Consider the following 57,671-nt stretch of genomic DNA (forward strand, 5'->3'; position numbering starts at 1 on the left):
GGCCGCAGGATCTTCTGGCGCACCGTCGCCATCTTGTAGTTCTTGGCGTTGTCGACCAGCACATGGCGGATGAGGCCGGGATCGTTGGCGATGACCAGATGCCCGCCAACGCCATTCACCGATATCCAGGGTTCGTTGTAGGTCGGCTCGCCCACAGTTCGAGCGGGTTGCGGTAGACGATGCGGATCATCTCCAGCGTCGAAGGCGGCGACGTGCGCGGCTTCGGTGCGGGTGGAACGAAGGGGGCGGGCTGAGTGTCCATGAAGTGCTCCGCTGCTCTGTTAATGTAGTGGCTGGTGATCCGGGCGTCCATGTGACCGAACGGCAGGCAATTCGCGGCACGAAGCAGACGGTCGGTTCATCCGATCGTGACCGCTGCGCCAGATGTCCCGCCTTGTCCGCCGGGACGCTCTGCCTTAGTGACAGTCACCAACAGATACCGCCTGATAAAGGAGCCCACCCTTGAAGCACCAGTTGAACATCATCATCGGCAGCACGCGGCCCGGCCGCGCCGGCCCGGTTTTTGCCGAATGGCTGGAGACGTTCGCGCGCGAACACGGGAAATTCGACCCGGTGCTGACCGACATTGCCGCGTTCCACCTGCCGGTGCTGGACGAGCCGCATCATCCAAGGCTTGGCAATTATCAGAACGACCACACCAAGGCCTGGTCGAAGGCGATCGACGCCGCCGACGCCTTCGTCTTCGTGGCGCCGGAGTACAATTATTTCGCGGCCCCTGCGATCGTCAACGCCGTCGACTACCTGCTGCGAGAATGGAAATACAAGCCCGCCGCCATTTTCAGCTATGGCGGTGTTTCTGGCGGCCTGCGCGCGGCGCAGGCGCTGAAGCCGCTGCTGGCCGCGGTGGGGATCATGCCGATCCCCGAGGGCGTCGCGCTGCCGATGTACCAGAAACTGCTCGACGAAAACGGCGCCTTCAGCGCCAGCGAACAGGTGACCGGCGGTGCCAAGGCCATGCTGGACGAGTTGTTGCGCTGGAGCGAGGCGTTGAAACCGCTGCGCGCTGCTTGAAGGAACCGATTCTGGCCAAATGCGCGGCTTGCTCGCGCCATAAAGAGGTGGAATTGTCAGCACGCGACTGAGCCGGGGGCGGTTCGACGTGCGTTTGCTGCTTGCCTTGCTGCTGTTCTTGTCGGTCACCGCCACCGCGGTGGCGGAACGGCGCGTGGCATTGGTCATGGCCGAGGACGACTACCGGCTGGTGCGGCCCTTGGCCAATCCCATCCATGACGGCGAGGCGATGCAAGCGGCGCTGAAGAAGCTCGGTTTCGAGGTGGTGCTTGAAACCGACCGCGATCTGCGGCGCATGCGGCGCGCGCTCGACGATTTTCGCGACGATGCCAAGGGCGCCGATGTGGCCCTGGTCTATTTCTCCGGCCATGGCGTCGAAATCTCCGGCGACAACCGGCTGCTGCCCGTCGATGCCGACGCCTCCTCGCTCGATCAGCTGGACAAGACCAGCCTGCCACTGGAGGAAGTGCGCGCCGCGGTCGCCGCCACCGCCAAGGTCGGGCTGATCGTGCTCGATGCCTGCCGCAGCGATCCGTTCTCGGGCGGCGGTGGCGACGGGCGCGGCGCGACCTCGCTGGCGAAGGATATCGCCGACAAGGTCAAGCCGGGCCTCGGCCGCGTCGGCCGCGCGGAAAACATCCTGTTTGCCTTTTCGGCCGCACCCGGCGAGACGGCGGCCGACGGTACCGGCCAGAACTCGCCGTTCACGACGGCGCTGACCAAATATCTCGGCACCGACGGGCTCGAAATCCGCTCGGTGCTGACGCTGGTGCAGCAGGAGGTCTACGACCTGTCGCGGGGCAAACAGCTACCCTATGTCGAGAGCGGACTGCCGAAGCTGTTCTTCGCTGCTGCAGCCAAGGAGCAGCTGCCGGAGCGCGAACGGCTGCTGCTGGCCATGGCCGATGTGACGCCGGAAATGCGCGGCGAGGTCGAGCAGATCGCTAGCGATGCCGACATGCCGCTGGCGCCGCTCTATGGCGCGCTGTTGTCGAAGAACCTTGCCGTGCTCGGTCCCGAGCAACGCTCGGCCAAGCTCAGGGAAGCCGCGGATGCCTTCGTCAAGGTGCAGCGGGAAATGACCACGCTGGCCTCGGGCGACCCGGAGGTGACGCAGTTGCGCCAAGAGGCGGAACGGCAGCTCTCGCTCGGCGCTTTCGATGCCGCTCGCGCCAAGCTCGCCGAGGCCGCCGGAATCGACAAGGATTCACGCCAGCGGCTCAAGGCCAATTATGTCGAACGCACGCTTTCGGAAGCGGCAACCCATTCGCTGGAAGGCGGCGCGGCAAGTGCTTTGCTCAGATATCAATTGGCCGCGGATGGCTATGAGAAGGCGACAGCGCTCTATCGCGAGGTCAATGGCGAGGACATTCCGGCGGACGACCGCCTGCAGCAGCTTCTCACGCTTGCCCGGCTCGGCGATGTCTACACGACGCTAGGCAGGCTGGATGACGCCGCCAGGACCTACAAGGAATGGAATGAAGGATCGACAAGGCGCTCCGGCACCGATCCGAAGAACGTTTTCTGGCAGCGGGACGTTTCGCTCAGCCTGGACAAGATGGGCGATACCGCCGTCGCCCAGGGCAAGCTCGCCGATGGCCTTGCCGATTACCAGGCGGCTGATATCGCCGAGAAGGTGGCCGCCGCGGCCCCGACCGAACTCGAATGGCAGAGCGATCTTTCCTTTGCCTATGACCGGATCGGCTACGTCATGCGCTCCCAGGGCAATCTCAAGGACGCCATGCCCTATTACCAGAAGGCGCTGGAGGTTTCCAAACGGGTGGTCGGACTTGACCCCGACAACATCAACTGGCAGCGCCGGCTGGGCGTGGCCCACGACTCGATCGGCGACGTGCTGATCATGGCGGGCGATTACAGCCACGCGCTCGACGCCTTCAGTTCGGGCTTTGCGATATGGCGCAAGCTGACGGAGCTGGATCCAGCCAATCTCTCCTGGCAGCGCGATCTGTGCGTCTCCTACACCAAGATCGGCGACAGCTTGCAGATCTTGGGCGAATACAAGAACGCCATCGTTTCCTATCAGGCCGGCCTGAGCCTGAGTTCGGCCCTTGCCAGCGCCGATCCGGAAAATCTCGAAGGCCAGCGCGATATCGCGATCCTTCATGACAGCATCGGCGACGCGCAGCTGATGCTGCAGGCAAATGCAGAGGCTCTGGCCGCGTTCAACGAGGCCAATCACATCTGGGAATCGCTGGTCAAGACCGACCAGAGCAACACGCGATGGCTGCGTGATCTCGAAATCAACTACAGCAAGCTGGGCGACGCACATCTGGCGAATGGCGAGCCGGGAGCGGCGCTGACCGCCTACAAATCAGCACTCGACGCATCTCTCGCCCTGACTGGAAACGACGCCAGCAACAGCCTCTGGCAACGCGATCTGGCGATCAATTGCGGCAAGATCGGCGATCTCCTGGCAAGATCGGGCAACAAGGATCTCGCCACGCAATTCTACCAGCAGTCGCTCGATATCTCCGAGCGCTTCTCCGCCATCGATCCGGACAATTCGATGTGGCTGCGCGATATGGTCATCGGCCATTTCAAAATGGCCGAGATGGGTCTCGATGTCCGTTCGAATTTGACGGCGGCCCTCAAGATCGCCTCCGACATGCAGCAGGCCGGCATCCTATCGCCCGCGGACGCCTGGATTCCGGATGAATTGCGCAAGCGGCTGAAGCTGCTGGATACCCCGGCCAAATGAAAGAGCCGGTCCCGCCCCGGCTTGCTCGCGCCATAAAGAGATGGAATGGTCGGCAAACGACTGAGCCGGGGGCGGTTCGACTTGCGTTTGCTGTTTGCCTTGCTGCTGATGATTGCGACCACCGCCACCGCGGTGGCGGAACGGCGCGTGGCATTGGTCATGGCCGAAGACGACTACCGGCTGGTCCGGCCCTTGGCCAATCCCATCCATGACGGCGAGGTGATGCAAGCGGCGCTGAAGAAGCTCGGCTTCGAAGTTGTCCTCGAAACCAACCGTGACCTCCGGCGCATGCGCCGTGCGCTCGACGATTTCCGCGCCGATGCCAAGGGCGCCGATGTGGCGCTGGTCTATTTCTCCGGCCACGGCGTCGAAATCTCGGGCGACAACCGGCTGTTGCCGGTCGATGCCGATGCGTCCTCTCTTGACCAGATGGACAAGACCAGCCTGCCGCTGGAAGAGGTACGCGATGCGGTCGCCGCCACCGCCAAGGTCGGGCTGATCGTGCTTGACGCCTGCCGCAGCGATCCGTTCTCGGGAGGCAGTGGCGACGGGCGCGGCGCGACCTCGCTGGCGAAGGATATCGCCGACAAGGTCAAGCCGGGCCTCGGCCGCGTCGGGCGGGCGGAAAACATCCTGTTCGCTTTCTCGGCCGCACCCGGCGAAACGGCCGCCGACGGCACCGGCCAGAACTCGCCGTTCACGACGGCGCTGACCAAATATCTCGGCACCGACGGGCTCGAAATCCGCTCGGTGCTGACCTTGGTGCAGCAAGAGGTCTATGACCTCTCCCGCGGCAAGCAGCTGCCCTATGTCGAAAGCGGCCTGCCGAAGCTGTTCTTGCGACCGCGGCGAAGGAACAGCTGCCGGAGCGCGAACGGCTGCTGCTGGCCATGGCCGATGTGACGCCGGAAATGCGCGGCGAGGTCGAGCAGATCGCCAGCGATGCCGACATGCCGCTGGCGCCGCTCTATGGCGCGCTGATCGGGACCGACACCAGCCATCTCTCTGCCGACAGCCTGAACGCCCGGCTGCGCGAGGCGGCCGACGCTTTCGTCAAGGTGCGCAGCGAAATGAAGACGCTCGCCTCCGACGATCCCCAGGTGACGGAACTGCGCCGGCAAGCCGAGGAGCAGCTGTCGCTGGGCGCGTTCGATGGCGCCCGCGCCCTTCTCGCCAACGCCGCCGACATCGACAATGCTTCGCGTCAGGCGCTTAAGGTCAATTTCGTCAGCCGAACCCTGTCCGAGGCCGCGACGCGCTTCCTCTCCGGCGGCGCGGCGCGCGCCGACCTCGACTACGCCACGGCCATTGGTGACTATGAATCGGTGCTGGCGCTGTATGGCGAGGCCGGGCAGACCTCACTCAACCTGGAACAGGCCGACCGCCAGAGCCGCACGCTGGAGGAACTCGGTATCCTCTATACGACGGTGGGCAATGTCGAGGCGGCCGGCCGTGCCTTTACCGCCCTGTTGGCCAACCTCGAGCAGCGGTCGCGTCAGGAAACCGACCCCAGCGTCAAGCGCGATCTCGCCATCGCCCATATCAAGCTCGCCAACACTGAGATGGCACAAGGCGACCTGCCAACCTCGCTGGAACATTATGAGGCGGCCAGGGACATGCTGCAGGACCTGACCGCAAGCGTGCCGGACAAGAAAGACTGGCTCGGTGATCTTGCCATGGCCAATGACAAGATCGGCAATGTGCTGGCGACGCAAGGCGATGTGGGGGCGGCGGCCCAGGCCTATCAACAAAGCCTGTCGATCAAGCAGCGTTTGGCAGATGCCGAGCCGAACAGCGCCTATCTGCTGCGCGACCTGACCATAACCTATGATGAAATCGGCGACCTTGCCCGGACCGCCGGACAGCTGGACGGCGCCCAGACGGCCTTTGAAGAGAGCCTGAGAATTCGGCTCGTGCTGGCGGAGAACAAACCCGATGACCTTGAGCGCCAGCGCGCTGTCTCAGTCAGCCACGATAGGATCGGTGACCTGCTGCGTCAGCGCGGCGACGCCGCCGCTGCACTCGTGGCCTACACCAAGAGCCAGGCGATCGCCGAAGAGCTGGTGCGCCGTGACCCCAACGATACCGACTTGAAGCGCGACCTGTCGATCAGTTACGCCAAGATCGGCAACGCGCTCAACGACCAGGAGAACTGGCCGCCAGCGCTGGCTTCCTATCGGCAAGCGCTGGCCGTGGCGCGTGAACTTGCCGCTGATGATCCTGGCAACACCGAATGGCAGCGCGACCTGTCGGTCTGCCTGGAAAAGGTTGCCGGTGTGCTTGATGCCCAGGGCGATGTCAGCGGCGCACTGCAAAACTATCGGGACAGTTTTGCCATTGCCGATCGGTTGGCCAAGCTCGACCCGGCCAATTCCGACTGGCAGCGCGACCTGTCGATCACGCTGTCGGAAATCGGCATGCTGGAGACCAAGCAGCGCCACTTCGAGGGATCCAAGAAGGCCTTCGAAGCCAGCCTCGGCATCCGCCAGAAACTCGCCCAGTCCGATCCGAACAATGCGATCTGGCAGTTTGATCTGGTACAGGCCTACATCAACTATGCCTATGTGGCGAAGGATCCGAAGGCGGTGCTGACCAAGGCGCTGAACCTGACGCTGGAACTCGACCGCACCGGCCGGCTGGCGCCCCGGGACAAATCCACGATCAAATATTTGCGCGACCTTCTCACCAAATTCGGGGCTCAAAAAAAATAGCCGGCTGCCAGCCCGGGATTCGGCCCGGAAATGCCCGCAAACCTTGGAAAAACCGCCTTTAGCGCCTATATCTAGTCGATATCAGACGCGCGATTCGGGGCCGATTTTTCGCGCTGTAAAAGCGGCATCTAGACAACAGGTTTTCATGAGCGACCAGACCGAGAACACAAACGGCGCAGAAGCCGAATACGGCGCCGATTCCATCAAGGTTTTGAAGGGGTTGGACGCCGTCCGCAAACGCCCCGGAATGTATATCGGCGACACTGACGACGGTTCCGGCCTGCATCACATGGTCTATGAGGTGGTCGACAACGCCATCGACGAGGCCTTGGCCGGCCACGCCGACCTCGTCACGGTGACGCTCAACCCCGATGGTTCTGTGACGGTGATCGACAATGGCCGCGGCATTCCGACCGATATCCACACCGGCGAAGGCATTTCCGCGGCTGAAGTGATCATGACGCAGCTGCATGCCGGCGGCAAATTCGACCAGAATTCCTACAAGGTGTCGGGCGGCCTGCATGGTGTCGGCGTCTCGGTGGTCAACGCTCTTTCGGCCTGGCTGAAGCTGAAGATCCGACGCAACGGCCAGATCTTCGAGATGAGCTTCACGCACGGCAATGCCGATGCGCCGTTGAAGGCGACCGGCAGCTACGAGCAGGACAAGCAGCCGGGCACCTATGAGGGCCGCAGCGGCAGCTCGATCACCTTCTTCCCGTCGGCCGAGACCTTCACCATGGTCGAGTTCGATTTCGGCACGCTGGAGCACCGGCTGCGCGAGCTCGCCTTCCTCAATTCCGGTGTCCGCATCATTCTGACCGATGCCCGCCACGCCGACATTGTGCGGCATGAACTGCACTATGATGGCGGCCTGGAAGAGTTCGTCAAATATCTCGATCGGGTCAAGAAACCGCTGATCGAGAAGCCGATTGCCATCAAGGCCGAGCGCGACGGCATCACCGTCGAAGTGGCGATGTGGTGGAACGACAGCTATCACGAGAACGTGCTGGCCTTCACCAACAACATCCCGCAGCGTGATGGCGGCACCCATCTGGCCGGCTTCCGTGGCGCGCTGACGCGCCAGATCACCGGCTATGGCGAATCCTCGGGCCTGACCAAGAAGGAAAAGGTCTCGCTGATCGGCGACGATTGCCGCGAAGGGCTGACGGCGGTGCTGTCGGTCAAGGTTCCCGACCCGAAATTCTCCTCGCAGACCAAGGACAAGCTGGTTTCGTCGGAGGTCCGTCCGGTGGTCGAGGGGCTTGTCAACGAGGCGCTCGGCACCTGGCTGGAAGAGCATCCGACCGAAGGCAAGGTGGTCATCGACAAGGTGATCCAGGCCGCGGCGGCGCGTGAAGCGGCGCGCAAGGCGCGCGACATCACCCGCAAGAGCTCGCTCGGCGTCACGTCCTTGCCGGGGAAGCTGGCCGACTGCCAGGAACGCGATCCGGCGAAATCGGAAATCTTCATCGTCGAGGGTGACTCGGCCGGTGGCTCGGCCAAGGGCGGCCGTTCGCGCCAGAACCAGGCCATTTGCCGTTGCGCGGCAAGATCCTCAATGTCGAGCGGGCGCGCTTCGACCGCATGCTCGGCTCCGACATGATCGGCACGCTGATCACCGCGCTCGGCACCTCGATCGGCAAGGACGAGTTCAACGCCGACAAGCTGCGCTATCACAAGATCATCCTGATGACCGACGCCGACGTCGACGGCGCCCATATCAGAACCTTGCTGCTCACCTTCTTCTTCCGGCAGATGCCCGAACTGATCGAGCGCGGCCATCTCTACATCGCCCAGCCACCGCTCTACAAAGTGACGCGCGGCAAGAGCTCGCAATACATCAAGAACGAAAGCGCCTTCGAGGAGTTCCTGATCGAATCCGGGTTGGAGGAAGCTTCGCTGACGATGGGTTCGGGGGAAGTGCGGACCGGGCAGGATCTGCGCGGTGCGGTGGACGATGCGCTGGCTGTGCGCCAGCTCATCAACGGCCTGCATACGCGCTACAACAGAGGCGTGGTCGAACAGGCCGCGATCGCCGGCGGGCTCAATCCCGAGGTCTTCGGCGATCTTGGCCGCGCCAACGCCATGGCGGAACGGATTGCACAACGTCTCGACATCATCGCCGAGGACACCGAGCGCGGCTGGACCGGCCGCATGTCGACCTCGAATGACGGCAGCGGCGGCTATGTCTTCGAGCGCACCGTGCGCAGCGTCAGGAATACGCCCATCTCGACATGGGGCTGATCAATTCTGCCGACGCCCGCCAGCTCGACCGCTACGCACAGCGCCTGAGCGAGGTCTACGGGACGCCGCCGGTGCTGCGCCGCAAGGATGTGTCCGAAACCGTCTCGGGCCCGCTGGCGCTGCTCAACGCCGTCTTTGCGACCGGCCGCAAGGGCCTGACCATGCAGCGCTACAAAGGTCTCGGCGAGATGAATGCCGAGCAGCTCTGGGAAACCACGCTCGATCCGAATGTGCGTTCGCTGCTGCAGGTCAAGGTCAACGACGCGACCGATGCCGACAGCCTGTTCTCGCGGCTGATGGGCGACGAGGTCGAGCCACGGCGCGAATTCATCCAGGACAATGCACTGTCGGTCGCCAATCTGGATATTTGACGCTTGTCGCCCAAAACCGTGCGGCGGTTTTGGGCGAACGAGATGCACAAGAGCTTAATGCGCGACGGCTGAAACCGTTTCAGTGCGACGCGCTTTGAGACTGCAGCGATGCGGTGAAGAAGCTTGCCAGGGCGGCGTTGAGGCGCTGATGAAACGCGGCCCGATCGAAGCCGGGTGCGTCGACGCAAACCGTGGGAGCGGCGGCGCGCCGTTTAGCGCCGCATGCCGGCAAGAACGCGTAGTGACCCGCCAGGGGTTCGACATGATACTCCGGCGGTCGGGGCAGTGCCGAACGGATGTGTTCTTCCTACCAGGGGTCTGGTTGATGCTGATCGTTGGCGGCGCGCCATAACAGCACCGGGATTTGAACCGAAGCGAGGCCGGCGCGGTCGAAGGTGAAGCCGAACGCCGGCGCGGCGGCTGCGATGGCGCGGATCCGCAGATCAGGCTTCCACGCATCCGGAGGTGGCTGGGGCGCTTCGGCAACGGAATGGACCCCCGCTTTCGCCAGCGTGGTGCAAAGATCGTGCTGGGGATTTGCCGCGCAGTATGGATCGATCCTGCCGAGATCGGGTATTCCGCCCGCTTCAACGAGCACGGTGAAGCCGCCATTGGAGAATCCGAAGGCACCGATGCGCTGCGGATCGATGTCTGCATGTCCCTGCCAGTCCGTCAGCATGAAATCGATCAGCCGGCTCAGTTGGGCGGGCCGGCGCCATAGCATCAGCACCTTGCTCTGGTCGTCGTAGGTATCGCCGGCATGGCTGACCGCGGCGACGACGAAGCCGGCTCTCGCCAAGGCGATCGCCGTATCATAATGGCCGGCATAGGATCCGCCGCCGCCATGCGAGATCACGATGAGCGGCAGCGCACGGCCTTCTACCGGGCCGGAAGGTGCCACGCGCTGCTTGAAGAATTCCAGCGGCACATCGCGCGGCTCGGCTGAAGTCGGGTACCAGATGCCGGCAGCCAGCGGCGGCTCGCCGCCATTGGGAACGCGAACGGCTTCAAAGCCTACGGAGGAAGGATGCGCGGTGTCTTCGGCAGCCGAACTGGCCGATGTCGCGCCGATCGGCGCACCGGCTGCAGTGGCAAGGGTCGTGCCCCAGGGGAACAGGCAATAGAGCGAGACCAGGCCGACTAAAATTGCTGGGCGCAGCCCGCGGACAGGAGCCCAAATCCGCTGGGCTCTTGCTTTTTGCTTCTCCTGGAATTTCCTTGGAGTCATTTGTCTTCCTGCTCGGCAAGGCACTTCGAAGAAAATTCGTCCGGATTTCCGCTTTTGCCCGACTCGACCTGGGGGTCAAATCACAACAACATGATCGCTTGAGACATTGGTGCGAAGCGGTGCTTCGAATTGTTCCCTCGCCGGCAAACAAAATCATTTTATAGCCTGCCGGAACGGAAGTCCTCTCGGGACATTGTGACAACATCGATCATAGTTTCTCACAGGAGGCCTTCATGGGACGTGGCATTTTGCTCTGGTTGCTCGGTATTCCGATCCCAATCATCATTCTCATCATGCTGTTCGTACGGTAGGGGCGTTGATGCAGCCCACCATATCGGCTATCGACCTATCCGCTTCAGAAGAAGCCTCCGCTACAGCCGTCAGCTGGGGACCGATCATTGCCGGCGCTTTCGCGGCTTCGACGCTGACCTTCATCCTCATGCTGCTCGGCTCCGGGCTTGGGCTCAGCATGGTTTCGCCATGGTCGGGGTCCGGCGCATCGATCACCACCTTCGCGGTGTCGACCGCGATCTGGCTGGTCGTCGTGCAATGGCTGTCCTCCGGCGTCGGCGGCTACCTTGCCGGACGCCTGCGCACCAAATGGGTCGGCATCCACACTGACGAAGTGTATTTCCGCGACACCGCTCATGGCTTCCTTGCCTGGGCGTTGGCAACGCTGCTTGTCGTCGGCGTCCTCGGCTCGGCGCTATCCGCAGCCCTGGGCTCAGGTGTACAGGCTGTCTCAACCGTAGCATCGGGCGCCGCCACGGGTGCATCGGCTGGTGTCTCGGCCAAGATCGGCAGCGCATCGGCCGACAATGCGACCTCCTATCTGGTGGATTCGCTGTTCCGTCCGGCCGATCCGGCCAAGCTTGCGGCTGCCAATTCTGACGGTGATGCTGCCGCAGTCGGAGAGGCCTCGCGCATCCTGATCGCCAGTGCGGCGGCGGGCGAGATTTCCGCCGACGACAAGACCTATCTGTCGCAACTGGTTGCTGCCCGCACCGGGCTGTCCGCGGGCGACGCCAAGGCGCGTGTCGATGCCCTGGTCGCCAAGGTCGAGGACGCCAAGGTCAAGGCCAAGCAGGCCGCCGACACAGCCCGGAAAGGCAGCGCGACGTTTGCCCTGCTCGGCGCCTTGTCGCTGGTCATCGGCGCCTTCATCGCCAGTGCCGCGGCCGCTCTCGGCGGCAGGCAGCGCGACGAAGAGGAAGCGGTTTTCCTGACCACCCGCTGAACCCAGGCTTGCGCCAGAAATGAAAGAGCCCGGCTTCAAAGCCGGCTCTTTGCCGTTTCCGCCAATCGGCCAGATCAGTGATCCATGGCCTTGACGATCTCTTCGGTCATCTTCTTGGCGTCGCCGAGCAGCATCATGGTGCCGTCCTTGTAGAACAGCGTGTTGTCGATGCCGGCATAGCCGGAGCCGAGCGAGCGCTTGACGAACAGGCAGGTGCGGGCCTTGTCGACGTCGAGGATCGGCATGCCGTAGATGGGTGAGCTCTTGTCATCCCGCGCGGACGGGTTGGTGACGTCGTTGGCGCCGATGACATAGGCGACATCGGCCTGCGCGAATTCGGAATTGATGTCCTCGAGTTCGAACACTTCGTCATAGGGCACATTGGCTTCGGCCAGCAGCACGTTCATGTGACCAGGCATGCGGCCGGCGACCGGGTGGATGGCGTATTTCACATCGACGCCATTGGCCTTGAGCTTGTCGGCCATTTCGCGCAACGCGTGCTGCGCCTGCGCGACCGCCATGCCGTAGCCCGGCACGATAATGACCTTCTGCGCGTTCATCATCAGATAGGCGGCGTCGTCGGCCGAGCCCTGCTTGACGGTGCGCTCGATGCCATCATCCGCCGCTGCCGCCGTCTCGCCGCCGAAGCCGCCAAGGATGACCGAGATGAAGCTTCGGTTCATGCCTTTGCACATGATGTAGGACAGGATCGCACCGGACGAGCCGACCAGCGCACCGGTGATGATCAGCGCCAGATTGCCGAGCGTGAAGCCAAGTGCTGCGGCGGCCCAGCCCGAGTAGGAATTCAGCATCGAGACGACGACCGGCATGTCGGCGCCGCCGATCGGGATGATCAGGAGGATGCCAAGCACCAGCGAGGCGGCGACAATCAGCCAGAACACCAGTTTTGACTCGGTGGTGACGAGCAAGATGATCAAAACGATCAGGGCGATGCCAAGCGCGGCGTTGATGAAGTGGCGGCCGCCGATCATGATCGGCTTGCCGGACATGCGGCCATCGAGCTTGAGGAAGGCGATGACAGAGCCGGTGAAGGTGATGGCGCCGATGGCGACGCCCAAGCTCATCTCGATCAGGGCCTGGGCGTGGATATCTCCATTCGTGCCAATGCCAAAACTTTCCGGCGCGTAGATGGCGGCAGCCGCCACCATGACGGCGGCGAGGCCGACCAGCGAGTGGAAGGCGGCGACCAGTTGCGGCATCGAGGTCATGGCGATGCGGCGCGCGGTGACGGCGCCGACACCGCCGCCGATGGCGAGGCCAAGCACGATGAGGCCGAAGCGGCCGGCCGACGGGGTCGCCAGCGCCAGCGTGGTGGCGATGGCAATGCCCATGCCGATCATGCCGTACAGATTGCCCTGGCGGCTGGTGGTCGGATGCGACAGGCCGCGCAGCGCCATGATGAACAGGACGCCGGAAACCAGATAGAGGAAGGACGCGAAGTTGGCGTTCATGGCGCTCTACTTGTCCTTCTTCTTGTACATGGCCAGCATGCGCTGGGTGACCAGGAAGCCGCCGAAGATGTTGACCGACACCAGCATCAGCGCGACGAAGCCGAAGCCGGCGGCAACACCGGAAGCGGCGATGCCGACGGCAAGCAACGCACCGACGACGATGACCGAGGAGATGGCGTTGGTGACGGCCATCAGCGGCGTGTGCAAAGCGGGGGTCACCGACCAGACGACATAGTAGCCGACGAAGATCGCCAGCACGAAGATGGCGAAGCGGAAGACGAAGGGATCGATGGCGCCGCCGGAAAGTGCGTGCGCGGCATCACCCGCCGCCTCGGCACCGCCTGGAGCATTGGCCAGGTTCTGCACCGCAAGCTTAACGGCAGCGCTTGCCTGGTCGAGCTGGTCGAGGGCTTTCTGCAGGGTCTGATCCATCACGCGGTCCCTTTCGACTTGGGCGAGGGCGACTTGGATGCGGCGGTTTTCTTGGTCGCGGCTTTCTTTGCAGCAGCCGGCTCGGCCGAGGCGTCGGCGACCATGGTCGTGGCCGGGATCGCTGCCGGCTCGACATGGGGCTGCTGGTCGGCCTTGGCGAAGGCCGGATGCACGACCTTGCCACCGTCGGTCAGCATCGTCGCCTTGACCAGATCGTCGTCGCGGCTGATGGCGAGCGTCTTCGTCGTCTTGTCGACCAGCGTCTCAAGGAAAGCGAACAGGTTCTTGGCGTAGAGCAGCGAGGCGGATGCGGCGACACGGCCCGGTACGTTGAGATGGCCGACGATCTTTACATTGTTGGCCGTGGTGACGACCTTGCCCGGCTCAGCACCCTCGACATTGCCGCCACGCTCTACCGCGAGATCGACGAGCACCGAACCCGGCTTCATCGACGCGACCATCGACGCCGAGACCAGCTTCGGCGCCGGGCGGCCGGGGATCAGCGCCGTGGTGATGACGATGTCCTGCTTGGCGATGTGCTCGGCGGTGAGCGCCGCCTGCTTGGCCTGGTATTCCTTGGACATTTCCTTGGCATAGCCGCCGGCGGTTTCGGCGGCCTTGAACTCGTCGTCCTCGACGGCCAGGAATTTCGCGCCGAGCGAGGCGACCTGTTCCTTGGCGGCGGGGCGCACGTCGGTGGCGGTGACAACGGCACCAAGACGACGCGCCGTGGCGATCGCCTGCAGGCCGGCGACGCCGACGCCCATGATGAAGACTTTCGCCGCCGGCACCGTGCCGGCCGCCGTCATCATCATCGGCAAGGCCCGGTCATATTCCGAGGCACCGTCGATCACCGCCTGGTAGCCGGCAAGGTTAGCCTGGCTGGACAGCACGTCCATCGATTGCGCGCGGGTAATGCGTGGCATGAACTCCATCGAGAAGGCGGTGACACCGGCCTTCGCGAGCGCCGCGACCGCCGCGTCATTGCCATAGGGATCCATGATGGCGATCACCGCTGCACCGGCTTTGTAGCCTTTCAGCTCGGCATCCGTCGGCCGGCGCACCTTGAGCACGACATCGGCCTTGGCGACATCTGCGGCCTTGCCGATCGCGGCACCCGCCTTGGCAAACTCTTCGTCGGGGATACGCGACCTCGTGCCGGCGCCGGTTTCGACAATCACATCGAAACCAAGCCCCGCCAGCCGCTTGACCGTATCGGGCGAGGCCGCGACACGCGGCTCGTTCGCATCAAGCTCACGAGGGATGAAAACCGTCTGTCCCACCGCATGATCCTTTCGGCTGGAACCTGTTTGCGCAAAGTGTCGGCCGGAATCTCCGGCGACGTCAATGGCAACGGGGTTTTGGAAGGTCTATCGCAGAATGAAGGCGCCGACGGCTATGATCAGGATGAACAGGATGGTCGCCGAGAAGAAACCGGCCGCGAAGAAGCCGAAAGCCATCGCGATGAGCAACGCGCCGCAGAAAAGTGATCCGTATTTGGCCAGCGCGAGAAAGCCCGCATAGGTGCGGTCATGTTCGGCATAGTCCATCTTCGCGCCCAGTTCGACAGGACCGGTCGGCGAGTGATCAGCCATAGGAATACCCCTTCGAAGACATCTTTCAGGCACATAGCGAAAAGCCGGGCCGAGAGCAATGGCGCTATTGCCGCATTGGGGCGGACAACTGCCTCAAGGGAAAATTGAAACTGCCGGCCGTCCCTGTGAGGGGCGGCTTGCGCCAGGCCTGCCCGGCGGTCTCAGCCGGCGAGGTGCGGGAAGAGCCCGAGCAGTCCAACGACGATCAGATAGAGCGCGACGATGTAGTTCAGCAGCCGTGGCATGATGAGGATCAGCACGCCGGCGATCAGCGAGATAAGCGGCGTGAGCGCGAGCTGGGAGATGTGCATGTCGGGGTCCTTCGGGGCAGATCAGTTGGCATGATGACGAGACGGAACGGCGGTACGCCGCCGTCATCAAAACGCGGATCTGGCCGGAAAGCTCCCGAGGCTCGTCAAAAATCGCGTAGCCTCAGGCGGCGGCGCGATAATATTTCGCTGTCGGCACGATGGACAAGGGTGTCAGCCGGTTGATGGCCGGATTGGCGAACATCAGCCGCTGCTCCGTCGGCGTCGACCTGAAGAATGGGAACCGTTCGAGCGTCAGGCGCATATTTTCGCCGGCAGGGATTTCGAACAAGGCGATCCGGGTAAGAACGCCTGGAAATTCTTTAGCCTCGGTCCGCTGTACGGCATTGAAATAACGCGAATAAAAATTGGAATGCTCGACCTTGACCGGCGTCAGCACCGAGTCCTGGCCAAAATAGAGCGAGGCCACCATGGCAAGCCTGAGGGTCAGGAACGGCAGCACTCCGGGCGCCGGCGCGCTATCGGGATCGGTTGCAAACCGGGTTCCGTCGATAAAGGTTTCTCCGCGGGCAAGTCGCTCGATCAGTATTTCCGGATAGGCATCGACCGAGGGCGAATTCGGGTGCTCGCGAGAAATGTAATGGAAGCGGATCGTGCTGACCAACTCGCCATAGAAATAGACACCGAACCGGTAGGAATTGGGCAGATTGTCCCAGCGATCCTCGAACATCCCGCCGGCGATTGGGCCGCACATGCCTGAGCGCAGATAGGATTTGTAGCGAAGCCGGTAAATCGCCTCCAAATCCTCGCCTCCGGTAATGAGGCGATAGTCGACATGCTCCAGCAGTTGCATCATCGATCGGTTCAGCACCGAATCGCCGGCTGCCCTGACCACGCCAGACGCATTCCTTGCAGCCGTTGCAGCATCCATCATCTGTCCTCGAAATTCCGCCTATGAATAGGCTATTCGAGCTGAAATGAGACACAAGCTGAAATTTGGATAGCGCTGGTTTACTTTCTGTTAACCTTAACAGCCGGGCGTTCGATTGAGCTGCAGCGCTTGCGTTCGGCAGTTGCTGAGTGCGTCGTAACCCCTTGTTTTTGCTTTTATATATTTGAAAGAATGACCGTCAATGACGCCGCCTGTCGAGCTTGGCCTCGCGTCCGACCCGTTCCCGGTCATCAACGCAACGTTGTGCATCGCCCGCAACCTGGAACGCCCGACAAAGCGGCGGAACCACCCTCAAGCGACCTTCGAAATCACGACAATTGACTGGCTGTCCGTTTGCCGGAATTGGCTGTTCGTTTGCCGGTGAGACGTAGGTCCGCGGCGAATGGCCAGGTGACATTCGACATCGTCTCTATACCCGACGCACTCAGCGCGGCGCCGAAGAGGAAGCCTTGCACGAGATCCGGCTTGACCTGCAAAGCCAGGATCTTGAGCTGTTCGAAGGTCTCGACGCCTTCCACGGTCACCGAAAGCCCGAGTGGCCGCGACAGGCTGACAATGCCCTTGAGCAGTTCCAGCGAACGATTGTTCTGGGTGACGTCCATCAGGAACGAGCGGTCGATCTTGATCTTGTCGAGCGGCAGCTTGTGGAGGTAGCTCAGGCTCGAATAGCCGGTGCCGAAATCGTCGAGCGCGATGCGCACACCGAGCTGCTTCAGTTCCTCGATATACTGGCGCGTCAAAGATTTGTCGTCGAGCAGCGCCGTTTCGGTGACCTCGATCTCCAGCCGGCCGGCGGCGAGGCCGGAATTCGCCAGCGCATCGCGAACCTTCTCGATGACGTCGCGGTTGCGGAAATCCTTGGCCGAGAGGTTGACCGAGACGCTGGTCTGGTCAGGCCATTTGGCGCATTCGGTGCAGGCTGCCTGCAGCACGAAAGTGCTGATCTCGGAAATGATGCCCATTTCCTCGGCCAGCGGAATGAAAATACCGGGCGAAATCGGCCCGAGATCGGGATGATCCCAGCGGCATAGCGCCTCGCAGCTGGCGATGCGCATGGTGCTCATCGCCACGATCGGCTGATAGACCACGCGCAATTCCTTGCTTTCCACAGCGCTGCGCAGATCCGCCTTCATCAGCTGCCGGTTGCGGAATGCCGCGTCCATCGCCGCCTCGAACAGCCGCCAGCCGTTCTTGCCCAGCTCCTTGGCCTTGTAGAGCGCCAGATCCGCCTTGACGATCATGGCGTCGACATCGCTGTCCCTGACCCGCGACAACACGGCGCCGCCGCTGGCCTGGATGCGCAGCCCATGGCCGGCGACGTCCACCTCGCCCTGCAGCGCCGCAAAGATCTCGTCGATCTGCGTGGTCAGATGGCTCTCGTCCTCGATGCGGTCGAAGAAGACCATGAATTCGTCGCCGCCGAAGCGGCTCACGGTGATGCCTTGACCGGCAACGGCGGCAAGACGCTCGGCGACCGCGTAGATCAACCCGTCGCCGATCGGATGGCCGAGCGTGTCGTTGACGCTCTTGAAATCGTCGAGGTCGAGCACGGCAAGGCCACAAAAACGGTCGCGGTCGCCTGACGCCATCGCCTCGCCGATCAGCTCGTGGAAATAGGCGCGATTGGGCAGGCCGGTGAGATTGTCATAGCGCGCCATGAAGCGGATCTTGTCTTCCGCTTCGACACGCGCCGTCACGTCCTCGAAGGTGATGACACCGAGTTCCTGGCTGCCTTCGCGGGCCGAGAATTCGTAATGCTGGCCGTTGGCGAGGGAAACGAGCACCTTGCGGTCGCGGCCCTCGCGCAGAGCACGCGTCAGCTGAGCCTCGATATAGCGGCAGTCCTTCGGCGCCAGCATGCCGCCGGCAACGCCGCGCATGAGGAGACCATGGATCGACCGCCCGAGCAGCGCATTCGCGGACTTGAGCGACATCAGATGGGCAGCCTCGGCATTGGCCACCACCACCCGGCCATTGGGGCCGAGCATGACAAGGCCGTGCGACATGGTGTTGAGGGCGCGGTCGAACCTGTGCGCGAGCTTCCGCGCTTCCTTGTGGCCGATGACAGCCGAGAAAAGCACGTTGCGGACGTGGTCGGCACTGTTGATCGTGATGAACGTCAACGGGATGATCATCAACCCGAGAACGACCGAGGGGAGATCCATGCGCAGCAAGAGTGCAAGTGCCGCCGGACCAATGAAGGTCACGGAAAAAATCCGCACCATGAGCGGAGAGCCGTAGTTCCGGCCAACAACCGTCACCAAGGTGGCGATGGCCAGCGACGTCGCGGCCAGTTCGGCAAACGGATCGGGATATACATAGATCGATATGAAACACAGCGCGCCCAAGCCGAGGCCCTGGAGGCTGCCCTTGAGGATATAGGTGCGCTCCCACCGCCGCGCCTCTTCGACATTGGCGATTACGCCGCCCGCCTTTCGGAAACCGCGAATGCCGGAGTAGCGGAAAAGGCTGATGGACAGCAGACCAAAAGAAAAGCCCAGAAACAAAGGGTTGTGCGTACGCAGGTAGATCATGAATCCGAGGATCCAGTAGCATACGCCGCCGATCACCAGCATGTGGGCGTTGTCGAACAACGACCGCACAAACTGGATATAAACATCCGCGGGGATGTTTTCGGTTTTTGTTCTGCCCATATTGTCGGCCCAACGCTAAGCCTTGTCATGTCACACGCGCCTTAAGAAAGGCTTAGAACAGTGATTTCGGCTGGGTTGCCAGGGCCTGCAAATGCAGGGCGGATCTGGAAAATCAAGCTTCAGGTAAACAAGGCGTATCCATCATTCGGCGGCCTGAAGTTCCGCCCGCGTCGGCGTGCTTGACAGGCGCCCGAGCAGCCTTTGGCGCTCGCCCGCGGCCTTTTGCGCACTGGCCTGCCGGACATGGCCATAACCGCGGATGAGCGCGGGGAGCGAGACGAGAGCGATCGCCGCATCGGCCTTGCCCGGCGCCAGCGACCTGGCGACGAGCTCAAGATCGCCCTCATATTGTGCCAAAAGCTGCCGTTCCATGCGCCGTTCGGCGGTGTAGCCGAACAGGTCGAAAACGGTGCCGCGCAGGCCCTTCAGCGCCGCCAGCACGCGAAAACCCTTCATCATCCACGGGCCGAAGCTTGATTTCCGAGGGCTTCCGTCATTGCCGCGACGGCCCATGATTGGCGGAGCGAGATGGAATTCGAGTTTTTCGTAGCTCTGGAACTGCTTTCCAAGCTCGGCGGCGAAGGACCCGTCGGTGTAGAGCCGCGCCACCTCGTATTCGTCCTTGATCGCCATCAGCTTGAAGAGGTTCCTGGCCGCCGCCTCGGTCACGGCTGTCGAGCCGGGCACGGCCTTGGCCTCGGCAGCGCGCAGCAGCGCCAACCTGTCGGCATAGCGCTTGCTGTAAGCGGCGTTCTGGTAAGCGGTCAGGAAGGCGACACGGCGGGCAATGATCTCGTCCAGCGTCTGTGCGATCGGGTCGGTCTGTCCCGCCTTGCCCGGCTGGGCGACGAGGCCACGCACGAAATCCGGCTGGTGCGCGGCGCGGCGGCCCCAGCGGAAGGCGGCGATGTTCATCGCCACCGCTTCGCCGTTCAATTCGATAGCCTTTTCAACGGCTTCTGCTGAAAGGGGCAGGCCGCCATGCTGGAAGGCAAAGCCGAGCATGAACATGTTGGCGCCAAGCGAATTGCCGAACAGCGATGTGGCGGTGCGGGTGGCGTCGAAGAAATGCGCCTTGTCGTCGCCGGCAGCGGCCCGGATCGCTTTCTTCAGGCGCTCTATCGGCAAGGAGAAATCGGCCGAACGGGCAAACTCGCCGGGCATTATCTCGGCGGTGTTGGCGAGGAAGATCGTATGGCCCTCGCGCACCGCCGTCAGCACCTTCTTGGCGCCCGACACGACGAGATCGCAGCCAAGCACGAGGTCGGCCTTGCCGGCCGAAACGCGGATGGCATGGATGTCGTCCGGCGTGCGGGCGATGCGGACATGGGTGAACACCGAGCCGCCCTTCTGGGCGAGGCCGGCCATGTCGATCATGCCGCAGCCCTTGTCCTCGAGGTGAGCCGCCATGCCGAGCACGGCACCGACGGTGACGACACCGGTGCCGCCGACACCGTCGATGATCGCCGCCCAGCCTTGCTCGCCAAGCGGGAACTCGGCCGGTGTCGGCACGCCCTCGAGCGGATCGGCCTTGCCGGCAAGGCCTTCGGCCTTGCGGATCTTGGCGCCGTGCACGGTGACGAAGGACGGGCAGAAGCCGTTGACGCAGGAGAAGTCCTTGTTGCAGCTCGACTGGTCGATCTTGCGCTTGCGGCCGAACTCGGTCTCGACCGGTTGGATCGAGACGCAGTTCGACTGCACGCCGCAATCGCCGCAGCCTTCGCAGACCAGTTCGTTGATGAAGACGCGCTTGTCGGGATCGGGAAAGGTGCCGCGCTTGCGGCGCCGGCGTTTTTCGGCCGCACAGGTCTGGTCGTAAAGCAGGATCGATACGCCCTTGACGTCGCGCAGTTCGCGCTGGACGAGATCGAGGTCGTCGCGATGATGGATTGTGGCGCCGGCCGGAAATTCTGCCTTGCCGGCATATTTGTCGGGCTCGTCGGTGACGATGGCGATGCGGTCGACGCCCTCGGCCCGCACCTGCCTGGCGATCATATCCACCGTCAGGCCGCCCTCATGCGGCTGGCCGCCGGTCATCGCCACTGCGTCGTTGTAGAGGATCTTGTAGGTGATGTTGGCTTCGCTCGACAGGGCAAAGCGGATCGCCAGCGTGCCGGAATGGTTGTAGGTGCCGTCGCCGAGATTCTGGAAGATGTGATCGCGCTTGGAGAACGGCGCCTGGCCGACCCATTGCGCGCCCTCGCCGCCCATCGCCGTGAAGCCCAGCGTGTTGCGGTCCATCCACAGCGCCATGAAATGGCAGCCGATGCCGGCGGCGGCGATCGAGCCGTCGGGCACCTTGGTCGAGGAATTGTGCGGACAGCCCGAGCAGAAGAACGGCGTGCGCGAACCGATGTCGGTGGCGTCCGCCAGCATCGCCTGGAACTGGCGCAGTTTCGCCACCCGCGCCGAAATCTCTTCCGACGGGCCGATGGTTTTGACGATCCGCTCGCCGAGGGCGATGGCGATCTCGTTGGGGTCAAGCGCGCCCTTGGCCGGGAACAGCCAGTCGCCGCGCTCATCCTTCTTGCCGACGATGACTGGCTGCGAGGCGGTGCCATAAAGGCTTTCGCGCAGCTGCACCTCGATCAGCGAGCGTTTCTCCTCGACGACAACGATGGTGTCGAGGCCACGGGCAAAGTCGGCGATGTGGTGGAGGTCGAGCGGCCAGGGGCAGCCGACCTTGAACAGCCGCACGCCGATGCGGTTGGCGGCGGCCTCATCGATGCCGATATCCTCCAGCGCCTGGCGGACATCGAGATAGCTCTTGCCCAGCGTGATGATGCCGAGCTTGGGGTTGCGGCCGCCCGAATAGACGATGTGATTCAACCCATTGGCATGGATGAAGGCGGAGGCCGCGGCGCGCTTGTACTCGTGCAGCCGCTCCTCCTGGCCGAGCATGTCGATCTCGTGGCGGATGTTGAGGCCGCCCGGCGGCATGTCGAACTCCGGCACGACGATGTTGAGCCGTTCGAGCGAGGCATCGACCGAGGCTGTCGATTCGATGTTGTCCTTGACGCATTTGATCGCCGCCCAGGTGCCGGCGAAACGCGACATGGCAAAGCCGTAGAGGCCGTAGTCGATGATCTCCTGGACGCCGGCCGGGTTGAGGATCGGCACCATGGTGTCGACGAAGAGGAATTCGGTGGCGTGCGCATTGGTCGAGGATTCGGCCATATGGTCATCGCCCATCAGGGCGAGCACACCGCCATGCTTGGACGAGCCGGCAAGATTGGCGTGGCGGAACACGTCGCCCGAACGATCGACGCCCGGCCCCTTGCCGTACCAGACCGAAAAGACGCCATCATGGGTGCCCTCGCCCAGCAGTTCCGTCTGCTGCGATCCCCAGCAGGCGGTTGCGGCAAGCTCCTCGTTGAGGCCGGGCTGGAAGACGATATCGGCCCCGGCGAGCTGCTTCTTCGCCTTCCACAGCTGCATATCGAGGCCGCCAAGCGGCGAGCCGCGATAGCCGGAGACGAAGCCGGCCGTGTTCAGGCCGGCGCGACGGTCGCGCTCGCGCTGCATCAGGAGCATGCGGATAACCGCCTGCGCGCCGGACAGGAAGATGCGCTCCTTTCCAAGATCGAACTTGTCGTCGAGCGCGACATCATGCAGCGTCATCAGGCATTTCCTCTGCGAAGGCCGCACGGGGAAGCGGCCAACGTCGGGATCGGATGACGCATCCTTTCTCCCCTTGCAAGGCAGGTCAAACAAAATCGCAGAGGCCAGGCAACGCGCAACAAACAGTCGGATGGGCGCCGGACCACGCATGAAACCACACGCCGACATTGCTGCGGCGTACGAAAATTCCGGCGGGAATCGACGCTGCTGGAAGGTGTCAGCCGGCTTTCGAGCAGTCCGGCTTCGGTTCGCCCGGCAGCTTGCCGTCGGGATGGCCGGCGAGGTCGGGATTGGCCGTGTAGAGCTGGTCGACGACCAGCGGCCGGTCGGGCAGGATCGACTGGTCTTCCGTCGACATCAGTGTGGTGTCGATCTTCTGCAGGACCGCGCCATCAGCGCCCTTGATGCTGATGGCGATGGCGTAGGGCTTGTTCTTGACGATGCAGGTCAGCGCCGGGCTCTCCAGGCTCACCTTGTCGAGCTTCGGCCAGACTTTCTGCTCGACCACCAACGGTGCGCCGCCGGCAGGGTTCTGGAAGCTGGCAACCGCCACCTGGCCCTCGCCCATCGGCTGCAAGGGGCGCAGCGTCACGACATAGGTCGCCCTGGCGAGACGGTAGTTGAAGACGAATATCTTGCCGGAAACCTCGAACAGCTTGCCCTCTCTGTCCTTACCGGTGTCGCGGCAGGCGCCGAGCGCGACGGCGGCGATCAGCGCGGCGCCGACAACGATCGAACGGGAAAATCCTCTAAACATCCTTGACCTCATGGGCCGCCATGCGGCGGCGACGATAGTGACGACTTGCCTTCTGCCGGTTGCCGCACACGGCCATGTCGCACCAAAGGCGGCTGGAATTGCGGCTTCTGTCGACGAACAGCCAGGTGCAGTTTGGACAGATCCTGAGCCTCGCGACGGTGTCGTCGCGCAGCAGCGACAGGGCCGAAACCGCCAGCGCCGCCTCGAAGGGGATCGGCGCCAGGGGATCGCCGAACGGTCTTCCCGGCGCGCCGATCTCGGTCCGGCTGCCGGCCAGCCCCTCGGCACAGGCGCGCAGGAATTCGGCAGGTCGGCGGTGGCGACAGCGCCCTTCGACACAGCGCCGCGAAACAGCCGGTCGGTCGTCTCGCGGATCGACAGCACGACGGGCGCGATTGCCGTGGGCGAAGATACGGTCAGCCGCCGGTCGCCGAGCTCGGCGGCGCGAAAGCCGCTAGCCGCATCGGCGAAGCGGGCGATTTCGACGGGATCATCGAAACGGTCGAATGTGCGCTTCGGATCGCCGCGCAGCACCACGGTGTTCGCCGTGTCGAGCGCGAGCAGGCCGCCGGTGAAGCGGTGTGGGGTCCAGGCAACCGTCATGCCGCAAAATCTAACCGATAAATCGCATTTGACAAGTTAGATTCGGCGATGCAAACCTCCGATGCGCACGGTATCGTCGCCTTTGTCTCGAGCATTCCGTCGTCCCAGGCCGCTGCGGTTGGGCGAGATGCTTCTGGTGTTGTTGAGCATGCTCTATTTTTTCCAGCAGGTGCTGAACGGGCTGCATTCGGGCGCGCTCTATGCGCTGCTCGCCTTCGGCTACGTGCTGATCAACGGCATCCTGCACCGCACCAACCTCGCCTATGGCGCGCTGTTTGCCTTCTGCGGGCAGGCAATGATCCTGAGCGTCGCCTTCGGCTATCAGGCGTTGTGGCTGACACTGTTGGCGTCGGTGCTGTTCGGCGTCGTCGCGGCATTCCTTTATGCCGCGCTGATCAGCCATGTCCTGTCGCGCAGCGTCTTCGAACCGTTGGCCGACCGCTCGCCCAATGCCATCGTGGTGACCACGCTCGGCATCCTGATCGTCTTGTCGGAAGCAAGCCGCATCGCGGCCGACACGCATGATCTGTGGCTGCCGCCAATGCTGGCACAGCCCATCGTTTTCGCCGAAGGCTCCGGCTTCAAGGCGACGCTGACGCTGATCCAGGTGCTCGACTGCGCGGTGGTGCTGGCAGCGGTTGCACTCGCCACCTCTGCATTTGCCCGCTCCAACTTCGGTCGCTGCTGGCGCGCTGTCTCCGATGACCCACGCGCCGCAGCCCTGTGCGGCGTCGATGTGCGTCACGTGTTCCGGCATGCCGTGCTGCTCGGCGGCTTCTGCGCTGCGCTGGCCGGTGTCATGGCCAGCCTCTACTATGGCAATGTCAGCTTCGGTTCTGGCCTTGTCTACGGCCTGAAGATCCTGTTCGTGACGGCGGTCGGCGGCTATCTCTCGCCGCCACGGGCAGCACTTGGCGCGGCCGCCTTCGGCATGGCCGAATCACTGTGGGCCGGCTATTTCCCGCTCGAATGGCGCGACGCGTGGATGTATCTGTTCCTGGTGGCCATGCTGATCCTGATCGGCGCCGGCCGCGACACCGGCAAGGTCGTCTGAACCCATCAGACTTTGGTTGCATGACGCCGGGGCAGACCGCCCTTGTCCGGCCCCGCCCTTCATCCGATACCGTTTTGCTGCTTCGGTCCGTGTTGACCCGTCCGGCCACGCGCGGCATACCGTTGGGCCACGCGGCGTGACGGCAGGGGGAGCCGGCACGCCATCGGCACAAGGGAGGACTGCATGGAAGGGCCGCTCGCTCTGTCACGGGGCATCGACCGCCTCAATGAATTCATCGGCAAATCGGTATCCTGGCTGATCCTGCTGGCGATCCTGGTGAGCGCGGCCAACGCCGTCATCCGCAAGGTCTTCGACATTTCGTCGAATGCCTGGCTGGAGCTGCAATGGTACCTGTTCGGCGCCGCCTTCATGCTGGCTGCCGCCTATACGCTGAAGCAGAACGAGCATATCCGCATCGACATCGTCTACGGTCTGTTTTCACGCCGCGTGCAGCACTGGATCGACCTTCTCGGCCATCTCCTCTTCCTGATGCCGTTCGTGACGCTGATGGTGTTCTATTTCGTTCCCTACGTATCCCTGTCGTTCCGCAGCGGCGAGATGTCCAACAACTCCGGCGGGCTCATCATCTGGCCGGCCAAGGCCATCCTGCTGGTCGGCTTTTTCCTGCTCGCGCTGCAGGGCATTTCCGAAATCATCAAGAAAATCGCCATCATGCGCGGCGACATGGACGACCCCAATCCGTTCATATCGGCACATGAGCAAGCCGAACTCGAAGCCAAGGCACTGGCCGACGAGGTGCGCTCATGATGGAATTCATCGCCCAGAACATGGCGCCGATCATGTTCGCCTCGCTGATCATCTTCCTGCTGATCGGCTACCCCGTGGCCTTCTCGCTGGCCGCCAACGGCTTGATGTTCTTCTTCATCGGCGTGCTCCTCTCGCCCTATTCTGGTGGATCGATCAACCTCGCCTGGCCGCTTCTGCACGCACTGCCGGATAATTTCTACGGCAGCAGGGTGATGTCGAACGACACGCTGCTGGCCATTCCGTTCTTCACCTTCATGGGCATCGTGCTCGAACGATCCGGCATGGCCGAGGACCTGCTCGACACGATCGGCCAGCTGTTCGGGCCGATCCGCGGCGGCCTCGCCTACGCAGTGATCTTCGTCGGCGCGCTGCTGGCGGCGACCACCGGCGTGGTGGCGGCATCCGTCATCGCCATGGGTCTGATCTCGCTGCCGATCATGTTGCGCTACGGCTACGACCGCCGGCTGGCTGCCGGTGTCATCGCGGCGTCCGGCACGCTCGCCCAGATCATCCCGCCATCGCTGGTGCTGATCGTGCTTGCCGACCAGCTCGGCCGCTCGGTCGGCGACATGTATGCCGGCGCTCTGATCCCGGGCCTGGTGCTGACCGGCCTCTACGCGCTCTACATCCTGATCATGTCGATCGTCCGGCCGAAGTCGGTGCCGGCTCTGCCGCTCGAGGCCCGCACGCTCGGCCACGGCGTTCTGTCGCTGCTGGTGGCGCTGGTGGTGGCGGTGGCCATCTCCTATGCCGCGTATCGCTATCTCGCCCCAACCCATGGCGACAATGCCGACATTCTCGGCGCCTCCGTAGGGGTGCTCTTCATCTACATCGTGGCAATTGCCGACAAACGCCTGAACTTCAACATGATGTCCAGGCTGGCGCAGCAGGTGGTCATCGTGCTGATCCCGCCGCTGGCGCTGATCTTCCTGGTGCTTGGCACCATCTTCCTCGGCATCGCCACGCCGACCGAGGGCGGCGCCATGGGCTCCGTCGGCGCCTTGATCATGGCAGCGGCAAAAGGTCGGCTGTCGCTGGACGTGATCAAGCAGGCACTGACCTCGACGACGCGGCTGTCGTCCTTCGTGCTGTTCATCCTGATCGGCGCGCGCGTGTTCTCGCTGACCTTCTACGGCGTCAACGGCCACATCTGGGTCGAACACCTTTTGATCTCGCTGCCAGGTGGCGAAGTCGGCTTCCTGATCGGCGTCAACATCCTCGTCTTCTTCCTGGCCTTCTTCCTCGATTTCTTTGAGCTGGCCTTCATCATCGTGCCGCTGCTGGCGCCGGCGGCCGACAAGCTCGGCATCGACCTGATCTGGTTCGGCGTGCTGCTCGGCGTCAACATGCAGACCAGCTTCATGCATCCGCCCTTCGGCTTCGCGCTGTTCTACCTGCGCTCGGTCGCCGCGCGCGTGCCCTATCTCGACCGCCTCACCGGCAAACAGATCGCGCCGGTGACGACCGGCCAGATCTATTCGGGGCGCGGTGCCTTTCGTCCTGATCCAGGTGGTGATGATCGGGCTGACCATCACCTTCCCGCAAATGGTGATGCGCTACAAGGGCACGGCGATCGATCCGGGCACGATCGACTACAAGGTGCCGGAGGTGCCCGGCTTGTCGCCGCTCGGTACACCGCCGGCTGCTGGCACGGCCCCTGCCAATGGTGGCAGCGCACCGGCCGCGCCCGGCACGCCGGACCTGTCGCAGCCGCCAAACTTCGGCGATGCGCCGCCGGCCAAGCCGACGACACCAGCGCCGGACTTGTCGCAGCCGCCGAGCTTCAACTGATGGGAACGACGCCATGAAAGCGGTACGGCTGGAGGCGGTGGGCAGCATTGCGCTGCGCGAGGTCGACAAACCCGTCCCCGGCCCGGACGATCTTCTGGTGCGGATCGAGGCCAGCGGCGTCTGTGGCACCGACCGCCACCTCTTCCATGGCGAATTTCCCTGCCGGCCGCCGGTGACGCCCGGACATGAATTTTCGGGCATCATCGAGGCGGTCGGCAACGCTGTCTCCGGCTTTGCCGTCGGCGACCGTGTCACCGGCGATCCCAACATCGCCTGCGGGCGATGCCCGCATTGCCATGCCGGCCGGGTCAATCTCTGCCGCAATCTCAATGCCATCGGCATCCACCGCGATGGCGGCTTTGCCGAGTATGTCGTGCTGCCGCAGAAGCAGGCCTTCATCCTGCCCGCCGACTTGCCGCCGACGCATGGCGCCTTCTGCGAGCCGCTTGGCTGCTGCCTGCATGGCGTCGACCTTGCGCAGATCAAGCCGGGCAGCTCGGTGATCGTGCTGGGCGGCGGCGTGATCGGCCTGCTCACCGTGCAATTGGCGCGGCTGGCCGGCGCCACCACCATCATCCTGTCGACCAGGCAGGCTTCTCGGCGCGCGCTTGCCGAGGAACTCGGCGCGACAGCGACGGTCGATCCCACCGCCGTCGATGTCATCGATGCCATCGCCGGGCCTGTGGGCCTGATACCCGGCGGCGCCGACGTGGTGTTCGAATGCGCCGGCGTGCGCGACACCGTCGAGCAGTCGATGCGGCTGGCGAGAGCCGGCGGCACGGTCGTCATCGTCGGCGTGACGCCACAAAGCATGAAGGCTGAATTCGAGCCGTTCGACCTGCTGTTTCGCGAATTGAAGGTGGTCGGCTCGTTCCTCAACCCCTATACGCATCGCCGTGCCGCCGAGCTGATCGCGTCGGGTGCGATCGAGATCGACCGGCTGATCTCCAGGCAGGTGCCGCTCGAAGAGGCGGCTGATGTGATCGCCAATCCGCCGGCGCCCGGGGAGGTCAAGGTGCTGGTGGTGCCGAGCCGGCCCTGAGCCAAGGCCAGCCGCGCCCCGGCCGCTTGCCGCCACACCGCCGATCGGCTATTCAGCCAGCGCCGAAAAAGACATGACCGGTTCGGTAGTCTGGTCTCCTCCGTTCCTGTTTTTCGAGCGGAGGCCTGTTCGCCGCATGAATATGCGGGAGAACCCGCGGCCGGCAAGCGAGGCGAAAGCCCGCGGGCCGGTTGGGCCATGTCCGGATTTTCCTGATATTACGGTCCCGCCGGTTCTCGGTCTGCAGCCAAGCCTGTCCGCGTTTCAACCGTGACAGGACAAAGACCATGAAACTGAACCACCTCAACCTCACCACATCAGAAGTCGCGGCTCTTGCCGGCTTCTTCACCAGCCATTTCGGCTTCGAACTCGTCGCCATGCGCGGCAAGCAAGCCTTCGCGATCCTGCGCGGAGCCGATGGGTTTTCCCTCAACCTGATGACGCCAGGCAAGGGAGAACCCGCCGCTTACCCGGACAGCTTTCACGTCGGCTTCTTCATCGGCAACCCGGACCTTGTACACGCCAAGCAGGCTGAACTTGCCGAAGCGGGCTTCGCGCCGGGTGAGGCGCAGGATCTGACGCGTGGCGGTGTCGACTCGACGAGCTTCTACTGCCTTGCGCCTGGCGGAATACTGATCGAGGTCAGTTCCTTGCAGGCCTGAAAAGAAGAACCCCGGGCGTGTCGCCCGGGGTCTTTCAACGAATGCGATGGGATAGTTTTACAGCTTGCCGTTGCGCTGCTGGACCATCATGAAGGTGTCGTAATTGTACTCGGCCACCTGCGCCCAGAGATAGTGCTCCTTGCGGAAGCCCTTGATCGATTCCCAGATCTTCTTGAACGGCGCGTTCGAGGCCTCCATTTCGGCATAGACCTCGTTGGCCTTCTCAAAGCAGGCGGCCATAATCTCCTGGCTGAACGGACGCAGTTTGGCGCCGCCGGCTACCAGCCGTTTCACCGCTGGAGGGTTCACATAATCGTATTTCTGCAGCATGTCGGCGTCGGCAGCTTGCGCCGCGGTGCGCAGCAGCGACTTGTAAGCCGGCGAAAGTTCCTCGTATTTCGCTTTGTTGAACATCAAATGGACGGTCGGGCCACCTTCCCACCAGCCGGGATAGTAGTAATAGGGCGCGACCTTGTAGAAGCCGAGCTTCTCGTCGTCATAGGGGCCGACCCATTCAGCGGCGTCGATGGTGCCTTTCTCCAGCGCCGGATAGATGTCGCCGCCGGCGATCTGCTGCGGCACGACACCGAGCTTCTGCACCACCTTGCCGGCGAAGCCGCCGATCCGCATCTTGAGGCCGGAGAGGTCGGCGACGGTGTTGATCTCCTTGCGGAACCAACCGCCCATCTGCACGCCGGTGTTGCCGCCCGGCAGGCCGAAAGACCTTGCGTAGCGAGGAACTCGTTGAACAGGTCGATGCCGCCGCCATGGTAGTGCCAGGCATTCATGCCGCGCGCGTTGAGCGAGAAGGGAACCGCCGCGCCGAGTGCCCATGTCGGGTCCTTGCCCCAGTAATAATATGCCACCGTGTGGCAGGCCTCGACCGTACCGGCTGTGGTGGCGTCCGCGGCCTGCAGGCCAGGCACCAGTTCGCCCGCGGCAAAGACCTGGATCTGGAAATTGCCGTCGGTGGCTTCCGACAGCATCTTGGAGAACACCTCGGCACCGCCATAGATGGTGTCGAGCGATTTCGGGAAGGACGACGCAAGCCGCCATGTCACCTTGGGATTGGACTGGGCGATTGCCGGGGCGGCAAGCGTTGCCGCCGCCGCCGCGGCGCCGACGCCGGTCACGCCGGCCTTGCGAATGAATGAACGACGATCCATGCAGTTCCTCCCTTTTGGATCAACAGACCGACACTCGGGAAATCCTCGGGCTCCCGCATCGGTTGGCCGAAACAATACACGGGCGAGACGTCTAGTCCAGCACGGCGGCCGGATTTGGTAACCAAGCCATGCGACCCTGCAACTATAGTCTAACAGGGGATTTGGTGGCCCATGCGACACGCTGAAACTTGCCATGGAAAAACCACAGCGGATCGCCTATTTTGAAGGCAGGATATCCCTTGCCAGATGGAAACCAGAGCCAAAATGCAGCAGCCGCTCGTCGCCATATCGACCGACGTCCGTCAGTTCGACAACTACACCTGGCATGCCGCCCCGCAGCAATATCTGGAAGCCGCGATCACTGGTGCGGGCGTGTTCCCGCTGCTGGTGCCGTCGTTCGGCGACAGGCTCGACTTCGACGAACTGCTGTCTTCCGTCGACGGCGTCATGGTCACCGGTTCGAAATCCAACGTGCACCCCTCGCTCTACGGTGGCGATGCCAGCGAAGCCAACGGTCCCTATGATCCGGCGCGCGACGCCACCACGCTGCCGCTGATCCGCCGGGCGATCGAGCGCGGCGTGCCGCTGCTCGCCATTTGCCGCGGCATCCAGGAATTGAACGTCGCGCTCGGCGGCACGCTGGGCACCGAGATCCAGGAGCGCGAGGGTTCGCTCGACCACCGCGCACCAGTGAGCGACAAACAGGATGAGCGCTTCGCCATCCACCAGACGATTTCGATCAAGCCGGGCAGCTGCCTCGCCGGCGTGTTCGGCGCCGGCGACATCAAGGTCAATTCGTTGCATCGCCAGGCGATCGACCGGCTGGGGTCGAGGCTCGAGATCGAGGCTGTCGCCACTGACGGCACGGTCGAAGCGGTTTCGGTCAAGGGCGCCCGCGCCTTCGCCGTCGGCGTGCAATGGCATCCGGAGTACTGGGTCAACTCGGACAGCAACTCGGCCAAGATCTTCCGCGCCTTCGGCGATGCCGTGCGCCTGCACGCTGCCGCGAAGGCCGGCGCGCGGGCCGCCGCGGAGTAATCAGTCGTCCGTCTTCCTGTCGTCCGCCAGCGAAAGCAAGGGCGTGGTCGGCGCGTAGGATTCGTAACCGTCGCCATCAGCCACGGCGAAGGTGACGATCGGATCGACACCGTTGGCGCTGAATGCCACCGTGCCGTCATTCTGCTCACGCCAAAACTTTGCCCGTTCTATGCCAGGCAGCAGACGACGGCATGTCGGAGCGACGGTAAGCAGGGACAAGCCATCCGAAATTTCGGCCCCGCGGCTCACCGCGCAGGCCGCCTCATCGCCATTGGCGACCAGCCTGTAGGTGTTGGACGACGTGGCCTCGTTGGCGAGGCTTTCCCCATTGCCGTCATGAAACAGTTGAACGCCGCCAAACAGGGCGGCGATTGCAACAAAGGCGGAAAGCACTCTCATCGTTCTTCATCCATGCACACGCTCAGGATGAACAATGATTCCAAAGGGTTAAGCTGGCGTTAATAAGTGTGGCAAACGGTCACTCAGTCGGGAGCCTTCACATGCGCCGTCTCCAGCACCGGTGTCAGCGGCCGACGCTCGGTGAACCAGGACACCAGATTGTCGACGCACAGATCCGCCATGGCGCGGCGCGTGTGCTCCGAGGCCGAGCCGACATGCGGCAACAGCGAAGTGTTGGGCGCGTCGAGCAGCGCCTTGGGCACGTTCGGTTCGTCGGCGAAGACATCGAGCCCGGCGGCGGCGATGGTACCGTCGGCAAGGGCCGCCGCGAGGGCTGCCTCGTCGACCGTGCTGCCGCGGCCGATATTGACGAAGACGCCGTTGGCGCCGAGCGCCGACAGGATCTCGGCATTGACCGCCTTCTGCGTCGAAGCACCACCAGGCGCCACCGAAATCAGCGTATCGACCGCTTCGGCGAGGCCCTTCAGCGTCGCGTGGTACTCGTAGGAAAGACCGTCGACCCGACGCCGGTTGTGATAGGCGACCGGCAGGCCGAACGCCTCCAGCCGCCGGGCAATGGCCTGGCCGATACGGCCCATGCCGAAAATGCCGACTCGGCGCGCGCGCAAGGTCAGCCGGCTCAGCGGATAGTTGCCCTTGCGCAGCCAGTTGCCGTCGCGCAGCCAGTTTTCCGCGCGTGGCAGGTCACGGATCGTGTTGATCAGCAGCCCGATCGCGGTGTCGGCGACCTCCTCGGTCAGGACGTCAGGCGTGTTGGTGACCATGATGTTCTTCGCCGCGGCATGGCCGACATCGACCGAGTCATAGCCGACGCCGAAGGAAGCGATAAGTTCGAGATTGGGCAGCGCGTCCATCATCGCCGCGCTGATGCCGGCGAACGAGGCAATGCCACGCACCGTGCGGCGCATCTCGTCGGTGACCAGCGCCGGATCGGCGCGCTCGATCCTGACCTGGTTGAAGGTCCGGTCGATACGCCTGACGGCATGATCGCTGAAGTCGGCCGGCACCAGAATGGTAACGGCTTGCAGCTGTTCGGCCTCGGTCATGCCCGCTCCACCGGCTTGCCGGTCGACTGGCGCACATGCAGTTCCGGCTTGATCAATTCCTGCGAGGGCCGCACCGTCTGCCCATTGAGCTTGTCGAGCAGCGCGCTGGCGGCGCGGCGGCCGACCTCGCGCTGGCCGTTCCAGACGGTGGTCAGCGCCGGTGTGGCGATCGCCGCCTCCTCGAGATCGTCATAGCCTGTAACGGAGATGTCGATGCCTGGCACCAGGCCGGCGCGCGCAATGCCGTTCATCAGGCCGATGGCGACGAGATCGTTCCAGCAGCAGGCCGCGGTCGGTCTGTCCTTCAGCGCCAGGAACTGCCCGGCGGCCTCGAAACCGGCCTGCTTGGTGCGCGGCCCGGCGATGCGCCAGGACGGCCTGACTTCAAGCCCTGCCGCCTCCATGGCGTTGACATAGCCCTGGTAGCGGTCGCGGCCGGTCGAAGTCTGGTCGGTGCCACCGATCATGGCGATGCGCTTGTGGCCAAGCGAGATCAGATGGTTGGTGGCAAGCCCGGTGCCATAGGAATCGTCGCCGCGAAACACCGGCACGTCGGCGCCCTCGACGGTGCGGGCAATCAGCACCGCCGGCAGGCCGTTCTCCTCGGCCATCAAAATGTCCGCTGCCGGAGTGCCAATGGCCGGCGACATGATGACGCCGTCGGCGCCGAGCTGCAGCAGCGTGTCGATGAAGGTGCGCTGCTTTTCGAGCTGGTCGTAGTGGTTGGACAGGATGAAGGTCTGCCGGCTGCGATCGAGCTCGCTTTCGATTGAGCGCAATATCTCGGCGAAGAACGGATTCATAATGTCGTGGACGACGACACCGACAATGCCCGAGCGCGAGGTGCGCAGGCTGGCGGCGCGGCGGTTGTAGATATAGCCGATGGCGCGTGCATGTTCCTTGATGCGGTCGCGCGTCGAGCCGGCAACCAGCGGGCTGTCGCGCAGCGCCAGCGACACGGTGGCCGTGGACACGCCGAGCGCATCGGCGATCGTCGAAAGCTTGATTTTTTGTGCCAGCGCCTTGCGCTCCCCGAACGAGCTGAATTGCGACCTAAACAGTTTAAAGGCGGCGTTATGCCACCGATCGGGGGCAAATCAAAGTTTTTTTGCCAGCGCTTCGGCCTCGACATCGGAGGCCGCGCGGCTCTGCAGCCGAAGCCGGTGCTCGCGGTGGACGATATAGAGCCCGCTGGCGACGATGATGGCGGCGCCGACCAGCGTCCAGCGATCCGGGAACTGCTTGAAGACGATCCAGCCGGAAATGATCATCCACACCATCTGCGAATAGGGATAGGGGGCGAGCGCCGTGGTCGTCGCCAGCCGATAGGCCTGCACCAGCAGCCAGTGCCCGACACCGCCGAACACACCAAGCATGAGCAGCACGAACCAGTGCCAGCCATCATGCGGCAGCGAGAAGGAAAACGGCAGCATGGGCAGAAGCAGCACCGCCGGCGCCAGCGCCGAAAACAGGATCAGGCTTTCCGGCGTCTCGGTCGACGACATGCGGCGCGTCATGATGACATAGAAGCAGTTCGACAGCATCGAGCCGAGCGCGAAGAGATGGCCGATGCCGAAGACGCCGACACCTGGCCTTGTGATGATCAGGACCCCGGCGAAGGCGGCCAGGATAGCCAGCCAGCGCCGCCAACCGGCCCATTCGCCGAGCAGCGGGCCGGCAAGTGCGGTGATCACCATCGGGCCGAAGAAGTAAATCGACGTCGTCTCGGCCAGCTGCAGCGAGCGCAGGGCCAGGATGTTGCACATAGTCGAGCCGAACAGGAACACACCGCGCAACACATGCGCCGGCAGGTTGACCGGGCGAAACCGCATCGGATCGCGCCAGCTCCGCAGGAGTGTGCCGACCAGCAAGACATGCACGGCAAAGCGCACCCAGGCGACGATCAGCGCGGAAACGCCGGCCACGACGAGATATTTGCTTGAGGTGTCGAGGAAGGTGAAGAAGACGTAGGTGGTGAGCATGCACAGGATCGCCACCGGCGGCGTCGCGCTTTCGACATATCTTTTGGAAGCATTCACGTGCAGGCCGGGGAAAGCTGGGCTGGAGCCCACCTTTGCGGGAATTGTCGCTTGCCGGCAAGCCAAAAGCGCCTGGCACAACAAGACGCTCCGACAGGCTTAGATCAATTCACCGTTTCACACTTGTTCCTGGAGGTGCTCCAGCAGGCCACATGCATGGCTCTGTTGCCGATCGACGTCGAGAGCGTGCTGCCTTGACGATATGCACCTTTTGCGCCTAGCTCTGGTGCCATGAACATCGCAACGGCTTTGATCGTCGTAAGGGAGCGCATGGGCAGGATGGTGTAACCATCCGGCGAAAGCACCCATGCGCGGTAAGCAGGCTCCTGACGGGGCCTTTTTTATGCCCGGAATTTAGCCGCCCCGTCAGACCCTCCCTTCAATCCACCGACAAGGCGAGCGAGATCATGGCGAACGATAACCCCATTCGGAGTCCGGGCACGGACATGCTCGAGACAACGGTCATCACCAAACCCGTTGCTCCACCCCGGCTAATTACCCTTATCCTGCTTTCGGCTCTTGCCGTGTTGCCGGTGAACATGATTTTGCCGTCGCTGCCGAACATTGCCGCAACGTTCCGAGCCGATTTCGCATTGGTCAATCTGTCGGTTGCCGGCTTTGCGATCATCACCGCCGTCATAGAGGCCATCGGAGGCACACTATCGGACCGATTTGGGCGCAGGCCGGTCGTCTTGATATCTCTCTCGATCTTTGTCGCGGCGTCCATCGGCTGCGCTCTGGCTCCCAATATCGGCACTTTTCTTCTGTTTCGCGCGATGCAGGCGTGCATCGGCCCCTGCTATTCGGTCGCTCTGGTCATCGTTAAGGAGACATCGGACGAGCGCGAAGCCGCCAGCAAATTCGGTTATCTCGCCATGGGGTGGGCGCTGGCGCCCATGGTCGGTCCTTTGTTTGGCGGGTCGCTGGACGAATTGTTCGGATGGCGCTCAAGCTTCGTTGTCTTTGCGATCCTCGGGATAACTGCCTTCGCCCTGTCCATGCGCGAGATCAGAAGAATTCCATTGCCGAGATCGAACAGGAACTACCTTGCCTCCTATCGGGTGCTCCTGGGTTCGGCGCGGTTTTGGGCCTACACACTGTGCATGGCCGCCTCGATGGGGGTGCTTTATGTGTTCCTGGGCGGAGCCCCATTGGTCGTCGGTGACGCGCTCGGTGGATCAAGCGCGAAGCTCGGCTTCTACATGGGACTGGTTCCGACCGGCTTCATTCTCGGCAGCTATCTGGCCGGGCGTTACGCCTCGAAGACGTCACTGGGCGCCATACTCGTTCTTGCGCGCCTCCTGACCTGCGCCGGCCTGTTGGTCGGTCTGGTCCTGTCATGCTTTGGCATCACGCACATCCTGGCCTTCTTTGGACCTTGCCTGTTCATTGGCGTCGGCAATGGATTGACCATGCCTGCCGCCAACAGCGGCGCCTTGTCGGTACGACAGGACCTGGTCGGCACCGCCGCAGGACTGGCCGCCGCAATGCGGATCGGCGGCGGGGCACTCATAGCCGCCATCGCCGGCCTGTTCCTGGCAAGGTCAATCCCTGCGCTGTTGGTCACGATGCTGATATCTGCGGCACTCGCATTGTCGGCGGCACTGTATGCCGCTCATCTCGATCGGCGGCAGCGAGCTGGTTGAAATCCTTATGTATGCATACGGGCGCCCTTGGTGATCTTGTCGACCACCTTCTTCTCGGCACGCAGGGCGATGCCGACCACCTTGGCGTCTTCCGGCGCGAATTGCGCGAAAACGGCGCGGTTGGCGGCGTCGAAGCCGGTGGAAAACATCTCCTCGACATAGAGCGAGGTCGTCACGCCGCGCTCCAGCGCGCGCCGGTGGATGGTGGCCAGCGTCGCCTGGTCGGCCGACAGCACGATGACCGGCTGGATCGACAGCGGATTGTAGAGATTGCCGGATCGGTCGCGATATGGCTCGCCGATGATGTCGGGAAACTGCGCGACGATGCCGCTGGTCAGGAAGGCGGTGACGTTGAGCTTCTGCCAGACGGGCAAGTCTTCCCGCAGCACGATTGCAAATTTCGTATCGAACATGAAAAATGGGCCATTCGAGGTTGCGCCCCGATGTCGGGGCTGAAGGAGACGATGTCGCACGATCTAGGCCGCCAGGCCTTCGAGGGTCTTGGACGTTTGTGCACCGATGCGGCGGAAAACTGCATCATCTCGGCTCCCGACCCTGCGGGCATGGAGCGGATCGAAGCGCGCTTTCACGGCAGCGCCTTCGATTTGCATCGTCATGACACCTACGCGATCGGGGTGACGCTGCAGGGCGTGCAGACCTTTCGCTATCGCGGCGCGACGCGGCTAAGCCTGCCCGGCCAGATCATCGTGCTGCATCCCGACGAATTGCATGATGGCGGCGCCGGCAGCGAGGACGGCTTGCGCTACAGGATGCTCTATCTCGACCCCTCGCTGATGCTGGACTGCCTTGGCGGCGCATCGCTGCCCTTCGTCAGGGATGCCGTTGTGAAGGACGACGCCTTTTGCGCCACGCTGCTTTCGGCGCTGGGGCCGTTGCAACAGGAACTCGACGAGCTGTTCGTCGACGATTTTCTCACGCAACTGATGCAAAGCCTGGCACGGCATGCCGGTCAGCCGGCGAAACCGATGGCGAGGACGGCGTGGCGGGCGGCGGCGCTGGCGCGGGACTATCTGACTGAGAATGCAACGCGCCCTGTGCGCTCCGGCGAACTGGAAGCCGTCACCGGGCTCGACCGCTATGCCTTATCGAGGCATTTCCGCGCCGCCTTCTCGACCAGTCCACATCGTTTCCTGGTGATGCGCCGGCTTCAGCGCGCGCGGCGGATGATCGCCGCCGGCGAGCCCCTGGCGCAGATCGCGGTCGAGGCCGTTCACCGACCAGAGCCATTTCAACAGGCAATTCAAGAAGGCGTTCGGCATGACGCCGGGGCGCTGGTCCTCGCTGATCCGGGACTCAATCCCGGCAGCGGCCTGATCAGTCGTCCGACTCGGCGTCGTCGTCGATCAGCACCAGCTCCTCGTTGGAGAGGTTGGCCTCGATGCGGGCCAGCAGCTTGAACAGCGCCTTCTGGTCCTTCTTGTCGAGGCCTTTCAACGCCTGCTTTTCAGTCTTCTTCACCGACTTCTCGATGGCGCGAATGGTTTCGCGGCCGGTATCGGTGAGGAAGATGTGCGCCTGCCGGGCATCGGCCTCGGAGGCGCGCTTTTCCAGAAAACCCTGCGCCTGCAGCCGGTTGATGGTCTTGGTGATGGTGGGTGGGCGCACACCGAGGCGGCCGGCAAGATTGCCAGGCGTCTGGCCGTCCTCGCGGTCGAGCGCCAGCATGATCTGATCCTGGCCGGCATAGAAGCCGTGCGCCAGAAGCCGGGCCGCCAGCGCGGTTCTTGCCAGCCTTGCCGCTGAATGCAGCCGGCTCATTGTTGCAGTCTTGTCCGCCTTGGCCATGGTCATCCCTCTTCGGCCGAACCGGTGCGTGCAGCATAGACGCAGCCGGCCGGTTGGCAATCGACGATCGAAAAGATTCCGGCGCTCCAAACAGCTTTGCCGGCAAGCATTGCGGTGTCCGCCGTGGTGATGCCAGATGTTTATTTCAGTTAGATGACAAACGAGTTTTCGGAGCGCCGGATTCACAGCAACCACGGCGCGGGGCGCGGCCTGCCGCCGGCAGCCCCGGACAACACACCCTCCTTATCGTCTCGTCGCCGAAGAAGCGAAGCTTTCCGTTGCCATAACCATGGGACAAGCTCGGCCGGCCGCTTTGGCCCATTGGTTTGCCCGTGCAAAAGCCCCGCACACATCCTATATGGAGCCGACAATCCCTTTTTTCGCGGCCTGGATTTCAGGGCCCCAGTCATTTCGAGGCAAGCCATGACCGATGCACAGACGCAGATTCCCGTAACCGTTCTCACCGGCTATCTCGGCGCCGGCAAGACGACGCTGCTCAACCGCATCCTGTCGGAGAACCACGGCAAGCGCTATGCGGTCATCGTCAATGAATTCGGCGAAATCGGCATCGACAACGACCTGATCGTGGAATCCGATGAGGAAATCTACGAGATGAACAATGGCTGCGTCTGCTGCACGGTGCGCGGCGACCTCATCCGCGTCGTCGAGGGCCTGATGCGCCGGCCCGGCCGCTTCGACGCCATCGTGGTCGAAACCACCGGCCTCGCCGATCCGGTGCCAGTGGCGCAGACCTTCTTCATGGATGACGACGTGCGCTCCAAGACCAAGCTCGACGCGGTGGTGGCGCTGGTCGATGCCAAGCATCTGCCGCTCAGGCTCAAGGATTCCAAGGAAGCCGAGGACCAGATCGCCTTTGCCGACGTCGTTGTGCTCAACAAGACCGATCTGGTCACGCCGGAAGAACTCGCCAAGGTCGAGGCGACGATCCGCGCCATCAATCCGGCGGCAAGGATCCACCGCACCACCCGCGCCGGCGTTGCGCTGTCGGAAGTGCTCGACCGCGGCGCCTTCGACCTGTCGCGGGCGCTGGAAAACGATCCGCATTTCCTCGAGGCGCATGACGATCACCATCATCACGACCACGATCACGATCACGACCATGACGGCCACGATCACCATGATCATGACGGGCATGACCATCATCACCACGACCATGCGCATCCGTCCGACATCCATGACGTGACGGTGCAGTCGGTGTCGCTGCGCGGCGGCGAGATGGACCCGAAAAAGTTCTTCCCGTGGATCGAGAAGATCACCCAGATGGAAGGCCCGAACATCCTGCGGCTGAAAGGCATCATCGCGCTCAAGGGCGACGATGAGCGCTATGTCATCCAGGGCGTGCACATGATCATCGAGGGCGACCACCAGCGCGCCTGGAAGGACGGCGAGAAGCATGAGAGCCGGCTGGTGTTCATCGGCCGCGAACTCGACGCCGAGCGGCTGAAGAAGAGCTTTGACGCCTGCCAGGCGGCTTGATTTCCTGACTTTATGGCGCTAGCGCTGCCCCTTCTTCCTTCTCCCCTTTTGGGAGAAGGTGGCCTCGCGAAGCGAGGTCGGATGAGGGGTGTTCCAGCTTGGCAATGACGGCGATCCGTCACCCACCCCTCATCCGTCTCGGCGCTACGCGCCGATCCACCTTCTCCCACAAGGGGAGAAGGTTGGCGCCACACCTGGCCGCGCTGGCGGCTTCCCGGGGTTGGCGACAAATTTCATTGGAATGGTTCTGATGCCCACAGTCGCCCCTCTCGACCTCGAAGGCCATTGCGTTGCCGCCGTTTTCCTCGGCGACGTGCCACATTTCGCGCTGGCCGATGGTGCCATCCATCGGCTCGACAATGGCCACAAGACGGTGCAGCCCAATGACGGGCTGCTCGCGGCGTTCCATGATTCAGCCAACGACCGGCTGATCACCGGCGGCGAGGACGGCAAGGTGTTTGCCGTGAAAGTCGGCGGCGATCTCAGCGAACTGGCGAGCGCCGGGAAAAAGTGGATCACCAGCGTCGCCGCCGGGCCGCAAGGCGCCATCGCCTATGCCACGGGCAAGACCGCCTTCGTGCGCTTCGCCGACGGAAAGACAAGGGAATTTACCCATCCGCGTTCGGTCGAGGGGCTGGCGTTTTCGCCCAAGGGCATGCGCTTCGGCGTCGCCCGCTACAATGGCGCGACGCTGCATTTCCCCGCCGCCGAGGGCAAGCCGGTGGAACTCGAATGGGCCGGCGCGCACACCGGCATCACCTTTTCACCGGACGGTGCTTTCCTTGTCACCACCATGCAGGAAAATGCGCTTCATGGCTGGAAGCTCGCCGACGGCAAGCACATGCGCATGACCGGCTATCCCGGCAAGGTGAAAAGCCTGTCATGGAGCGTCAAAGGCAAATGGCTGGCGAGTTCCGGCGCCCCGGCGGCGATCGTCTGGCCGTTTTCCGGCAAGGACGGGCCGATGGGCAAGGCGCCGCTGGAGCTTGGCACGCGCGGCAACACGATGGTGACCTCAGTCGCCTGCCATCCAAGCCAGGACGTCGTGGCGATCGGCTACGAGGACGGCATGGTGATCGCCGCGCGCTTCGCCGATGCCAAGGAAGTGCTGCTGCGCCGGCAGGGCAAGGGCGCGATCACCTCGATGATGTGGGACAAGGAAGAACGCCGCATCGCCTTCGGCAGCGCCGCCGGCGACTGTGGCATCATCGACATCACGGCCTGAACTCACCGCGCCCGCGCGGCCAGCCGAACAGGCTTGCGCCGCAGCGACAGCCCATCGCGCATGTTAAGCGACAGCAATGCGATATTCGTTGCGCCGGCTACCAGTTCGATCGCCTGGACGATCGTGAAAAGGCTGTCGAAGCGACCGGCCGTGGCAAAGCTGCTGAGCAGGAAGGCCGAGGGCACGAGCACCAGCAATCCGTTGGCGGCGATGATGCGCATGCGCCGCGCTTTGCGTGCCACGACCGGGCTCTTCCAGCCCTTGCTAAGCGAAAAGCCCGACGCGCCGGCGATGATCATCGCCGGTATGAGCACCGCCATGCCGGCCAGCACGCAGTTCTTGACCATTGCGATCGCGGTCGTGTCGCCGAGCAGCTCAACCGTGGCCGTCGACAGCCAGAAGGCCGAAACCGCGATGAGCGCGACGGCGCCCGCCGCTGCATGAATCCTGGTTTTCATCTTCATCTCCATAGCAAGCTATATATCATTGCATAGCATGCTATTCAACTGTTATCTGACAGGCATGGCATTTCAGAAGGAACGATCCGCCGGATTCCTGGCCAACCACATGGCGCGGTTGTTTGCCAACGGGCTGCAGCAGCGCATCCGGCCGCTCGGCCTGGCGCCCGCCCAGTTCATGACGCTGCTGGCGCTGTGGGATGAGGATGGCCTGACGCAACGCGAACTCGTGCAGCGTCTCAACGTGGAACAGGCGACGATGGCCAACACGCTGATCCGCATGGAGCGTGACGGCTTGATCGAGCGACGCCTGCATCCAGAAGACGGACGCTCGCAGTCGATCCATCTCACAGCGAAAGCCGTTGGCCTGCGCGAGCCGGCGACACAGGCCGCGCGTTCACAGAACGAGGTGGCGCTGACCGGCTTCAGCGAGGACGAACGGCTGGTGTTTCTCGACCTGATGCGGCGCGCCATCGCCTCGATGCAGGCAGACTGACACAACGACCGGCAAGCCTACTCGGCCCCGCACGACACCTTGCCCGTCAACTCCGCCGGCTTGCCATCCTTGTCCGTGTCGGCCGCATTGTCATAGACGGCAAGCGTGTACTGCCCGTCATAGACGCCTTCGTCGCTGGCCTTTGTCAGGATCGTCAGTTCGACCGAATTGAAGGCGTTTGCCACCTCGTGCTCGCGGTAGATGTTCAGCCGCAACTCCTTGTCGTCCAGCCAGTACTGGGTCAGGTTGGAATTCTCGAACACCGTTTTGCGCAGTCCATCGCCAGCCGGCCTCGCCTTGATTTCGAGATCGCCGCGAAAGTTGAAGGTCGGGCCGCCCATGCCTCTGGTGACGCCGGCGCCGACGTCGAATGTCACCGCCGTATCGTCGACATTGCACCAGATGCCGCCCGAGGCGAAGGCGGTGCTGGCCGACACCAGAAGCATTGCCACACAGATGATTGTCCGCATTTTTGTCCCCCTCCTCAATTCCCACTCATATTGGCGCCGACTTCGGCAGCACGGTCAAGCGCCGCCGCCAAAGGCTGAGCCAATGCAGGGCAGACGCGCGGCCAATTGCGATTGCGGACATGGATTGGCTAAGAGGTACGGACGAGAGGGGTTTCCATGCACAGCAGCGACAGTTCAAAGACCATCGGCGGCATCGGCCGTGACCGCATCGCACAATTGCGCGAAACCGAAGGGGCGGCCTTCCGCAAGGCACGGCCGAAATCGCAAGCCAAGGTCGGCAACGGCCTGCCCGGTTTCTTCGGCGGCGTGCCGATGCACTGGATGAACGACTGGCCGACGCCGTTTCCGATCCTGGTCGACAGCGCCAAAGGCGCTGCGATCACCGACATAGACGGCAACAGGCTCGACGATTTCTGCCTTGGCGACACCGGCTCGATGTTCGGCCATTCGCCGCCGCCGGTGGCGCGCGCGATCCGCCGCCAGGCCGGACGCGGCCTGACCTATATGCTGCCCTCGGAAGACGCGCTTGCCATCGGGCCGCTGCTGCAGCAGCGCTTCGGCCTGCCGTTCTGGCAGATCGCGACGACGGCGACCGACGCCAACCGCTTTGCGTTGCGCGTGGCCCGTGCCGTCACCGGTCGTGAAAAGATCCTGGTCTTCAATGGCTGCTACCACGGCTCGGTCGACGAGACGATGGTGCGGCTGATCGACGGCAAGCCCGTCAACCGGCCGGGACTGGCGGGCGAGTTCCGCGACCTGACCCGCACGGCCAAGGTGATCGAGTTCAACGACGTCGCTGCGTTGGAAGCAGCGCTCAAGGACGGGGACGTTGCTTGCGTCATCGCCGAGCCGGTGCTGACCAATTCCTGCATGGTGCTGGCCGACCCCGGCTTCCATGACGCGCTGCGAAAGTCGACGCGCGAGACCGGCACGCTGCTCCTGATCGACGAGACGCACACGATCTCGACCGGCCCCGGCGGCTACACCAGGAAATACGGGCTCGACCCGGACTTCTTCGTGCTGGGCAAGCCGATCGCCGGCGGCGTGCCGGCAAGTGTGTGGGCATGAGCGATGAAGTCGCCTCGCGCTATGCCGACTACAACAGGACAAAGGAGCCCGGCTATTCCGGCATGGGCACGACACTGTCGGCCAACCCGCTGCAATTCGCCACCATGCGCGCCACGCTCGAAGAGGTGATGACCGAGGAAAATTATGACCGCATGGACCATCTGGCGCGGCGTCTGGATGCCGGGCTAACCGGGGTGATCGACCGCTATCGTCTGCCCTGGCATGTCGCGCGTGTCGGCGCCCGCGTCGAATTCATCTGCGCACCCGGCCCGTTGCGCAACGGCGCCGAAGCCGAGACCGCGCATGCGCCGGAACTGGAAGCCGCCATCCATGTCGCGCTGGTCAATCGCGGCGTGCTGATCGCGCCCTTCCACAACATGATGCTGATCTCGCCTGCGACGTCAGGCGCCCAGGTCAACCGGCTGATCAGCGCCTTCGCCGCGGTTGCGGCAAAGCTTGCGGCATGAGACAAGCGGCCATGGACAATGCCATTGTGACCTCCCCTTCGGGGTCTTCGCCCACCGAGGCGCAAGCTTTTCTCGACGCCCATCCCGAGATCGAGGCCTTCGATATCGTGCTGACCGACGCCAATGGCGTCGGCCGCGGCAAGATCGTGCGCCGCCACGAGTTGAAGAGCATTTTCGAGGGCGGGCGGCATATGCCGATCTCGATCCTCGGCCTCGACATCACCGGTGAGGACGTGCACGAGACCGGTCTGATCTGGACGACCGGCGACGGCGATCTCCGGGCATGGCCGATTCCCGGCACATTGGTGCCGCTCTACGGCACCAACCCGCCGCGCGGCCAGGTGCTGATGGCGATGTATCACCTCGACGGCCAGCCCATGTCGTCGGACCCGCGGCTGGCGCTGGCCCGGCAGGTCGAGATATTGGCGGCCAAGGGGCTTTACCCGGCCGGCGCCTTTGAACTCGAATTTTTCCTGCTGGCCAATGAGCGCGACGCCGAGGGCAAGGTGCAGCCGGCGCGCGCGGTGCTCGATGGCCGTGTCTCGGGCAAGACGGAGGTCTATTCCGTCGACCACCTGCACGGCATGGAGCCGCTGTTCTCCGACATCTATGCCGCCGCCAAGGCGCAAGGCATTCCGGCCGAGACGGTGATATCCGAATATGCGCCGGGCCAGTACGAGCTGACGCTGAACTACCGCAAGGATGTGATGCGGGCGGCCGACGACCTCGTCATGCTGAAGCGGCTGGTGCGGGCGCAGGCGCGCCGCCATGGCGTCACCGCCTGCTTCATGGCCAAACCGATCGAGAAATATGCCGGCTCGGGCATGCATTTCCACGTCTCGCTGCAGGACAGAGCCGGCCGTAACGTCTTTGCCGAAGCCGGCGGCGAGAGCTGGTCGCTACCCCTGTTGCAAGGGCTTGGCGGGCTGATCCAGACGATGGCGGAATCGATGCTGGTGTTTGCGCCGCACGCCAATTCCTGGCGGCGCTTCGTCTCGCAGTCCTATGCGCCGGTGGCGCCGACCTGGGGCGTCAACAACCGTTCGGTGGCGCTGCGCGTACCGGCGGGCGACGCGAAGAACCGTCGCATCGAGCATCGGCCGTCGGGCGTCGACGCCAATCCCTATCTGATCGCCGCGACAGTGCTCGCCGGCATCATCAAAGGCCTCGATGAAGGGCTCGATCCTGGCCCCGAAACGACCGGCAACGGCTATGAGGCTGCCGTCACGCGCACGACAATGCCGGCTGATTGGCGCGCGGCGATCGAGGCGGCCAAGGCGTCCAGCTTCCTGAAAGGCGCGCTTGGCGAAGACCTGCACCGCACCTTCGTGGCGATCAAACAGTCTGAATATCTGCGCGTGGCACGCACGGTCAGCGAACTGGATTATCATCTCTATCTGCACGAGGTTTGACGACCTTATGGTAGGCGGCGATCACTTTTTTCGCCGCCTATGCCAAATGAGGTAGCGCGGCAGCTGTTCAGAACATATCATGAACAAATGAGCGCTCTCACCGTCCGTGAAAAGCTGGCGATCCTGTCCGACGCCGCCAAATATGACGCCTCCTGCGCCTCATCCGGCTCGGCGAAGAAGGATTGGCTGATGTCAGGCGGCATCGGTTCCACCGAAGGCATGGGCATCTGCCATTCCTATGCACCGGACGGCCGCTGCATTTCGCTCTTGAAAATCCTGCTCACCAATTTCTGCATCTACGATTGCAGCTATTGCATCAACCGCTCGTCCTCGAATGTAAGGCGCGCCCGCTTCAGCATCGACGAGGTGGTGAAGCTGACGATGGATTTCTACCGGCGCAACTATATCGAGGGCCTGTTCCTGTCGTCAGGCGTCATCCGTTCGCCCGATGAAACCATGGGCGAGATGGTCGAGGTGGCGCGACGGCTGCGGCTGGAGGAAAAATTCTCCGGCTATATTCATCTGAAAACCATTCCGGAAAGCTCGGCGGAACTGGTCGAAAAGGCCGGCCTCTATGCCGACCGGCTGTCGATCAATGTCGAACTGCCGACCGACGAAGGCGTGAAAAAGCTGGCGCCGGAGAAGAAGCCGGAAACGATCCGTCTTTCCATGGCCACGCTGCGCCAGAAGATGGAGGAAAAGGCCGAGCCGACGCTGAGGACCAAAAAGCGCGAACGCTTTGCGCCGGGTGGCCAGTCGACGCAGATGATCGTCGGCGCCGACAAGACATCCGACGACGGCATATTGCACACCAGCGCGCGGCTCTATGGCAGCTACCATCTGCGGCGCGTCTATTATTCGGCCTTCAGCCCGATCCCGGATTCGTCGTCGTCGCTGCCGCTGCAGAAGCCGCCGCTCATGCGCGAACACCGGCTTTATCAGGCCGACTGGCTGATGCGGTTTTACGGATTTTCGCAACCGGAGATCCTGGCGGGTAGCGGCGATGGCATGCTCGACCTTGCCATCGACCCCAAACTCGCCTGGGCGCTGCGCAACAGGGGACAGTTTCCCGTCGACATCAACCGCGCCGACCGCGAATCCCTGCTGCGCGTTCCCGGTCTCGGCACCAAGGTGGTGGCGAAAATCCTGGAGACACGCCGCCACCGGCGGCTGCGGCTCGAAGATGTCGGGCGGATTTGCCAGTCGATCGCCAAGCTCAGGCCGTTCATCGTGGCGGAGGGTTGGTCGCCGGGAACGCTCACCGATAAGCAGGGCTTGCGCGACAAGATCATGCGCTCCTGCGAACAGCTGTCATTGTTTTGACCATGCGGCCGGCTGAGCTCAATCTTGCCCGGTTTAGTGTCATGCTCGACAGCGAGACCGATTTTGCCGGCTGGCGTGATGCAGCGCGGCGGCTGGTGCTGAACGAGGTCAGACCAGAAGACATTAGCTGGCATGTCGCGGCCGGTTCTGACCGCCGGCCGAGCGATTTGCCGGCTGCGCCTGCGGGCGCGCAGCTCGTGGTGCCGCGCGACTTCATCGAGCGCGCCGAAACCGCTTTCTGCCATTCCGACCCCAGCCGGTTCGCCTTTCTCTACCGGCTGCTGTGGCGATTGCGCAGCGAGCCCAAGCTGCTGGCGATCGCGTCGGATCCAGATACCAGGCGGCTCGAGGCGATGGAAAAGGCGGTACGGCGCGACAGCCACAAGATGCATGCCTTCGTCCGCTTCCGAAAAATCAGCGATGGCTGCGAGGAGCGCTATGTCGCCTGGTTCGAGCCCGACCATTTCATCGTCGAGCGCAATGCGGATTTCTTCGTCAGGCGCTTCACCGGTATGCGCTGGACGATCCTGACTCCTTATGCGTCGGCCGACTGGGACGGCGAAAGACTGACGATCGGGCCGGGCGCCGCCAAGGGCGACGCGCCAGCCGAGGACGATACCGAGGCGCTGTGGCGCACCTATTTCGAGAACATCTTCAATCCGGCACGGCTGAAGGTGAAGGCCATGCAGAAGGAGATGCCGAAGAAATATTGGCGGAACCTTCCCGAGGCCTCGCTCATTCCAGAGCTGATCGCAGGAGCAGATAAGGCCGCCAAGGAGATGATCGCCAGAATGCCGACAACGCCCGCTCCGCACCACGCCAAGGTGCAGTCCAGGCACTGGCCGAAGCAGCCCGCAGAGACGCTGCAGGGTGATGACGCGAGCAGCATTTCCGAGTTGCGCGAGGCCGCAAAAGGTTGCCGTCGTTGCCCGTTATGGCGCGATGCGACGCAGACCGTGTTCGGCGAAGGGCCTAACAATGCCAAGGTCATCTTCGTCGGCGAACAGCCCGGCGATCAGGAGGATCTCGCCGGCAAACCTTTTGTCGGCCCTGCGGGCAAAGTGTTCGATGCGATACTGGACGATGCGGGCGTCGATCGCCAGAAAGTCTACGTCACCAACGCGGTGAAACACTTCAAATTCGAGCCGCGCGGTAAGCGACGCATCCATTCCAAGCCGAATGCCGGCGAGGTCCAGGCCTGCCGCTGGTGGATCGACAAGGAATTCGCGCTGATCAAGCCGGAGCTTGCCGTGGCGCTCGGCGCAACGGCTGCGTTGTCGCTGCTCGGCAAGGCGATCCCGGTGACAAAGATGGGCGGCCAAGTGATCGAGCGTGAGGATGGGCTGAGGGTTTTCATCACCATCCATCCGTCCTTCATCCTGCGCATTCAGGAGCCTGCGGAGAAGGAAGCCGAGCGCGAGCGTTTTTTGCAGGATATGAGAGAGGTGAGGCGGTTGATGGCTGGCTGACCGGTCGCCTATCGGATCAGAATCGCCCTCAAATCATTGACATTCGTGCCCGTAGGTCCGGGCACAAACAGATCGCCAACCGCGTTGAACGCCGTCCATGCATTGTTACCGGCCAGCATCGCCTTGGCGTCCACACCCGCCGCGCGCATGCGCGATACGGTCGAGCCATCGGCGAAGGCACCGGCATTGTTTTCCGAACCGTCGATGCCGTCCGTGTCGGCGGCCAGCGCATGAATATTTTCCGCGCCGGTGATGCCGATGGCGAAGGCAAGCAGGAATTCAGAGTTGCGGCCGCCCTTGCCTTTGGCGCGCAAGGTCACCGTCGTTTCACCGCCAGACAAGATCAGCACCGGCTTCGAAAAAGGCCGGTTGCGCGTCGCCACTTCGCGCGCGATGGCAGCGTGGACGCCGCCGACTTCGCGCGCTTCGCCCTCGATAGCATCGGAGAGGATGACAGCCTCGATGCCTTGCCGTTTCGCTTCGACGGCCGCCGCCTCCAGCGACACGCCGGCGGAGGCGATCAGATGCACCTCGTTGCGCGAGAAGCGCTCATCTCCGGGATTTGGCGCATCGGCCGCCGGAGAATTGATATGCGCCATCACCGAGGCCGGCAGCTTCATGCCGTAGGCCGATATCGAGGCCAGTGCGTCTTCGCGGCTGCCGGTGTCGGGAACCGTCGGGCCGGAGGCGACAAGGGCCGGGTTGTCGCCGGGAATGTCTGACACAACCAGCGACACCACCTTGGCCGGCCAGGAGGCGGCGGCCAGCCGGCCGCCCTTGATGGTGGAAAGATGCTTGCGGATGGTGTTCATCGCCGCGATCGGCGCGCCGGAGGCAAGCAGCGCCTCGTTGACGGCGATCTCGTCGGCCAGCGTCAGGCCGGCGGCCGGTGAGGGCAGCAGCGCCGAGCCGCCGCCGGAGATAAGCGCCACGACGAGATCGTCCTCGGTGAGACCCTGGACCTTGGCGAGCAGACGGCGCGAGGCCTCGAGCCCGGCAGCGTCCGGCACCGGATGCGCGGCCTCGATGATCTCGATGCGCTCGCATTTGGCGCCATAGCCGTAGCGGGTGACGACCAGCCCTTCAATCGGCCCGTCCCAGACCTTCTCGAACGCCGCCGCCATCTGCGCCGAACCTTTTCCCGCCCCAATGACGATTGTGCGACCCTTCGGCTTGGCCGGCAGATGATCCCTGATCGTCCGCTCCGGATCGGCGGCGGTGACGGCAGCGTCGAAGATCGAGGTAAGGAAGGCCCTGGGATCGAGCACGGTCATTCGGCTTCCCTGGACAATGACAGCCCGTGCTTGTCTATGCCGAGATAATCGCACAGCGCATCGACCACCACGCCATGATCCTCGCGCTCCGGCAGGCCTGAAACCGCGATCACGCCGATAACGCCGGCACCCTTGACGGTGACCGGAAAGCCGCCGCCGGCGAGCACGTAGTCCGAGATGTCGAGGCCCTCGCCAAGCTTGAAGGCGCGGTCAGGGCGCTGCTGTTCCAGCACCATGCGGTAGGTGCTTCTGAGAAACCGCCTGACCACATTGATCTTGCGCCGCGCCCAGTCGGGGTTGGAAGCATTCGACCCTGGAAAGGCCGCATAGAACAGCGGCCGGTCCCACAGCCTGATGTCGACGATGATGGGCAGGTTTTCGGCGATCGCGCGCTTGCGAATCGCCGAACCGATCTTGAAGGCGACGGCCTCATCGAAGGCCGGGAAGACCAGCGTCTCTTCCTGTTTCCGGATCAGAGCGATGTCGTCAGCAACGGCCATGTCGTTCCCCTGTCAACTTCGCCGCACGCTTTGACCGATGGCTGCCGCCGGGTCAAGCAATGAACGCAGCTGGCGCTCTAAATCGCCATGTCGCTCTTGGCCGCCCGCCCCGCGACATAAACCTCGCGCACGGCGCGGTCGTCGCCGAGCGTCTGCAGCAGAAACAATTCCTGCGCCAGCGTCTGTGCCGTTTCCATCCTGAGCCGCATCGCCGGCGTCGCCCTGGCATCGAGCACGACAATGTCGGCATCGGTGTCCTGATCCAGCGTGCCGATCTTGTCGGCCACCGAGAGCGCCTCGGCATTGCCGCGCGTGATCTGCCAGAAGGACTGGAACGGGTTCAGCTTCTCGCCATTCAGCGCGATCACCTTGTAGCCTTCATCCATGGTGCGCAGCATGGAGTAATTGGTGCCGCCGCCGACATCGGTGGCGGCGGCTATGCGCAACGGCTTTTCCCGACGCCGGAAGCGCTGGTAGTCGAACAGGCCGGAACCGAGGAACAGGTTCGAGGTCGGGCAGAACACCGCCACCGAGCCGCTTTCCGAAAGCGCGTCCGCCTCACGCTCCGACAGATGGATGCAGTGGCCGAACAGGCTCTTTTTGCCCAGCAGACCGTAATGTTCGTAGACATCCGTATAGTCGCGCGACCAGGGGTAAAGCTGCTGCGTGAAGGCGATCTCGGCGTGGTTTTCCGACAGATGCGTCTGCATGTGCAGGCCGGGATGTTCTCGGCACAGCGCGCCGGCCATCTCCATCTGCTCCGGCGAGGAGGTGATGGCGAAGCGGGGCGTGATGGCGTAGTGCTGGCGCCCCTTGCCGTGCCACTCCTTGATCAGCGCCTTGGTGTCGTCATAGCCGGATTGCGGCGTGTCGAGCACGCCTTCGGGGGCATTGCGGTCCATCATCACCTTGCCGGCGATGTTGAGCATGTTGCGGTCATGCGATTCGGCGAAAAAGGCTTCTGCGGAAGCCTTGTGCACCGAACAGTAGGCGGTGACTGTTGTGGTTCCGTGCCGCACCATCTCGTCAAGAAATAGCCGCGCGATGCGGCGGCCATGCTGCGCGTTGGCGAACTTCGTCTCTTCCGGGAAGGTGTAGGTGTTCAGCCAGTCGAGCAGTTCGGCGCCATAGGAGGCGATGACCTGCATTTGCGGGAAATGCACGTGGGTATCGATGAAGCCCGGCAGCAAAAGGTGCGGCCGGTGATCGATTTTTTTGGCACCCTCACCGGCCTGTTTCTCGACATCGCGGTAGGCGCCCGAAGCAACGATCTTGCCGTCGCGGATCAAAAGGCCGCCATCTTCCTCGTAGCGCCAGGCCGAGTGGTCGTCGATGGTCTCGGGCCAACGCACGAAGGACAGTGTGCGGCCGCGTAGAAGTGTCGAATTCATGCTATTTCCCTGCGCCTTCGAACCAGGCCACCAGCAGCGCCCGTTCCTTGTCCGTAATCTGCGAGACATTGGCGGGCGGCATGGCGTGGCTGCGGCCGGCCTGCAGATAGATCTCGCGGGCATGGTTGGCGATTGCCGCATCACTGTCGAGCATCACGCCCTTGGGCGCATGATAGATGCCTTCATAGACCGGTTCCTGAGCATGGCACATCGAGCAACGGCCGAGCACGGTGTCGCGCACCGCCGGGAAATGGGCGGAGGCGATATAGATGTCCGCCGAGGCGGACGCCTTGGGCTCACCGGTCAGCACCTTCGGCACGGTCGACAGCCAGATGATGATGATGAACAGGACAAGGGCGCCGAGCCAGGTCCAGTGCGGGTTGCCGGCACGCTTGTGCACGGTGTTGAAATAGTGCCGGATCAGCACGCCTATGATGAACACCAAAGAGGCGATGACCCAGTTAAACTCGGTGCCGAATGCCAGCGGATAGTGGTTCGACAGCATCAGGAACAAAACGGGCAGCGTCAGATAGTTGTTGTGGAGCGAGCGCTGCTTGGCGATCTTGCCGTATTTCGGGTCGGGCTTGCGGCCGGCGATGAGGTCGGCGACGACGATCTTCTGGTTGGGAATGATGACCATGAAGACGTTGGCCGACATGATCGTCGCGGTGATGGCGCCCAGATGCAGGAAGGCGGCGCGGCCGGTGAACAGGTGCGTGAGGCCCCAGGCGATGAACACCAGCACGCAGTAAAGCACCAGCATCAGGCCTGTGTCGCTTTTGCGGAGCGGCGAGCGGCAGAGCAGATCATAGACCACCCAGCCGACGCCGATCGTGGCCATGGACAAAAGGATACCGACCGGGACCGACATTGGCAGCACATTGGGGTCGATCAGGAACAGATCGGCGCCGGCATAGTAGACCACGCACAGCATGGCGAAGCCCGACAGCCAGGTGGCGTAGGATTCCCATTTGAACCAGGTCAGGTGCTCCGGCATCTCGGCCGGCGCCACCAGATATTTCTGGATGTGGTAGAAGCCGCCGCCATGCACCTGCCATTCCTCGCCGAAGGCGCCGACGGGCATGCCCGGACGCTGGCGCAGGCCGAGATCGAGCGCGACGAAATAGAAGGACGAGCCGATCCAGGCGATGCCGGTGATGACATGCAGCCACCGCACGGCGAAGCTCAGCCAGTCCCAGAAAATCGCGAAATCCATCATTGAAGTCGTCCCTGCCGATGACGCGACTTTACGGTGTCGCACGCAAACGGAAAGAGGCGAGGTGTACGATGACTTTCAAAAAAAAATGGAAAATACTAGGCTGGCTATACGCAGCCGCATGAGAGCCACGAAATCTGCATGGCCTATCTCGACAACATCGCCGTCTTCGTCCGCGTCGTCGAACTCGGCAATCTGTCGGCGGCGGGCCGTGACATGCGCATTTCGCCCGCGGTCGCCTCCAACCGCATCAAGGAGTTGGAGAAGCATCTGGGCGTGCGGCTGTTCAACCGCACGACGCGGCAGTTGATGCCGACCGAGCATGGCACGGTGTTTTACGCCGGCGCCAAGCAGGTGCTGGAGGCAATCACCGAAGCGGAAGCCGCGGTATCGGCGCTGTCCGGCCAGCCGCGCGGTACCATACGCGTGACCGCGCCGCTCGGCCTCGGTCGCCGGCTGGTGGCCTCGGGTATTCCCGATTTCCACGACAAATATCCCGATATCGAGGTGCGGCTGAGGCTCTCGGACCACAATGTCGACATCATGAAGGAAGGCATCGACGTCGCCTTCCGGCTCGGCATCATCGAGGATTCCAGCCTCAGGATGCGCGGCATCATGGAATGCGAGCGCGTGCTGGTGGCGGCGCCGAAATATCTCGAGGCGCGAGGCGAACCGATGGAGCCGCAAGAGCTGATCGGCAAGAAGCACGACTGCCTGATGCTGCGCTATTCCGGCGCGCGCGAATATGTCTGGACGCTGCAGACCCCGACCGGGCCGCAGAAATTCGAGGTGCACGGGCCCTACGACACCGACGACGGCGACGTGCTGACCGGCTGGGCACTGTCGGGGCGCGGTATCATCAACAAGCCGCGCTTCGAGGTCGAACCCTTCATCCGCGACCGGCGGCTGCAAGTGATCCTGGCCAACACGCCGCCGACACCAGTGCAGTTCGCCGCTGTCTATCCGCACAAGAAGCTGCAGGACCCCAAGGTGCGGCTTTTGCTCGACTTCATGGCCGAGCGCTGCCAGCGGCTGATCAAGGATATTCTGGCCGGTAAGTAGGGCCGGGCAGCAACCGGGGCTGGCCGGCAAGTGCCGGCCTTCTGGTCCATTCGCCGGGCTTGCCTTGCGCAGCGGCGAACTTAGGTTGGTGCGATGCATCTCGCCATTTCGCTCGACATCGCTGCCGCCACCGGAGAGGCCGTGCTGGATTTCAGCCGGATCAGCAAATTCGTGCGACAGGCAGAAGCGGCTGGCGTCGACATGGTCGCGATTTCCGACACCGCGGACGGGCTGTCGAGCAGCCCGTTCGAGGCCACGACGCTGCTGGCCGCCCTGGCGACAGTGACGAACAGGATTGGGCTGGTCGCCACAGCCTCGACCATTGCCCATCAGCCCTACAATCTGGCGCGCCGTTTTGCTTCGCTCGACATCATCAGCCATGGCCGTGCCGGCTGGAATGCGATGATGGCGCAAAGCCCGCGCGAGGCGGCCAATTTCAGCCGGCCGGAAGGGTTTTCCGATACCGACTTTCGCCGCCGCAGCGAGGAATATATCGGCATCGTTCAAGGCCTGTGGCAGGGCTGGGATGCGGATGCGTTGCTGTTCGACAAGAGCGGCGGCCGATTCCATGCCCCAGAAAAGATGCATCTGCTCGACCACAAGGGCGAGTTCTTCTCCGTACGCGGGCCATTGAACGTCGCGCGCTCGCCGCAGGATACGCCGGTGCTGGTGTTGTCGGGCCTGACGGAAGCCGATTTCGACATTGCCGCCCGCACCGCCGATGTCATTTTGCTGGAGAGCGGATCGGTCGAGAGCGCGAAAGTACGCTTTGACGATCTGAAGCGCCGCGCCACGGCCGCTGGGCGCGATCCGCACGCTGTGAAGGTGCTAATGAATATCTCGCTCACCGCCGAAGACAAGCCGGCCGCCACCGCAGACAGGCTGGAAACCCAATTCCGTGCAAAGAGCTGCAACGGTTTCAACATACGGCTGCCAGCGCAGCGTTCGGTGCTCGACGATTTCGCCGATCGCGTTCTGCCCGAGTTGCGGCAGCGCGGCGTGGTTCGAGAGAGCTATCGCGGCACGACGTTGCGCTCGCATCTCGGACTTGCCGGCGGAGGTGAGCAATGACCGCGCGGATGAAGCTCGGCGCCTTCCTGTGGGCGACGGGCCATCACATCGCCGCCTGGCGTCACCCGAAGGCACATGTGACCGCCGGCATCGACATCGACCATTACATCCAGCTGGCGCGCACGGCGGAAGCGGCGAAGTTCGACATGATCTTCTGCGAGGATGCCGCCGGCCTGCGCGAGGCCAATGTCGGCATCGCCAGCCAGACGTCGCGCTCGATCGGCTTCGAGCCGATCAGCCTGCTGTCGGCGCTGGCGGTCCAGACCAGCCATATCGGCCTCGTTTCGACGGCCTCGACAAGCTACAACGAGCCTTATGGCCTGGCGCGGACTTTTTTGTCGCTCGACCATCTGAGCGGCGGCCGGGCCGGCTGGAACCTGGTGACCTCGGCCAGCCCCATCGAAGCCGCCAATTTCGGCTCGACGGGTCTCAAGCCCCATGCCGACCGCTATGAGCGGGCGCGCGAATTCGCCGAGGTGGTCACCCGGCTTTGGCAGGGCAAGTCTCCTGGCCATGACGGCCAGAGCTTTTCGGTGCGCGATCCGCTCGATCTGCCGCGGTCGCCGCAGGGCGCGCCGGTCATGGTTCAGGCCGGCGCCTCGGATGTCGGCCGCGACCTTGCCGCCCGCACCGCCGATGTGGTGTTCACGGCGGCGCAGACGTTTGAGGAAGCCAAGGCCTTCTACGACGATCTCAAAGGGCGCCTGGCCACCTATGGGCGTGAGCCTGGCGACATCAAGATCATGCCGGGCGTCTCACCCGTGGTGGCGGAAACCGAAGCTGAAGCCCGCGAGAAACACGAGGAGTTGCAGGCGCTCATCCCCGACGATGTCGGCGTGGCGCTGCTGTCCAGCTATCTCAGCATCTCCGATCTCGGGCGCTATCCGATCGATGGGCCATTGCCCGAACTGCCGGAGAGCGAGGGGATGAAAAGCCGGCAGGCGCTGGTCGTCGAGCAATCGCGCCGCGACGGCCTTTCCATCCGGCAGCTTGCCCGCCATTTTGCAGGCGCGCGGGGCCATTGGCGCATTGTCGGCACGGCGGCGCAGGTCGCCGACGAGTTGCAGGCGCGGTTCGAAGGCGGCGCGGCCGACGGCTTCAACGTGATGCCGTCATACTTCCCCGGCGAACTCGACGCCTTTGCCACGCTGGTTGTGCCGGAGCTGCAGCGGCGCGGCTGGTTTCGCCGGGAATACGAAGGCCGCACACTGCGCGACCATCTGGGCTTGAAACGGCCGGCCTGACGCCGGCTTCTATGCTTCGTCCATCATGCGGGCGGTGCCTGAAACCCTGATCGAGCTGCCTGTCTCGGCCGGAATATCGGCATGCAGGCGCGAGCGCATGCCCATGTCCTCGCCTTGCACGACATCGATCGCGCCGCCATGCGGCCATCTGATGTCGCGGAGGTAGCCGGCAAAGGCGGCCGTCGAGGCGCCCGTCGCCGGATCCTCATAGACGCCGCCAGAGGCAAAGGGGTTGCGCGTGTGGAAGAGCCGTGGCGTTTCGGCATGGGCCAGCAGGATCGTCACCAGCCCTTCGCGCCGCATAAGGGACTGCCCGGCTTTAAGCTCGTAGCGCATGGCAGCCAGTGCCTCGCGCGACTTCAGGGCCAGAATCAGATGGTCGGCGCCGCCATGAATCAGCGCGGGCGGAATGGCAGGATGGAGATCGGTCGCGGCATAGTCGAACAGCGCCAGCGCCTCGGCAATCAACTCAGGCGGCGCCGGCTTGCTGCGTGTCGGCGGCGATTGCAAGGCGGCGGCAACGTTGGCGCCATCACGGAACCCTTCTACGGTGATGCTGGCCTGATTGAGTTTCAGCGAGAAAATCCCGTCGCCAAATCGTCGGACAAGGGCGGCCCCCAAGGCGATCGTCGCGTGCCCACAGAAGGGAACCTCGGTTTCCGGCGAGAAATAGCGGACCCGCCAGTTGTCTCCGTCCGGCGCGGCAAAGGCCGTCTCCGAGAACCCCACCTCCGCCGCCAGGCGTTGCATCTCGGCCGCATCGGGCAAGACATCGCCGATCAGGACGCCGGCAGGATTGCCTCCGGTGTTGCCATCCGAAAAGGCCGCGATTTTCAGAACGTCCATGTATCCACACCTCATGCCGCGATGCCGGTGGATACCGCAAATGCATGGTTAGGGCGATTGAAAATGGACGAGCGGGCGGGCAGCCTTGGCTAGTCGGCCATGACCTTGTGCTGCCGGACCTGATGGTCGGCATTTGACGCCGCATTGTGAACGACCAGCGCCGTCACGATCTCGGCTGCGGCAAGTACAGCGATCACCTGTGGGCGCTTGTCCTTGACGGCATCGCCACCGATGGGCGAGACGAGGCGGGCAAATTCCGCTTCCTTGCCGTCCCCTGACTTCAGGAACCAGTTCTTGAACGTCGCTTTCTTGGTCTTCGAGCCGATCATGCCGACATAGGCTGCGTCGTCGCGCTTCAGCGCTTCGGCGACGATCAGGAAATCCAGCGCATGGTCATGGGTGAGGATGGCGAAGGCTGTGCCGGCGGGCGCGTTTCGAACCTCGGCCTCGGGCATAGGCGTCAGCCGCGTCTCGACGGTTTCCGGCATGCCTTCCAGCGCCTCGGCCCGCGTCTCGATGACGATGCCGTGCACCGGCAGAAGCGCGATTGTTGCGGCCAGCGCCTGGCCGACATGGCCGCCACCGAAGATATAGACATGCGGCAGGTGCGCTTCCTCAGCCTCCGCGGTCGCAACCAGTTCGGCAGCAAGCGCGGCATCGACAAGCCGGATCAAGACTTCGACGCGCCCGCCACAGCATTGGCCGATCTCCGGCCCGAGCGGCACGTCGAGCGTGGCGCAGACTTCATCGACCTCGATGCGGGCCTCTTCACCCTCCCCCTTGTGGGGAGGGTCGGACACTAGCATC

Annotated in this window: 44 protein-coding genes and 7 pseudogenes (2 of these 51 cut by a window edge); 24 read left to right on the forward strand and 27 right to left on the reverse strand. The window is 63.4% G+C overall.

The window, feature by feature from the left end; genetic code table 11:
* A pseudogene (locus AC0V8S_RS01630) lies at window positions 1–262 on the reverse strand (cytochrome P450) (it extends 1,111 nt beyond the left edge of the window).
* A gap of 200 nt (window positions 263–462) precedes the next feature.
* Here AC0V8S_RS01630 and AC0V8S_RS01635 point away from each other — a divergent pair.
* From AC0V8S_RS01635 to gyrB, 5 genes and pseudogenes are all read left to right on the forward strand, one after another.
* Complete coding sequence (locus AC0V8S_RS01635) at window positions 463–1,032, forward strand: NADPH-dependent FMN reductase (protein ID WP_475436614.1); 570 nt, start codon at window positions 463–465, stop codon at window positions 1,030–1,032.
* Window positions 1,033–1,120: 88 nt separating this feature from the next.
* Window positions 1,121–3,751, forward strand: coding sequence for a caspase family protein (locus AC0V8S_RS01640; protein WP_475436615.1), 2,631 nt, complete (start codon window positions 1,121–1,123; stop codon window positions 3,749–3,751).
* Between the two features lie 45 nt (window positions 3,752–3,796).
* Window positions 3,797–4,654, forward strand: a complete 858-nt coding sequence (locus tag AC0V8S_RS01645; RefSeq protein ID WP_475436616.1) for a caspase family protein — start codon at window positions 3,797–3,799, stop codon at window positions 4,652–4,654.
* Window positions 4,642–6,462, forward strand: a complete 1,821-nt coding sequence (locus tag AC0V8S_RS01650) for a tetratricopeptide repeat protein (RefSeq protein WP_475436617.1) — start codon at window positions 4,642–4,644, stop codon at window positions 6,460–6,462. Before AC0V8S_RS01645 ends, AC0V8S_RS01650 begins: the two co-directional genes overlap by 13 nt.
* A 145-nt stretch (window positions 6,463–6,607) precedes the next feature.
* Window positions 6,608–9,077 (forward strand): annotated as a pseudogene (gene gyrB / locus AC0V8S_RS01655) (DNA topoisomerase (ATP-hydrolyzing) subunit B).
* Window positions 9,078–9,384: 307 nt separating this feature from the next.
* Here the strand turns inward: gyrB and AC0V8S_RS01660 are convergent.
* Entirely contained in the window at window positions 9,385–10,305 is a 921-nt protein-coding gene (locus AC0V8S_RS01660) for an alpha/beta hydrolase family protein (RefSeq protein ID WP_475436618.1), read from the reverse strand.
* Window positions 10,306–10,624: 319 nt separating this feature from the next.
* Between AC0V8S_RS01660 and AC0V8S_RS01665 the strand changes: the two genes are divergently transcribed.
* Complete coding sequence (locus tag AC0V8S_RS01665; protein ID WP_475436619.1) at window positions 10,625–11,542, forward strand: hypothetical protein; 918 nt, start codon at window positions 10,625–10,627, stop codon at window positions 11,540–11,542.
* Between the two features lie 74 nt (window positions 11,543–11,616).
* Here the strand turns inward: AC0V8S_RS01665 and AC0V8S_RS01670 are convergent, their stop codons facing one another.
* The 10 genes and pseudogenes from AC0V8S_RS01670 to AC0V8S_RS01715 all read right to left on the reverse strand — a co-directional run bounded on the left by AC0V8S_RS01670 (window position 11,617) and on the right by AC0V8S_RS01715 (window position 23,897).
* The gene (locus tag AC0V8S_RS01670; RefSeq protein WP_095200829.1) at window positions 11,617–13,014 is read right to left on the reverse strand and encodes an NAD(P)(+) transhydrogenase (Re/Si-specific) subunit beta; all 1,398 of its coding nucleotides are present in this window, start codon (window positions 13,012–13,014) and stop codon (window positions 11,617–11,619) included.
* A gap of 6 nt (window positions 13,015–13,020) precedes the next feature.
* A complete protein-coding gene (locus AC0V8S_RS01675; protein WP_432421255.1) occupies window positions 13,021–13,446 on the reverse strand; it encodes a proton-translocating transhydrogenase family protein in 426 nt (141 codons plus the stop codon).
* Window positions 13,446–14,729, reverse strand: a complete 1,284-nt coding sequence (locus tag AC0V8S_RS01680; RefSeq protein ID WP_475436620.1) for a Re/Si-specific NAD(P)(+) transhydrogenase subunit alpha — start codon at window positions 14,727–14,729, stop codon at window positions 13,446–13,448. Before AC0V8S_RS01680 ends, AC0V8S_RS01675 begins: the two co-directional genes overlap by 1 nt.
* Window positions 14,730–14,816: 87 nt before the next feature.
* Window positions 14,817–15,041, reverse strand: coding sequence for an aa3-type cytochrome c oxidase subunit IV (locus AC0V8S_RS01685; protein ID WP_475436621.1), 225 nt, complete (start codon window positions 15,039–15,041; stop codon window positions 14,817–14,819).
* Between the two features lie 161 nt (window positions 15,042–15,202).
* Window positions 15,203–15,352: a DUF3096 domain-containing protein gene (locus AC0V8S_RS01690; RefSeq protein ID WP_019862764.1), complete on the reverse strand. Its 150-nt coding sequence runs from the start codon at window positions 15,350–15,352 to the stop codon at window positions 15,203–15,205.
* A 121-nt stretch (window positions 15,353–15,473) separates the two neighbouring features.
* Entirely contained in the window at window positions 15,474–16,205 is a 732-nt protein-coding gene (locus AC0V8S_RS01695; RefSeq protein WP_475436622.1) for an N-acyl amino acid synthase FeeM domain-containing protein, read from the reverse strand.
* Window positions 16,206–16,570: 365 nt separating this feature from the next.
* Window positions 16,571–18,916 carry a putative bifunctional diguanylate cyclase/phosphodiesterase gene (locus AC0V8S_RS01700; protein ID WP_475436623.1) on the reverse strand — a complete coding sequence of 782 codons (2,346 nt, stop codon included), beginning with the start codon at window positions 18,914–18,916 and terminating at the stop codon, window positions 16,571–16,573.
* Window positions 18,917–19,057: 141 nt separating this feature from the next.
* Window positions 19,058–22,537, reverse strand: coding sequence for an indolepyruvate ferredoxin oxidoreductase family protein (locus tag AC0V8S_RS01705; RefSeq protein ID WP_475436624.1), 3,480 nt, complete (start codon window positions 22,535–22,537; stop codon window positions 19,058–19,060).
* Window positions 22,538–22,754: 217 nt separating this feature from the next.
* Window positions 22,755–23,294: a hypothetical protein gene (locus AC0V8S_RS01710; RefSeq protein ID WP_475436625.1), complete on the reverse strand. Its 540-nt coding sequence runs from the start codon at window positions 23,292–23,294 to the stop codon at window positions 22,755–22,757.
* A pseudogene (locus AC0V8S_RS01715) lies at window positions 23,287–23,897 on the reverse strand (CGNR zinc finger domain-containing protein). The gene AC0V8S_RS01710 and the pseudogene AC0V8S_RS01715 overlap by 8 nt, the downstream one beginning before the upstream one ends.
* 148 nt (window positions 23,898–24,045) lie before the next feature.
* Here AC0V8S_RS01715 and AC0V8S_RS01720 point away from each other — a divergent pair.
* The 5 genes and pseudogenes from AC0V8S_RS01720 (at window position 24,046) to AC0V8S_RS01740 (ending at window position 29,214) form a co-directional block, all read left to right on the forward strand.
* A complete protein-coding gene (locus AC0V8S_RS01720) occupies window positions 24,046–24,951 on the forward strand; it encodes a branched-chain amino acid ABC transporter permease (protein WP_475436626.1) in 906 nt (301 codons plus the stop codon).
* A gap of 183 nt (window positions 24,952–25,134) precedes the next feature.
* Entirely contained in the window at window positions 25,135–25,719 is a 585-nt protein-coding gene (locus AC0V8S_RS01725) for a TRAP transporter small permease subunit (protein ID WP_095200820.1), read from the forward strand.
* Window positions 25,719–27,510, forward strand: a pseudogene (locus AC0V8S_RS01730) (TRAP transporter large permease). Before AC0V8S_RS01725 ends, AC0V8S_RS01730 begins: the two are co-directional and overlap by 1 nt.
* A gap of 13 nt (window positions 27,511–27,523) precedes the next feature.
* Window positions 27,524–28,552 carry a zinc-dependent alcohol dehydrogenase family protein gene (locus tag AC0V8S_RS01735; RefSeq protein WP_475436627.1) on the forward strand — a complete coding sequence of 343 codons (1,029 nt, stop codon included), beginning with the start codon at window positions 27,524–27,526 and terminating at the stop codon, window positions 28,550–28,552.
* Between the two features lie 287 nt (window positions 28,553–28,839).
* Window positions 28,840–29,214 (forward strand): VOC family protein, encoded by a 375-nt coding sequence (locus AC0V8S_RS01740; protein WP_183464924.1) that lies wholly within the window; start codon window positions 28,840–28,842, stop codon window positions 29,212–29,214.
* 57 nt (window positions 29,215–29,271) lie between these two features.
* Here AC0V8S_RS01740 and AC0V8S_RS01745 read toward each other — a convergent pair.
* Window positions 29,272–30,380, reverse strand: a pseudogene (locus AC0V8S_RS01745) (TRAP transporter substrate-binding protein).
* Between the two features lie 246 nt (window positions 30,381–30,626).
* On the opposite strand from AC0V8S_RS01745, the gene AC0V8S_RS01750 reads away from it, so the two are divergent.
* Window positions 30,627–31,418 (forward strand): gamma-glutamyl-gamma-aminobutyrate hydrolase family protein, encoded by a 792-nt coding sequence (locus AC0V8S_RS01750; RefSeq protein ID WP_475436628.1) that lies wholly within the window; start codon window positions 30,627–30,629, stop codon window positions 31,416–31,418.
* Here the strand turns inward: AC0V8S_RS01750 and AC0V8S_RS01755 are convergent, their stop codons facing one another.
* From AC0V8S_RS01755 to AC0V8S_RS01770, 4 genes are all read right to left on the reverse strand, one after another.
* Window positions 31,419–31,817 (reverse strand): hypothetical protein, encoded by a 399-nt coding sequence (locus AC0V8S_RS01755; protein ID WP_475436629.1) that lies wholly within the window; start codon window positions 31,815–31,817, stop codon window positions 31,419–31,421.
* A gap of 83 nt (window positions 31,818–31,900) precedes the next feature.
* Window positions 31,901–32,884, reverse strand: coding sequence for a 2-hydroxyacid dehydrogenase (locus AC0V8S_RS01760; protein WP_475436630.1), 984 nt, complete (start codon window positions 32,882–32,884; stop codon window positions 31,901–31,903).
* Window positions 32,881–33,903 (reverse strand): LacI family DNA-binding transcriptional regulator, encoded by a 1,023-nt coding sequence (locus AC0V8S_RS01765; RefSeq protein WP_080511907.1) that lies wholly within the window; start codon window positions 33,901–33,903, stop codon window positions 32,881–32,883. Before AC0V8S_RS01765 ends, AC0V8S_RS01760 begins: the two co-directional genes overlap by 4 nt.
* Before the next feature lie 78 nt (window positions 33,904–33,981).
* Window positions 33,982–34,866, reverse strand: a complete 885-nt coding sequence (locus AC0V8S_RS01770; RefSeq protein ID WP_475438558.1) for a DMT family transporter — start codon at window positions 34,864–34,866, stop codon at window positions 33,982–33,984.
* A 503-nt stretch (window positions 34,867–35,369) separates the two neighbouring features.
* On the opposite strand from AC0V8S_RS01770, the gene AC0V8S_RS01775 reads away from it, so the two are divergent.
* Window positions 35,370–36,569: an MFS transporter gene (locus tag AC0V8S_RS01775; RefSeq protein ID WP_475436631.1), complete on the forward strand. Its 1,200-nt coding sequence runs from the start codon at window positions 35,370–35,372 to the stop codon at window positions 36,567–36,569.
* Between the two features lie 5 nt (window positions 36,570–36,574).
* Here the strand turns inward: AC0V8S_RS01775 and AC0V8S_RS01780 are convergent, their stop codons facing one another.
* Window positions 36,575–36,982 (reverse strand): DUF2000 family protein, encoded by a 408-nt coding sequence (locus AC0V8S_RS01780; RefSeq protein WP_183464921.1) that lies wholly within the window; start codon window positions 36,980–36,982, stop codon window positions 36,575–36,577.
* A 51-nt stretch (window positions 36,983–37,033) separates the two neighbouring features.
* Here AC0V8S_RS01780 and AC0V8S_RS01785 point away from each other — a divergent pair.
* A pseudogene (locus AC0V8S_RS01785) lies at window positions 37,034–37,904 on the forward strand (AraC family transcriptional regulator).
* Here the strand turns inward: AC0V8S_RS01785 and AC0V8S_RS01790 are convergent.
* On the reverse strand, window positions 37,905–38,375 hold the full coding sequence (locus AC0V8S_RS01790; RefSeq protein WP_056569192.1) for a MarR family winged helix-turn-helix transcriptional regulator: 471 nt from the start codon (window positions 38,373–38,375) through the stop codon (window positions 37,905–37,907).
* 423 nt (window positions 38,376–38,798) lie between these two features.
* Here AC0V8S_RS01790 and AC0V8S_RS01795 point away from each other — a divergent pair, with 423 nt between their 5' ends.
* Together AC0V8S_RS01795 and AC0V8S_RS01800 are read left to right on the forward strand one after the other, a co-directional pair.
* Entirely contained in the window at window positions 38,799–39,872 is a 1,074-nt protein-coding gene (locus tag AC0V8S_RS01795; RefSeq protein ID WP_475436632.1) for a CobW family GTP-binding protein, read from the forward strand.
* Window positions 39,873–40,122: 250 nt separating this feature from the next.
* The gene (locus tag AC0V8S_RS01800) at window positions 40,123–41,097 is read left to right on the forward strand and encodes a WD40 repeat domain-containing protein (RefSeq protein ID WP_475436633.1); all 975 of its coding nucleotides are present in this window, start codon (window positions 40,123–40,125) and stop codon (window positions 41,095–41,097) included.
* A gap of 2 nt (window positions 41,098–41,099) precedes the next feature.
* Here AC0V8S_RS01800 and AC0V8S_RS01805 read toward each other — a convergent pair whose 3' ends face one another.
* Entirely contained in the window at window positions 41,100–41,555 is a 456-nt protein-coding gene (locus tag AC0V8S_RS01805; protein ID WP_475436634.1) for a hypothetical protein, read from the reverse strand.
* 64 nt (window positions 41,556–41,619) lie between these two features.
* Here AC0V8S_RS01805 and AC0V8S_RS01810 point away from each other — a divergent pair, with 64 nt between their 5' ends.
* The gene (locus AC0V8S_RS01810; RefSeq protein WP_475436635.1) at window positions 41,620–42,051 is read left to right on the forward strand and encodes a MarR family winged helix-turn-helix transcriptional regulator; all 432 of its coding nucleotides are present in this window, start codon (window positions 41,620–41,622) and stop codon (window positions 42,049–42,051) included.
* Window positions 42,052–42,068: 17 nt separating this feature from the next.
* Here AC0V8S_RS01810 and AC0V8S_RS01815 read toward each other — a convergent pair whose 3' ends face one another.
* Complete coding sequence (locus AC0V8S_RS01815) at window positions 42,069–42,521, reverse strand: hypothetical protein (RefSeq protein ID WP_183464915.1); 453 nt, start codon at window positions 42,519–42,521, stop codon at window positions 42,069–42,071.
* Window positions 42,522–42,677: 156 nt separating this feature from the next.
* On the opposite strand from AC0V8S_RS01815, the pseudogene AC0V8S_RS01820 reads away from it, so the two are divergent.
* From AC0V8S_RS01820 to AC0V8S_RS01835, 4 genes and pseudogenes are all read left to right on the forward strand, one after another.
* Window positions 42,678–44,056, forward strand: a pseudogene (locus AC0V8S_RS01820) (aspartate aminotransferase family protein).
* 11 nt (window positions 44,057–44,067) lie between these two features.
* On the forward strand, window positions 44,068–45,468 hold the full coding sequence (locus AC0V8S_RS01825; RefSeq protein WP_475436636.1) for a glutamine synthetase family protein: 1,401 nt from the start codon (window positions 44,068–44,070) through the stop codon (window positions 45,466–45,468).
* A gap of 87 nt (window positions 45,469–45,555) precedes the next feature.
* On the forward strand, window positions 45,556–46,791 hold the full coding sequence (locus AC0V8S_RS01830) for a putative DNA modification/repair radical SAM protein (RefSeq protein ID WP_475436637.1): 1,236 nt from the start codon (window positions 45,556–45,558) through the stop codon (window positions 46,789–46,791).
* A 2-nt stretch (window positions 46,792–46,793) separates the two neighbouring features.
* A complete protein-coding gene (locus AC0V8S_RS01835) occupies window positions 46,794–48,260 on the forward strand; it encodes a UdgX family uracil-DNA binding protein (protein WP_475436638.1) in 1,467 nt (488 codons plus the stop codon).
* A gap of 8 nt (window positions 48,261–48,268) precedes the next feature.
* On the opposite strand, the gene AC0V8S_RS01840 is transcribed toward AC0V8S_RS01835, so the two are convergent.
* The 4 genes from AC0V8S_RS01840 to AC0V8S_RS01855 all read right to left on the reverse strand — a co-directional run bounded on the left by AC0V8S_RS01840 (window position 48,269) and on the right by AC0V8S_RS01855 (window position 52,644).
* Window positions 48,269–49,534 (reverse strand): glycerate kinase type-2 family protein, encoded by a 1,266-nt coding sequence (locus AC0V8S_RS01840; protein ID WP_475436639.1) that lies wholly within the window; start codon window positions 49,532–49,534, stop codon window positions 48,269–48,271.
* Window positions 49,531–50,034 carry a heme-degrading domain-containing protein gene (locus AC0V8S_RS01845; protein WP_475436640.1) on the reverse strand — a complete coding sequence of 168 codons (504 nt, stop codon included), beginning with the start codon at window positions 50,032–50,034 and terminating at the stop codon, window positions 49,531–49,533. The genes AC0V8S_RS01840 and AC0V8S_RS01845 overlap by 4 nt, the downstream gene beginning before the upstream one ends.
* 77 nt (window positions 50,035–50,111) lie before the next feature.
* A complete protein-coding gene (gene guaD / locus AC0V8S_RS01850; protein ID WP_475436641.1) occupies window positions 50,112–51,425 on the reverse strand; it encodes a guanine deaminase in 1,314 nt (437 codons plus the stop codon).
* Window position 51,426: 1 nt separating this feature from the next.
* Window positions 51,427–52,644: a urate hydroxylase PuuD gene (locus tag AC0V8S_RS01855; protein WP_475436642.1), complete on the reverse strand. Its 1,218-nt coding sequence runs from the start codon at window positions 52,642–52,644 to the stop codon at window positions 51,427–51,429.
* A 138-nt stretch (window positions 52,645–52,782) separates the two neighbouring features.
* On the opposite strand from AC0V8S_RS01855, the gene AC0V8S_RS01860 reads away from it, so the two are divergent.
* The 3 genes from AC0V8S_RS01860 to AC0V8S_RS01870 all read left to right on the forward strand — a co-directional run bounded on the left by AC0V8S_RS01860 (window position 52,783) and on the right by AC0V8S_RS01870 (window position 56,018).
* A complete protein-coding gene (locus tag AC0V8S_RS01860) occupies window positions 52,783–53,703 on the forward strand; it encodes a LysR family transcriptional regulator (RefSeq protein ID WP_475436643.1) in 921 nt (306 codons plus the stop codon).
* A 93-nt stretch (window positions 53,704–53,796) separates the two neighbouring features.
* Window positions 53,797–54,774 carry an LLM class flavin-dependent oxidoreductase gene (locus tag AC0V8S_RS01865; protein ID WP_475436644.1) on the forward strand — a complete coding sequence of 326 codons (978 nt, stop codon included), beginning with the start codon at window positions 53,797–53,799 and terminating at the stop codon, window positions 54,772–54,774.
* A complete protein-coding gene (locus AC0V8S_RS01870) occupies window positions 54,771–56,018 on the forward strand; it encodes an LLM class flavin-dependent oxidoreductase (protein WP_475436645.1) in 1,248 nt (415 codons plus the stop codon). The genes AC0V8S_RS01865 and AC0V8S_RS01870 overlap by 4 nt, the downstream gene beginning before the upstream one ends.
* A gap of 9 nt (window positions 56,019–56,027) precedes the next feature.
* On the opposite strand, the gene AC0V8S_RS01875 is transcribed toward AC0V8S_RS01870, so the two are convergent.
* Window positions 56,028–56,864, reverse strand: a complete 837-nt coding sequence (locus tag AC0V8S_RS01875) for a PhzF family phenazine biosynthesis protein (RefSeq protein ID WP_475436646.1) — start codon at window positions 56,862–56,864, stop codon at window positions 56,028–56,030.
* Window positions 56,865–56,953: 89 nt separating this feature from the next.
* A protein-coding gene (gene xdhC, locus AC0V8S_RS01880; protein WP_475436647.1) for a xanthine dehydrogenase accessory protein XdhC crosses the window boundary here: on the reverse strand, window positions 56,954–57,671 show its 3' portion. 191 nt of this gene lie beyond the right edge of the window; only the last 718 of its 909 coding nucleotides appear in the window; its start codon lies off the right edge, out of view — the gene reads right to left on this strand; its stop codon occupies window positions 56,954–56,956.

Source organism: Mesorhizobium oxytropidicola (genome assembly GCF_056174625.1).

Bases quoted from the DNA above. Each gene is read 5' to 3' on its own strand.
- AC0V8S_RS01720 (WP_475436626.1), top strand. From the start codon at position 24,046: ATGCTCTATTTTTTCCAGCAGGTGCTGAACGGGCTGCATTCGGGCGCG.
- AC0V8S_RS01845 (WP_475436640.1), bottom strand. From the start codon at position 50,034: ATGGCCGTTGCTGACGACATCGCTCTGATCCGGAAACAGGAAGAGACG.
- AC0V8S_RS01805 (WP_475436634.1), bottom strand. From the start codon at position 41,555: ATGAAAACCAGGATTCATGCAGCGGCGGGCGCCGTCGCGCTCATCGCG.
- AC0V8S_RS01660 (WP_475436618.1), bottom strand. From the start codon at position 10,305: ATGACTCCAAGGAAATTCCAGGAGAAGCAAAAAGCAAGAGCCCAGCGG.
- AC0V8S_RS01675 (WP_432421255.1), bottom strand. From the start codon at position 13,446: ATGGATCAGACCCTGCAGAAAGCCCTCGACCAGCTCGACCAGGCAAGC.
- guaD (WP_475436641.1), bottom strand. From the start codon at position 51,425: ATGAATTCGACACTTCTACGCGGCCGCACACTGTCCTTCGTGCGTTGG.
- AC0V8S_RS01860 (WP_475436643.1), top strand. From the start codon at position 52,783: ATGGCCTATCTCGACAACATCGCCGTCTTCGTCCGCGTCGTCGAACTC.
- AC0V8S_RS01645 (WP_475436616.1), top strand. From the start codon at position 3,797: ATGGTCGGCAAACGACTGAGCCGGGGGCGGTTCGACTTGCGTTTGCTG.
- AC0V8S_RS01750 (WP_475436628.1), top strand. From the start codon at position 30,627: ATGGAAACCAGAGCCAAAATGCAGCAGCCGCTCGTCGCCATATCGACC.
- AC0V8S_RS01700 (WP_475436623.1), bottom strand. From the start codon at position 18,916: ATGGGCAGAACAAAAACCGAAAACATCCCCGCGGATGTTTATATCCAG.
- AC0V8S_RS01670 (WP_095200829.1), bottom strand. From the start codon at position 13,014: ATGAACGCCAACTTCGCGTCCTTCCTCTATCTGGTTTCCGGCGTCCTG.
- AC0V8S_RS01790 (WP_056569192.1), bottom strand. From the start codon at position 38,375: ATGGCCAAGGCGGACAAGACTGCAACAATGAGCCGGCTGCATTCAGCG.
- AC0V8S_RS01710 (WP_475436625.1), bottom strand. From the start codon at position 23,294: ATGTTTAGAGGATTTTCCCGTTCGATCGTTGTCGGCGCCGCGCTGATC.
- AC0V8S_RS01875 (WP_475436646.1), bottom strand. From the start codon at position 56,864: ATGGACGTTCTGAAAATCGCGGCCTTTTCGGATGGCAACACCGGAGGC.
- AC0V8S_RS01775 (WP_475436631.1), top strand. From the start codon at position 35,370: ATGCTCGAGACAACGGTCATCACCAAACCCGTTGCTCCACCCCGGCTA.
- AC0V8S_RS01650 (WP_475436617.1), top strand. From the start codon at position 4,642: ATGGCCGATGTGACGCCGGAAATGCGCGGCGAGGTCGAGCAGATCGCC.
- AC0V8S_RS01755 (WP_475436629.1), bottom strand. From the start codon at position 31,817: ATGAGAGTGCTTTCCGCCTTTGTTGCAATCGCCGCCCTGTTTGGCGGC.
- AC0V8S_RS01815 (WP_183464915.1), bottom strand. From the start codon at position 42,521: ATGCGGACAATCATCTGTGTGGCAATGCTTCTGGTGTCGGCCAGCACC.
- AC0V8S_RS01725 (WP_095200820.1), top strand. From the start codon at position 25,135: ATGGAAGGGCCGCTCGCTCTGTCACGGGGCATCGACCGCCTCAATGAA.
- AC0V8S_RS01835 (WP_475436638.1), top strand. From the start codon at position 46,794: ATGCGGCCGGCTGAGCTCAATCTTGCCCGGTTTAGTGTCATGCTCGAC.
- AC0V8S_RS01855 (WP_475436642.1), bottom strand. From the start codon at position 52,644: ATGATGGATTTCGCGATTTTCTGGGACTGGCTGAGCTTCGCCGTGCGG.
- AC0V8S_RS01760 (WP_475436630.1), bottom strand. From the start codon at position 32,884: ATGACCGAGGCCGAACAGCTGCAAGCCGTTACCATTCTGGTGCCGGCC.
- AC0V8S_RS01735 (WP_475436627.1), top strand. From the start codon at position 27,524: ATGAAAGCGGTACGGCTGGAGGCGGTGGGCAGCATTGCGCTGCGCGAG.
- AC0V8S_RS01800 (WP_475436633.1), top strand. From the start codon at position 40,123: ATGCCCACAGTCGCCCCTCTCGACCTCGAAGGCCATTGCGTTGCCGCC.
- AC0V8S_RS01705 (WP_475436624.1), bottom strand. From the start codon at position 22,537: ATGACGCTGCATGATGTCGCGCTCGACGACAAGTTCGATCTTGGAAAG.
- AC0V8S_RS01780 (WP_183464921.1), bottom strand. From the start codon at position 36,982: ATGTTCGATACGAAATTTGCAATCGTGCTGCGGGAAGACTTGCCCGTC.
- AC0V8S_RS01870 (WP_475436645.1), top strand. From the start codon at position 54,771: ATGACCGCGCGGATGAAGCTCGGCGCCTTCCTGTGGGCGACGGGCCAT.
- AC0V8S_RS01830 (WP_475436637.1), top strand. From the start codon at position 45,556: ATGAGCGCTCTCACCGTCCGTGAAAAGCTGGCGATCCTGTCCGACGCC.
- AC0V8S_RS01740 (WP_183464924.1), top strand. From the start codon at position 28,840: ATGAAACTGAACCACCTCAACCTCACCACATCAGAAGTCGCGGCTCTT.
- AC0V8S_RS01690 (WP_019862764.1), bottom strand. From the start codon at position 15,352: ATGCACATCTCCCAGCTCGCGCTCACGCCGCTTATCTCGCTGATCGCC.
- AC0V8S_RS01770 (WP_475438558.1), bottom strand. From the start codon at position 34,866: ATGCTCACCACCTACGTCTTCTTCACCTTCCTCGACACCTCAAGCAAA.
- AC0V8S_RS01685 (WP_475436621.1), bottom strand. From the start codon at position 15,041: ATGGCTGATCACTCGCCGACCGGTCCTGTCGAACTGGGCGCGAAGATG.
- AC0V8S_RS01840 (WP_475436639.1), bottom strand. From the start codon at position 49,534: ATGACCGTGCTCGATCCCAGGGCCTTCCTTACCTCGATCTTCGACGCT.
- AC0V8S_RS01665 (WP_475436619.1), top strand. From the start codon at position 10,625: ATGCAGCCCACCATATCGGCTATCGACCTATCCGCTTCAGAAGAAGCC.
- AC0V8S_RS01865 (WP_475436644.1), top strand. From the start codon at position 53,797: ATGCATCTCGCCATTTCGCTCGACATCGCTGCCGCCACCGGAGAGGCC.
- AC0V8S_RS01825 (WP_475436636.1), top strand. From the start codon at position 44,068: ATGGACAATGCCATTGTGACCTCCCCTTCGGGGTCTTCGCCCACCGAG.
- AC0V8S_RS01810 (WP_475436635.1), top strand. From the start codon at position 41,620: ATGGCATTTCAGAAGGAACGATCCGCCGGATTCCTGGCCAACCACATG.
- AC0V8S_RS01795 (WP_475436632.1), top strand. From the start codon at position 38,799: ATGACCGATGCACAGACGCAGATTCCCGTAACCGTTCTCACCGGCTAT.